Source organism: Affinirhizobium helianthi (assembly GCF_042680945.1).
GTDB lineage: Bacteria > Pseudomonadota > Alphaproteobacteria > Rhizobiales > Rhizobiaceae > Neorhizobium > Neorhizobium helianthi.
The window spans coordinates 55,353-111,416 of sequence record NZ_JBHUEQ010000004.1; the positions used below are offsets into that span (position 1 = coordinate 55,353).

General features: G+C 58.7%; 55 protein-coding genes and 1 tRNA gene (2 of these 56 running past the window's edge). 29 read left to right on the plus strand and 27 right to left on the minus strand.

Features of this window, described 5'->3' with window-relative positions; genetic code table 11:
• A protein-coding gene (locus ACFSE1_RS03620) for a 2-hydroxyacid dehydrogenase (RefSeq protein WP_377396695.1) crosses the window boundary here: on the plus strand, positions 1-872 show its 3' portion. Its footprint begins 133 nt before the window's first position; 872 of the gene's 1,005 nt are visible here — the last part of the coding sequence; the start codon falls outside the window, past its left edge; it ends in the stop codon at positions 870-872.
• A 100-nt stretch (positions 873-972) separates the two neighbouring features.
• Positions 973-1,470, plus strand: coding sequence for a DUF3833 family protein (locus ACFSE1_RS03625; RefSeq protein ID WP_377397219.1), 498 nt, complete (start codon positions 973-975; stop codon positions 1,468-1,470).
• Here the strand turns inward: ACFSE1_RS03625 and ACFSE1_RS03630 are convergent.
• From ACFSE1_RS03630 to recF, 3 genes are all read right to left on the minus strand, one after another.
• Positions 1,460-1,885, minus strand: coding sequence for a GNAT family N-acetyltransferase (locus tag ACFSE1_RS03630; protein ID WP_377397222.1), 426 nt, complete (start codon positions 1,883-1,885; stop codon positions 1,460-1,462). The genes ACFSE1_RS03625 and ACFSE1_RS03630 overlap by 11 nt on opposite strands.
• Before the next feature lie 63 nt (positions 1,886-1,948).
• The gene (locus ACFSE1_RS03635) at positions 1,949-2,707 is read right to left on the minus strand and encodes a molybdopterin-synthase adenylyltransferase MoeB (protein WP_377396697.1); all 759 of its coding nucleotides are present in this window, start codon (positions 2,705-2,707) and stop codon (positions 1,949-1,951) included.
• 27 nt (positions 2,708-2,734) lie between these two features.
• Positions 2,735-3,856, minus strand: a complete 1,122-nt coding sequence (gene recF / locus ACFSE1_RS03640; protein ID WP_377396699.1) for a DNA replication/repair protein RecF — start codon at positions 3,854-3,856, stop codon at positions 2,735-2,737.
• Between the two features lie 184 nt (positions 3,857-4,040).
• Between recF and ACFSE1_RS03645 the strand changes: the two genes are divergently transcribed.
• The 3 genes from ACFSE1_RS03645 to ACFSE1_RS03655 are packed head-to-tail and all read left to right on the plus strand — an operon-like array spanning position 4,041 to position 5,150.
• Positions 4,041-4,325, plus strand: a complete 285-nt coding sequence (locus ACFSE1_RS03645; protein WP_377396701.1) for a hypothetical protein — start codon at positions 4,041-4,043, stop codon at positions 4,323-4,325.
• A 44-nt stretch (positions 4,326-4,369) separates the two neighbouring features.
• Positions 4,370-4,591, plus strand: coding sequence for a SlyX family protein (locus ACFSE1_RS03650; RefSeq protein ID WP_377396703.1), 222 nt, complete (start codon positions 4,370-4,372; stop codon positions 4,589-4,591).
• 7 nt (positions 4,592-4,598) lie between these two features.
• Positions 4,599-5,150 carry a DUF924 family protein gene (locus ACFSE1_RS03655; protein WP_377396705.1) on the plus strand — a complete coding sequence of 184 codons (552 nt, stop codon included), beginning with the start codon at positions 4,599-4,601 and terminating at the stop codon, positions 5,148-5,150.
• Positions 5,151-5,949: 799 nt separating this feature from the next.
• Here ACFSE1_RS03655 and ACFSE1_RS03660 read toward each other — a convergent pair.
• The 4 genes from ACFSE1_RS03660 to ACFSE1_RS03675 form a co-directional block, all read right to left on the minus strand.
• On the minus strand, positions 5,950-7,530 hold the full coding sequence (locus ACFSE1_RS03660; protein WP_377396707.1) for an ATP-dependent nuclease: 1,581 nt from the start codon (positions 7,528-7,530) through the stop codon (positions 5,950-5,952).
• 975 nt (positions 7,531-8,505) lie between these two features.
• Positions 8,506-9,645: a molecular chaperone DnaJ gene (gene dnaJ / locus ACFSE1_RS03665; RefSeq protein ID WP_377396709.1), complete on the minus strand. Its 1,140-nt coding sequence runs from the start codon at positions 9,643-9,645 to the stop codon at positions 8,506-8,508.
• Positions 9,646-9,729: 84 nt separating this feature from the next.
• Entirely contained in the window at positions 9,730-11,631 is a 1,902-nt protein-coding gene (gene dnaK / locus ACFSE1_RS03670) for a molecular chaperone DnaK (RefSeq protein ID WP_377396711.1), read from the minus strand.
• Between the two features lie 256 nt (positions 11,632-11,887).
• On the minus strand, positions 11,888-14,437 hold the full coding sequence (locus tag ACFSE1_RS03675) for a transglycosylase domain-containing protein (protein ID WP_377396713.1): 2,550 nt from the start codon (positions 14,435-14,437) through the stop codon (positions 11,888-11,890).
• Positions 14,438-14,926: 489 nt separating this feature from the next.
• Here ACFSE1_RS03675 and ACFSE1_RS03680 point away from each other — a divergent pair, with 489 nt between their 5' ends.
• Positions 14,927-15,139, plus strand: a complete 213-nt coding sequence (locus tag ACFSE1_RS03680; RefSeq protein WP_377396715.1) for a hypothetical protein — start codon at positions 14,927-14,929, stop codon at positions 15,137-15,139.
• A gap of 259 nt (positions 15,140-15,398) precedes the next feature.
• Positions 15,399-15,752, plus strand: coding sequence for a hypothetical protein (locus ACFSE1_RS03685; RefSeq protein WP_377396717.1), 354 nt, complete (start codon positions 15,399-15,401; stop codon positions 15,750-15,752).
• On the opposite strand, the gene ACFSE1_RS03690 is transcribed toward ACFSE1_RS03685, so the two are convergent.
• Positions 15,746-16,240 (minus strand): YbaK/EbsC family protein, encoded by a 495-nt coding sequence (locus ACFSE1_RS03690; RefSeq protein ID WP_377396719.1) that lies wholly within the window; start codon positions 16,238-16,240, stop codon positions 15,746-15,748. The two genes, ACFSE1_RS03685 and ACFSE1_RS03690, sit on opposite strands and share 7 nt — an antisense overlap.
• Positions 16,241-16,699: 459 nt before the next feature.
• On the opposite strand from ACFSE1_RS03690, the gene ACFSE1_RS03695 reads away from it, so the two are divergent.
• Positions 16,700-16,909: a cold-shock protein gene (locus ACFSE1_RS03695; protein WP_062555021.1), complete on the plus strand. Its 210-nt coding sequence runs from the start codon at positions 16,700-16,702 to the stop codon at positions 16,907-16,909.
• A 386-nt stretch (positions 16,910-17,295) separates the two neighbouring features.
• Here ACFSE1_RS03695 and ACFSE1_RS03700 read toward each other — a convergent pair whose 3' ends face one another.
• Together ACFSE1_RS03700 and ACFSE1_RS03705 are read right to left on the minus strand one after the other, a co-directional pair.
• Positions 17,296-18,678, minus strand: a complete 1,383-nt coding sequence (locus ACFSE1_RS03700) for a M20/M25/M40 family metallo-hydrolase (RefSeq protein ID WP_377396721.1) — start codon at positions 18,676-18,678, stop codon at positions 17,296-17,298.
• Between the two features lie 264 nt (positions 18,679-18,942).
• Positions 18,943-19,422, minus strand: a complete 480-nt coding sequence (locus ACFSE1_RS03705) for a MarR family winged helix-turn-helix transcriptional regulator (protein WP_377396723.1) — start codon at positions 19,420-19,422, stop codon at positions 18,943-18,945.
• A gap of 393 nt (positions 19,423-19,815) precedes the next feature.
• Here ACFSE1_RS03705 and polA point away from each other — a divergent pair, with 393 nt between their 5' ends.
• Positions 19,816-22,800: a DNA polymerase I gene (gene polA / locus ACFSE1_RS03710; RefSeq protein WP_377396725.1), complete on the plus strand. Its 2,985-nt coding sequence runs from the start codon at positions 19,816-19,818 to the stop codon at positions 22,798-22,800.
• Positions 22,801-22,969: 169 nt separating this feature from the next.
• Here the strand turns inward: polA and ACFSE1_RS03715 are convergent, their stop codons facing one another.
• The 10 genes from ACFSE1_RS03715 to mepA all read right to left on the minus strand — a co-directional run bounded on the left by ACFSE1_RS03715 (position 22,970) and on the right by mepA (position 32,488).
• On the minus strand, positions 22,970-23,272 hold the full coding sequence (locus tag ACFSE1_RS03715) for a hypothetical protein (protein WP_377396727.1): 303 nt from the start codon (positions 23,270-23,272) through the stop codon (positions 22,970-22,972).
• A 348-nt stretch (positions 23,273-23,620) separates the two neighbouring features.
• Positions 23,621-24,196, minus strand: coding sequence for a phosphonate metabolism protein/1,5-bisphosphokinase (PRPP-forming) PhnN (phnN, locus tag ACFSE1_RS03720; protein ID WP_377396729.1), 576 nt, complete (start codon positions 24,194-24,196; stop codon positions 23,621-23,623).
• A 12-nt stretch (positions 24,197-24,208) separates the two neighbouring features.
• Positions 24,209-25,348, minus strand: coding sequence for an alpha-D-ribose 1-methylphosphonate 5-triphosphate diphosphatase (locus ACFSE1_RS03725; RefSeq protein WP_377396731.1), 1,140 nt, complete (start codon positions 25,346-25,348; stop codon positions 24,209-24,211).
• Positions 25,345-26,049: a DUF1045 domain-containing protein gene (locus ACFSE1_RS03730; protein ID WP_377396733.1), complete on the minus strand. Its 705-nt coding sequence runs from the start codon at positions 26,047-26,049 to the stop codon at positions 25,345-25,347. Before ACFSE1_RS03730 ends, ACFSE1_RS03725 begins: the two co-directional genes overlap by 4 nt.
• 431 nt (positions 26,050-26,480) lie before the next feature.
• Positions 26,481-27,116, minus strand: coding sequence for a 2,3-bisphosphoglycerate-dependent phosphoglycerate mutase (locus tag ACFSE1_RS03735; protein ID WP_377396735.1), 636 nt, complete (start codon positions 27,114-27,116; stop codon positions 26,481-26,483).
• A 26-nt stretch (positions 27,117-27,142) separates the two neighbouring features.
• Complete coding sequence (gene dapB, locus ACFSE1_RS03740; RefSeq protein ID WP_377396737.1) at positions 27,143-27,964, minus strand: 4-hydroxy-tetrahydrodipicolinate reductase; 822 nt, start codon at positions 27,962-27,964, stop codon at positions 27,143-27,145.
• Between the two features lie 27 nt (positions 27,965-27,991).
• Positions 27,992-29,809, minus strand: a complete 1,818-nt coding sequence (locus tag ACFSE1_RS03745; protein ID WP_377396739.1) for an ABC transporter ATP-binding protein — start codon at positions 29,807-29,809, stop codon at positions 27,992-27,994.
• Between the two features lie 114 nt (positions 29,810-29,923).
• Complete coding sequence (locus tag ACFSE1_RS03750) at positions 29,924-30,946, minus strand: glucokinase (protein WP_377396741.1); 1,023 nt, start codon at positions 30,944-30,946, stop codon at positions 29,924-29,926.
• A gap of 24 nt (positions 30,947-30,970) precedes the next feature.
• Positions 30,971-31,345, minus strand: a complete 375-nt coding sequence (locus tag ACFSE1_RS03755) for a methylglyoxal synthase (protein ID WP_377396743.1) — start codon at positions 31,343-31,345, stop codon at positions 30,971-30,973.
• Between the two features lie 126 nt (positions 31,346-31,471).
• Entirely contained in the window at positions 31,472-32,488 is a 1,017-nt protein-coding gene (gene mepA, locus ACFSE1_RS03760) for a penicillin-insensitive murein endopeptidase (protein ID WP_377397225.1), read from the minus strand.
• A 236-nt stretch (positions 32,489-32,724) separates the two neighbouring features.
• Here mepA and ACFSE1_RS03765 point away from each other — a divergent pair, with 236 nt between their 5' ends.
• The 6 genes from ACFSE1_RS03765 (at position 32,725) to pncB (ending at position 40,428) form a co-directional block, all read left to right on the plus strand.
• Positions 32,725-34,554: an extracellular solute-binding protein gene (locus ACFSE1_RS03765; protein WP_377396745.1), complete on the plus strand. Its 1,830-nt coding sequence runs from the start codon at positions 32,725-32,727 to the stop codon at positions 34,552-34,554.
• Positions 34,555-34,715: 161 nt separating this feature from the next.
• Positions 34,716-35,798, plus strand: coding sequence for a microcin C ABC transporter permease YejB (locus ACFSE1_RS03770; protein ID WP_377396747.1), 1,083 nt, complete (start codon positions 34,716-34,718; stop codon positions 35,796-35,798).
• A 2-nt stretch (positions 35,799-35,800) separates the two neighbouring features.
• Entirely contained in the window at positions 35,801-36,943 is a 1,143-nt protein-coding gene (locus ACFSE1_RS03775) for an ABC transporter permease (RefSeq protein ID WP_377396749.1), read from the plus strand.
• A complete protein-coding gene (locus ACFSE1_RS03780; RefSeq protein WP_377396751.1) occupies positions 36,940-38,577 on the plus strand; it encodes an ABC transporter ATP-binding protein in 1,638 nt (545 codons plus the stop codon). Before ACFSE1_RS03775 ends, ACFSE1_RS03780 begins: the two co-directional genes overlap by 4 nt.
• Positions 38,578-38,675: 98 nt before the next feature.
• Complete coding sequence (locus tag ACFSE1_RS03785) at positions 38,676-38,975, plus strand: hypothetical protein (RefSeq protein WP_377396753.1); 300 nt, start codon at positions 38,676-38,678, stop codon at positions 38,973-38,975.
• Between the two features lie 145 nt (positions 38,976-39,120).
• The gene (pncB, locus tag ACFSE1_RS03790) at positions 39,121-40,428 is read left to right on the plus strand and encodes a nicotinate phosphoribosyltransferase (protein ID WP_377396755.1); all 1,308 of its coding nucleotides are present in this window, start codon (positions 39,121-39,123) and stop codon (positions 40,426-40,428) included.
• A gap of 50 nt (positions 40,429-40,478) precedes the next feature.
• Here pncB and ACFSE1_RS03795 read toward each other — a convergent pair whose 3' ends face one another.
• Complete coding sequence (locus ACFSE1_RS03795) at positions 40,479-40,874, minus strand: DUF1236 domain-containing protein (RefSeq protein ID WP_377396757.1); 396 nt, start codon at positions 40,872-40,874, stop codon at positions 40,479-40,481.
• 178 nt (positions 40,875-41,052) lie between these two features.
• On the opposite strand from ACFSE1_RS03795, the gene ACFSE1_RS03800 reads away from it, so the two are divergent.
• Complete coding sequence (locus ACFSE1_RS03800; RefSeq protein ID WP_377396759.1) at positions 41,053-42,174, plus strand: carbohydrate kinase; 1,122 nt, start codon at positions 41,053-41,055, stop codon at positions 42,172-42,174.
• Positions 42,175-42,177: 3 nt separating this feature from the next.
• Positions 42,178-43,101 carry a pseudouridine-5'-phosphate glycosidase gene (locus ACFSE1_RS03805; RefSeq protein ID WP_377396761.1) on the plus strand — a complete coding sequence of 308 codons (924 nt, stop codon included), beginning with the start codon at positions 42,178-42,180 and terminating at the stop codon, positions 43,099-43,101.
• A 46-nt stretch (positions 43,102-43,147) separates the two neighbouring features.
• On the opposite strand, the gene ACFSE1_RS03810 is transcribed toward ACFSE1_RS03805, so the two are convergent.
• Positions 43,148-44,089 (minus strand): nucleoside hydrolase, encoded by a 942-nt coding sequence (locus ACFSE1_RS03810; protein ID WP_377396763.1) that lies wholly within the window; start codon positions 44,087-44,089, stop codon positions 43,148-43,150.
• Between the two features lie 134 nt (positions 44,090-44,223).
• On the opposite strand from ACFSE1_RS03810, the gene ACFSE1_RS03815 reads away from it, so the two are divergent.
• Positions 44,224-45,009 carry an SDR family NAD(P)-dependent oxidoreductase gene (locus ACFSE1_RS03815; RefSeq protein ID WP_377396765.1) on the plus strand — a complete coding sequence of 262 codons (786 nt, stop codon included), beginning with the start codon at positions 44,224-44,226 and terminating at the stop codon, positions 45,007-45,009.
• 102 nt (positions 45,010-45,111) lie between these two features.
• On the opposite strand, the gene ACFSE1_RS03820 is transcribed toward ACFSE1_RS03815, so the two are convergent.
• Positions 45,112-45,564, minus strand: a complete 453-nt coding sequence (locus ACFSE1_RS03820) for an ester cyclase (RefSeq protein ID WP_377396767.1) — start codon at positions 45,562-45,564, stop codon at positions 45,112-45,114.
• 119 nt (positions 45,565-45,683) lie between these two features.
• Between ACFSE1_RS03820 and ACFSE1_RS03825 the strand changes: the two genes are divergently transcribed.
• On the plus strand, positions 45,684-46,037 hold the full coding sequence (locus ACFSE1_RS03825; RefSeq protein ID WP_377396769.1) for a winged helix-turn-helix transcriptional regulator: 354 nt from the start codon (positions 45,684-45,686) through the stop codon (positions 46,035-46,037).
• A 51-nt stretch (positions 46,038-46,088) separates the two neighbouring features.
• Here ACFSE1_RS03825 and ACFSE1_RS03830 read toward each other — a convergent pair whose 3' ends face one another.
• Genes ACFSE1_RS03830 through ACFSE1_RS03840 form a run of 3 tightly spaced genes read right to left on the minus strand, consistent with a single transcriptional unit; the run spans position 46,089 to position 49,441 of the window.
• Positions 46,089-47,306, minus strand: a complete 1,218-nt coding sequence (locus ACFSE1_RS03830; RefSeq protein ID WP_377396771.1) for a class I SAM-dependent methyltransferase — start codon at positions 47,304-47,306, stop codon at positions 46,089-46,091.
• A 15-nt stretch (positions 47,307-47,321) separates the two neighbouring features.
• Entirely contained in the window at positions 47,322-48,101 is a 780-nt protein-coding gene (locus ACFSE1_RS03835; protein WP_377396773.1) for a DUF1365 domain-containing protein, read from the minus strand.
• Complete coding sequence (locus tag ACFSE1_RS03840; RefSeq protein ID WP_377396775.1) at positions 48,098-49,441, minus strand: NAD(P)/FAD-dependent oxidoreductase; 1,344 nt, start codon at positions 49,439-49,441, stop codon at positions 48,098-48,100. The genes ACFSE1_RS03835 and ACFSE1_RS03840 overlap by 4 nt, the downstream gene beginning before the upstream one ends.
• A 212-nt stretch (positions 49,442-49,653) precedes the next feature.
• Between ACFSE1_RS03840 and ACFSE1_RS03845 the strand changes: the two genes are divergently transcribed.
• The 8 genes from ACFSE1_RS03845 to ACFSE1_RS03880 all read left to right on the plus strand — a co-directional run bounded on the left by ACFSE1_RS03845 (position 49,654) and on the right by ACFSE1_RS03880 (position 55,167).
• Positions 49,654-50,235: a sigma-70 family RNA polymerase sigma factor gene (locus ACFSE1_RS03845; protein WP_377396777.1), complete on the plus strand. Its 582-nt coding sequence runs from the start codon at positions 49,654-49,656 to the stop codon at positions 50,233-50,235.
• Entirely contained in the window at positions 50,232-50,933 is a 702-nt protein-coding gene (locus ACFSE1_RS03850) for a ChrR family anti-sigma-E factor (RefSeq protein WP_377396779.1), read from the plus strand. The genes ACFSE1_RS03845 and ACFSE1_RS03850 overlap by 4 nt, the downstream gene beginning before the upstream one ends.
• Before the next feature lie 55 nt (positions 50,934-50,988).
• A complete protein-coding gene (locus tag ACFSE1_RS03855; protein WP_377396781.1) occupies positions 50,989-51,393 on the plus strand; it encodes a DUF2177 family protein in 405 nt (134 codons plus the stop codon).
• A gap of 72 nt (positions 51,394-51,465) precedes the next feature.
• Positions 51,466-52,128, plus strand: coding sequence for a nutrient deprivation-induced protein (locus ACFSE1_RS03860; protein WP_377396783.1), 663 nt, complete (start codon positions 51,466-51,468; stop codon positions 52,126-52,128).
• Positions 52,121-52,537, plus strand: a complete 417-nt coding sequence (locus ACFSE1_RS03865; RefSeq protein ID WP_377396785.1) for a phage holin family protein — start codon at positions 52,121-52,123, stop codon at positions 52,535-52,537. Before ACFSE1_RS03860 ends, ACFSE1_RS03865 begins: the two co-directional genes overlap by 8 nt.
• The gene (locus ACFSE1_RS03870; RefSeq protein ID WP_377396787.1) at positions 52,537-53,538 is read left to right on the plus strand and encodes a DUF3618 domain-containing protein; all 1,002 of its coding nucleotides are present in this window, start codon (positions 52,537-52,539) and stop codon (positions 53,536-53,538) included. The genes ACFSE1_RS03865 and ACFSE1_RS03870 overlap by 1 nt, the downstream gene beginning before the upstream one ends.
• 72 nt (positions 53,539-53,610) lie before the next feature.
• Positions 53,611-54,426, plus strand: coding sequence for a DUF1206 domain-containing protein (locus tag ACFSE1_RS03875; protein ID WP_377396789.1), 816 nt, complete (start codon positions 53,611-53,613; stop codon positions 54,424-54,426).
• 27 nt (positions 54,427-54,453) lie between these two features.
• Entirely contained in the window at positions 54,454-55,167 is a 714-nt protein-coding gene (locus ACFSE1_RS03880; protein ID WP_377396791.1) for a phosphatase PAP2 family protein, read from the plus strand.
• Between the two features lie 178 nt (positions 55,168-55,345).
• On the opposite strand, the gene ACFSE1_RS03885 is transcribed toward ACFSE1_RS03880, so the two are convergent.
• A tRNA-Ser gene (locus ACFSE1_RS03885) sits at positions 55,346-55,435 on the minus strand.
• Positions 55,436-55,648: 213 nt separating this feature from the next.
• On the opposite strand from ACFSE1_RS03885, the gene ACFSE1_RS03890 reads away from it, so the two are divergent.
• Both ACFSE1_RS03890 and msrA read left to right on the plus strand, forming a co-directional pair.
• Entirely contained in the window at positions 55,649-55,963 is a 315-nt protein-coding gene (locus ACFSE1_RS03890) for a hypothetical protein (protein WP_377396793.1), read from the plus strand.
• A 46-nt stretch (positions 55,964-56,009) separates the two neighbouring features.
• A protein-coding gene (gene msrA / locus ACFSE1_RS03895) for a peptide-methionine (S)-S-oxide reductase MsrA (protein WP_377396795.1) crosses the window boundary here: on the plus strand, positions 56,010-56,064 show its beginning. Its footprint extends 599 nt past the window's final position; only the first 55 of its 654 coding nucleotides appear in the window; the start codon lies at positions 56,010-56,012; its stop codon lies off the right edge, out of view.

Here is a 56,064-nt window from a genome sequence, read left to right on the forward strand (position 1 = left end):
ACGCAGTGAAAACGGCAGAGGTTCTCGTTCCGACCGTGACGGACCGGATCGATTCGGTGCTCATTGAAGCCGCTGGTCCGCAATTGAAGCTGATCGCGTCCTTTTCCAACGGTGTTGATCACATTGATGTGGATGCGGCGGCCAAGCGCGGGATCACCGTCACCAATACGCCGAATGTGCTGACGGAAGACACGGCCGACATGACCATGGTGCTGATCTTCGCCGTACTGCGGCGTCTGATCGAGGGCTCCAGAGTTCTGACGGAAGATCCAGCCAGCTGGGCCGGCTGGTCTCCCACATGGATGCTGGGACGGCGAATCGGCGGCAAGCGCATCGGCATTGTCGGCATGGGCCGCATTGGCACGGCCGTTGCTCGCCGCGCCAAGGCATTCGGCCTCTCCATTCACTATCACAATCGCAAAAGGGTCAATCCGGCAACCGAAGAAGAGCTGGAGGCAACCTATTGGGACAGTCTCGACCAGATGCTGGCGCGGGTGGACATTGTTTCCGTCAACTGCCCCTCTACGCCCGCAACATTCCATTTGCTCTCTGCGCGTCGTCTTGCCCTGATGCAGCCGAGCAGCATTATCGTGAACACCGCGCGTGGCGATATCATCGATGAGGCCGCACTGATCCAGCTTTTAAAACAGAGCAAGATTGCCGGTGCTGGATTGGACGTGTTCTCGAACGAACCCCTGGTCAACCCCAAGCTGCTGAAGCTTGCCCATGAGGGCAAGGCGGTCCTGTTGCCGCATATGGGATCTGCCACCATTGAGGGCCGGATCGACATGGGCGACAAGGTCATCATCAATATCCGCACCTATTTCGACGGTCATCGACCGCCCAACAGAGTGCTGCCGAGCCGGCTCTGAGGGATTGCGCCCCGATTTCCGCTCTCTGACGCTCAGCCATAAATCCAGTTACCGCATGCGGCCGTATACCCAATCGAAACACGAAGGGAGGCACCCGATGATGAAGGGTTTGGCTTCGGTGACGATGGGGCTTGTCATGCTGACGATGACGCAGACTGCGCATGCGGCGGATCTTTCTCTTGAAACCTATTTCGCCGGAAAGACGAAGGCGACCGGTTCGTTCAGCGCCATCAACGGGGTGCGACGCCAGTTCGATGTCGACCTGACCGGCAAATGGGATGGAAAGACGCTGACTTTGCGCGAGGATTTTCGCTATTCCGATGGCGAGCGCGATACCAAGACCTGGCGTTTCACCAAGATCGGTCCCGGCAAATATACCGGCACGCGGGAAGACGTGATCGGCACCACGACGGTGGAGATTGAAGGTAAGGTCGCGAAATTTAACTACCTTGTGAACCTTGGCACGGACGCCAAGCCCAACAAGGTGCATTTCTACGACCGGATGGAACTTCAGCCGGATGGAACGCTGGTCAACACGGCCTGGGTCACGAAGTTCCTTTTCCCGGTCGCAAAAACCAGGGTGATCTTCAGCCGTTGACCGGCTGAAGATCCTTGATCATCTCGATGAAGGTGACCCGATCATAGCCGGGGTGCGATCGGTCAGCCGATTTTCGGAAGCCATAGGACGCAAATCTCTTATGGTTTTCGATAAGTTCGATCCGGGTTTCGAGCCGGAGAGATGGAAGCTGACGCTGAGTGGCCTCCTCTTCTGCCTTCGCCAAAAGAGCGCGTCCGGCGCCCTTGCCTTGAGCCGATGAGGAAACCGCAAGCTTTCCGACATAGAGGAAGGATGGCGGTTCCGGCCTGCAGAAGATGCAGCCGATCAGCGCGTCTTCATCGGTGGCAAGAAAGCAGATTTCGTCTTTTGCCTTTTGCGCAAGGCTTTCCAGCGTCAGCCGATGCGCCGAGGACGGCGGATCGATCCGCCCGTCCATATAGGCGAAGGCTGACATGATAAGGCCATGCAAGCCCTCCCAATCGGAGAATGCCGGGGAAATCCGTTCGATCTTCACTTGTTACGATCTCCTGCGTCGATAGCGGATGGTGTTGAAGCTCGCGGCCAGACTGTCATAGCTCAACAGCCTGCCGACCAAAGGTTCGCCAATGCCGGTGATGAGCTTGATTGCTTCCATCGCCATCAAGGTTCCGATGACGCCGGTAAGCGCGCCGATGACGCCGGTTTCCGCGCAGTTCGGTAGCAGGCCCTGCGGCGGCTTGATGGGGAAAAGGTCGCGGTAGCTGGGGTTCAGCACGCCTTCCTCGTCCAGCTCATAGGGTTTCAGCACGGTGACTGTGCCATCGAACCGGCCGACAGCACCGGTGACGAGGGGAACCTTCGCGGCTTCCGCAGCATCGGCGGCTGCATAGCGCGTATCGAAGTTGTCGGAACCATCGATCAGAAGGTTGAAGCCCTTGAGGTGCATTGCGGCAAAGCCTTCGCTGAAACGTTCCTCGAAGCGAACCACCCGCACATGCGGGTTGAGACGCGCTATGGCCTGCGCCGCGCTCTCCGTTTTCAGATCGTTCAGCGTGCCGCTGTCGTGAATGACCTGCCGCTGCAGATTGGACAGCGAGACATGATCATCGTCGGCAATGCCAAGCGTACCGACACCCGCCGCCGCCAGATATTGCAGGATGGGCGCCCCAAGCCCGCCAGCGCCAATCACAAGAACGCGGGCAGCCTTAAGCTTCTGCTGTCCTTCGCCGCCCACTTCGGGAAGCAGGATATGGCGTTTGTAGCGTTCGATTTCATCAGGTGTCAGAGCATTTGTCATGGGTCAGTCTACGAATGAAGAAAAGGGTCAGCCAAGGATCTTGCCCTGGCTTACGGTGAAAAATTGTGCGCGTTCTCCCAGCGCCGAGAACATGGCGCGGTCGGTGCCGGTCATGAAGGATTGGCCGCCCAGATCGTGCACCAGATCGAACAGGGCGGCGCGGCGGCCCTCGTCCAGATGAGCCGCAATCTCATCGAGCAAGAGAACCGGCGCGCATCCGGTCATATCGCCGGTCAGTCGCGCATGGGCAAGAATGAGCCCGACCAGCAAAGCCTTCTGTTCGCCTGTCGAGCAACGCTCCGCCTCCATGTTCTTCTCCCGGTGCCGCACCAGAAGATCCGCACGATGGGGACCGACCAGCGTGCGGCCCGCGGCAGCATCACGGTGACGGCTTTCCTGAAGGATTGAGCGATAATCCTCCTCCAGTTCGGCAAAAGGCTTGCCCCCCGCCTCATCCAGAAAGCCGGAGAGCGAAAGATCGGGCGAGGGGAAGGGTGTCTCGCTGCTTCGGGCAATGAGAGCCGTCAAAAGGTCGAGCATTTCCCGGCGTGCGGCGGCCATGGCAATGCCAAGTTCCGCCATCTGCACCTCGATGCCCGTCAGCCATGCCGGATCGAACCGTCCTTCCGAGAGAAGCCGGTTGCGGCTGCGCATGGCCCGCTCATAATCCGCCGCCCGTCGTCCATGAGCTGGATCGAGCGACAGGACCAATCGGTCGAGAAAGCGCCGCCGATCCGAGGAGCCGCCGGTGAAAAGGCCATCCATGGCGGGCGTCAGCCAAAGGACATTCAGATGATCCGTCAGCTCCTCGACCGATTTCGCGGGCGTGCCGTTCAGGCGCAGCCTGCGGCCAGTTGCCTCTTCCTGAGCTTCGACGCCGGTGCCGATGGCGACTTCACCTTCCCGGCCTTCGAGATTGGCGAAGACCGAAAAGCCGCCTGCCGCACCCACACGGGTGACATCCGCCAGGACAGCGCGGCGAAGACCGCGGCCGGGCGACAGAAAGGAGACGGCCTCCAGAAGATTGGTCTTGCCCGAACCGTTATCGCCGGTGAGCACGACATGGCGATCATCCAGCGAAAGGCCGACATCCGCATAATTGCGGAAATCCGTCAGCTTCAATCGGGTGAGATAGGTTTTCTGCGCCATCGTGCTTCGCATAGAGTTGAAATCTGGAGCTAAACCTTTGTGACACCCAAGGCAAGCAGCACCTTTCAGCCTCATGCAGAGCGGACGCGCCACGGTTGAAGGCAGACTGCAAATTTGCATGCGGCAGATGGAAAATTGCGTGTTATCCTGCCACTTCCGGTTTATCTGTTCGCGGGAGGTGGAGATGAGCAATTTTGGTGAATTGACACCTGAAGAAGCCAAGGCCGACCATTGGCACATGCTGCGGTTTCTCGCCGTCAATGCGGCTCTTGGATTTCTGTTCGGACTTTCCGTTGCCGTTGCCCTGGTCTGGCTGGACGTGGCCGGACTTGGAACGCGCATTTTCCGCTCCAACAATCCCTGGATGGTCTTCTTCATTCTTTCCGTGCCGATGGCATTTACATTTTCCGGTGCCGTCACCGGTTCAGCTGTCATGCTGATGCCCTACAAGCGAAAGAAGGATCTCTGACCCCGCAGGCTTTGCAGCCCTGTCTGACTGAGGTATGGGACGCCATGAGCGAAAATCCAATCTCCGAAAACGAACGCATCACCCGGCTGGAAGAAACGATTGCCTATCAGGCAAAGACGATTGACGAGCTTTCGGAACAGCTTGCCGAGCAATGGAAAGTGGTCGAACAGACCCGCGCCAAGCTTGACCGGCTGACAGAGCGTTTCCTCTCGCTGGAAGAGGCTTCGCTGGAAGCGCCCGCCATTACCAAGCCACCGCATTATTGAGAGCATCATGCAGCCGATAGGACAGGACGACGCCTTGGCCGTGACCCGCTTCTGGCGCGAAGCAGGGCGGGAAAAATGGTTCGACAAGGATGCCGCCTTCGATGACCGGTTTCATGACGCGTTCCGCGATCTTCATTTCGCGGCTGCCCGGCGCGAATTGAGCCACTGGTCAGAGACGCCGGAAAGCGCGCTGGCCCTGCTTCTTCTTCTGGACCAGTTTCCGCGTAACTGCTTTCGCCATACGGCCCATATGTATGCGACAGACAGTCTGGCGCTTCATTATGCGCGCATCATGCTGGAGGCCGGGCGTGACCGGCAGATTGACGAAGAGCTGAGGGTGTTCTTCTACCTGCCTTTCATGCATTCGGAAGATCTGAGTGATCAGGACCTGTGCTGCAAGCTCTGCGAACCGCTGGATGAGAACACCCGCAAACATGCGCAGGAGCATCGCGATATCATTGCGCGGTTTGGACGTTTCCCACACCGGAATCATATCCTTCTGCGTGAAACCACGCCGGAGGAACAGGCGTTTATGGATGCGGGCGGTTTTGCCGGGTAGGAAGCGCCCTCGCTTTCGCTTTTCAAAGAACAGGCATGCGCCACTCATCACGCGGTTCGGTGAACCCGTGGCATAGAGACTGTCAGGCCGGGGCGCTGAAAGCTGCCTCGTATGGTAGTTGGTAAGTGACACCTCTCAGCGCCCCGTTCAGCGGTTTTTGCACGCGACTCCGGTCTCTCTGCCTGGAATGATGGGGAAGCCCTTTGACCGCCGCCTGACCGGAAACCGGCCGGACTACAGACGGCGAAGCCTGACCCTCACCACTCCCCATGTGTGCCGCACAGGCACGCCCGGCGCGCTCCTTCGGAGATGAAGGGACAGGCTGACGTCCGACGCCTGACCGCTTCCCCCGTTGTCGCCAGAGGGAGACCATTTTCCGCGTACCCGGACATGAGGGTTTTGCGTCTTGCCCCTCCCGCCCGCGCCGGCCCCGCATCGCCAGCACGCCTGCTGGTGTAACCGTTGCGGAACGGGCAAATTGAAACACAGGTTTGGGCGTGGCGTATGGAAAAACGCTAAGTGGTTGATTGGGTTGGCATGGGGACGGCGTGCGTGCGCGGTGGGAGGGATGGTCGTGGGTGCATGAGGGGAGAACTTAGGGCAGCTTTGGCGTGTGGTTGCTAGGTGTGCTTCCCGCATTTGTTCGCTACGATTGACAGCTTTGCGTCAGATGCGGACATTGCACGAGCCAAAGCGCCACTTGTTCTTTGCGTGGTACGGAGATGTTCGAGGACCAAGCCATTGAACATAACAGTCCGCGCGGCGAGTTATGCGTCCTGTGTGCGAAGTCCGAAGGTTGCTAATCGCGGAAAAAAATCTCTAAGTCCGCGAAAATGTCTCGTACACTTGGTGGAATGTCAGACGAGATCATTTCATCGACCACCCTGGTTTCTGTTATCGTGACTCGAAATTCGGATTGTATCTCGCTTGCAATCTTCGAGAAGGCATCTTTGCCTGGCACTTTAGCCCTTCGAAAATCTGGCTGCTTCCAATCCCGCCCGAATTGCTCCAATGCCGAAGAAAAGACGCTGGGCAAATTTGCTTTCGGTTTGTTTGCCAGTTCGTGTTCAACGATCTTGGCCGCAATCTTCTGCGACGTTTGTTCTTTGAAGGCCTCCAGCACCGAGTCATAAATGAACGCCACTCTTGCCTCCCATCCGGCAGATAGTGGACCACTTGCATGCTTGCCGACGGCCTTTCTGATGGCCTCTGGAACGAGTAATAGGTTCTCGATCTCCTTGAATGGGAGTACGTGGCAACGAACGTCGCTTCCCATAAGTTCGTCGATGAATTCCTGAACTTCCGCGTCGCTCCGATAATCCCGATCGAACAGGGACGCAACCTTAACGTCAAACCCAAAGAACTCTTTGAACACCCACGCCGACGTGGAAACCCTCGTCCAATTGGCGAAACCATCAGTCTTCATAGGGGTAACAGACGAGTCTGACAAAAATTCGGAAGCGCCTGCGACTTTGCCCAACTTCGCGAGCAATCGCATGTCTTTGCCTTCGACATAAAGAACTTTTTTGGTACGGGCAAGGCGCGCGAACTGGGCGTTCTCAGAGCTTCCAATCGCGTTGTAAACCGAAGAAAAATCATCCTCATTTCTGATGCGCTTCGCCGATCTAGCGCCAGGTCGAAGGATCAGAACATCGCCTGGATCAGCAGCATTAATTATTTCGGTAGAATGAGTTGCAATGAAATACTGTCCTACCCTCTCGGAAACGATCTTTAGAAGCCGATGCTGCAAATCAGGGTGCAAGTAAACGTCTGGCTCATCAAGAACAAGGACGGAGTTTTGCCCCGCATTTCGAAGATGCATCATTGTCTGCATCCAGACTTGAAAGCCGAATCCCGCCCATTGTACCTCCCGGACTTTTGAACCATCACGGAAATACATCCTTACAATGACCTTTCCGTCAGCCCTTTCAAGCTCAGGCTTTTTGATTCTCAGACCGGGCCATCCGAGTGCAACGAGCTCTGCGAACGCCTCGAACTCGCTATCGTCCTGTCGATACCAAAACGTGCGGAAGCTCCGGCTTGCAAGGCGACCGAAACGATTCCGCTCGACAGTATCTTCCGTGACGAACTCTTCATTTTGCTCCAACGGGCTGAGCGTTGGCACTACAACGATATCCAGCGGAAATGCTTTCTTGAGAACACCAGCCGATCGTTGAACTCGAATATCTGAGACTACAAAGCATTCGACGTCCCCATCGGGGGGAATATTCATCTTCAATACCGAGCCGTTTGCAATTTTTATATGAATTCGCGCAGGGCCGTCTTCAAAGTTGTGAACGCAATATCTAAGGTCACTTTGAATGACTGTGGGTGGCACCAGATAGGTCGGACAGACCCCGTCTATTCCCTGCGATTTCAACTCGGGTTTCCTGCGGTTGGCAAATCGCAAGACATCGAAAGCAATTCGAAGCGCATCTAAGGATGTCGACTTACCAATATTGTTCGGGCCGACGAGGACGTTTCTGTGCCTCGCGGATATACTGAAATGCGGGTACGTCTTATAGTCGAAGAATTCCAAGGATTTGATGAGCATGGGCAGCGGAGAGTGATTTGACGACTTCACCCGTTATAGGCGTGATTCTGGTTGTCTAGCTACAAAAATGTCCCCCTCTATCTAGCGGCAGCGAACGCACGAGCGGTCGAACCGATAATCCCTAGGGCGATTTTTTTACTGGCACATCGATCAAGCAGCTCCAGATGTCCAAGGAACGACCGCTTCGGGCCGATGGCGGTCCTCGCTTGAGAGCTTGCATGTTTGCCCTCAACCTGAACCGACTGCGATAGAGTGCCTGAGGGAGCTAATTCTTTGCAGGTTCGGTGGTGGAACGGTGCCCTGGCCATGTTCATCGGAAAACTGCAACCGATGAAACGCGGTCAGGATTTAGTTCCGATGCATTCGACCCATGCTCAAAGGAGAAGCCTCAAGGCGCGTTTACCGCGCCTGAGGCTCTGGTTTGAGGCAGTGTATTCTGGCCCTTTGCTTTGGGCTTGAGGAGTGTTCGCAGCTCAAAACGTGCAACGGCTAAGTTTGTCGGCTACGCCGTCGCAGTTGGCTGCGCCCCGGCCCTTCGCTTTGGGCTTGAGGAGCGTTCGTCACTGCAATCGATTCACTGGATCGATTGCTCGGTCTTCGACCGCCCGTTCCTGGCTTCGCCCCGGCGCCTCGCTTTAGGCTTGAGGAGTGTTCGTCACTCAAAACGTGCCACGGCTAAGTTTGCCGGCTACGCCGTCGCAGCTGGCTTCGCCCCGGCGCCTCGCTTTAGGCTCGGCGCGTTCGCTGCTAAAATCGATTCACTGGATCGATTTTACCGGGCGCTTTGCGCCCGGTCGCAGCTCACCCCTCAAAAAATTCCTTCATCCGGGCGAAGAAGCCGGTGGATTCGGGATTGTTCTCCTTGGACGAGATTTCTTCGAATTCCTGAAGGAGTTCACGCTGACGCTTGGTGAGCTTCTGCGGTGTTTCGATCTGGATCTGGATATAGAGATCGCCTGTCTGCGACGACCGCAGCACCGGCATTCCCTTGCCCTTCAGGCGGAACTGCTTGCCCGGCTGCGTGCCTTCCGGCACGGTCACACGGGACTTGGTTCCATCCAGTGTTGCCACATCGAAGGTGCCGCCAAGCGCTGCCGTCGTCATGGAGATCGGAACCGTGCAGTACAAATCAGCGCCATCCCGCTGGAAGAACTGATGCGGCTTGACCGACAGGAAGATGTAAAGATCGCCCGACGGACCGCCACGCGCACCGGCCTCGCCTTCGCCCTGCAGGCGAATGCGCGTACCATCCTCGATACCCGACGGGATGTTGACCGAGAGCGAACGCTCTTCCGTCACGCGGCCCTGTCCATGGCACTTGGTGCAGGGATCGGGAATGATCTGGCCACGGCCATGACAGGTTGGACAGGTGCGCTCGACCGAGAAAAAGCCCTGGCTTGCGCGCACGCGCCCGGAACCTTGGCAGGTGCCGCAGGTTTTCGGCTGTGTTCCGGGCTTGGCACCCGAACCGGAGCAGACATCGCAGGTGACCGCGGTTGGAACGCGGATCTGCGCCGTCTTGCCCGTAAAGGCCTCTTCCAGCGAAATCTCCATGTTGTAACGGAGATCGGCACCACGCTCGCGGCCACCGGAGGACCGGCGCGCACGCCCGCCACCCATCATTTCGCCGAAGATGTCTTCGAAAATGTCGGAGAAGCCGCCGGCACCAAAGCCGCCTGCGCCGCCACCGAAGCCGCCGCCACCCATGCCGCCCTGCTCGAAGGCTGCATGGCCGAAGCGGTCATAGGCCGCGCGCTTCTGGGGATCCTTCAAGGTCTCGTAGGCCTCGTTGATCTCCTTGAATTTCTTCTCGGCTTCCTGATCGCCCGGATTTTTATCCGGGTGATACTTCATCGCCAGCTTGCGAAAGGCGCTTTTCAGCTCCTTTTCGTCAGCTGTCCGGCCGACACCCAGTGTTTCGTAAAAGTCAGCTTTTGCCATGAAGATTCCGGCTCCCGAAAGGGCTCCGGCTGCGCAAGGGCAGCCGGACACTCAACGCGTTACATTCAGAGACTGACGTGACGGTCAAGCCGACTTCTTGTCGTCCTTGATTTCTTCGTAGTCCGCATCGACGACGCCGTCATCGGCCTTGCCGCCTTCGCTGCCAGCTTCTGCCTGCTGTGCCTCGTAGATGGCCTGACCAAGCTTCATGGATGCTTCCATGAGCGCCTGCGTCTTGGCCTGGATGTCCTCGGCATTCGGCTCGGAAGCTTCGATTGCCGTCTTGAGGTTGGCAATGCCGTCTTCGATCGCCTTGCGGTCGCTTTCAGAAACCTTGTCGCCATATTCCTGCAGCGACTTTTCCGTCGAGTGAATCAGGCTTTCCGCCTGGTTCTTGGCTTCTACGCCCGCACGACGCTTCTTGTCTTCCTCGGCATGCGCCTCGGCATCCTTCACCATCTTTTCGATGTCTGCATCAGACAGACCACCGGAGGCCTGGATGCGGATCTGCTGCTCCTTGCCCGTGCCCTTGTCCTTCGCAGACACCTGCACGATGCCGTTCGCATCGATATCGAAGGTGACTTCGATCTGCGGAACGCCACGCGGTGAAGGCGGAAGACCAACGAGATCGAACTGACCGAGCAGCTTGTTATCGGCCGCCATTTCACGCTCGCCCTGCGAAACACGGATCGTCACGGCCTGCTGATTGTCTTCGGCAGTCGAGAAGACCTGGCTCTTCTTCGTTGGGATTGTCGTGTTACGGTCGATCAGACGCGTGAAGACGCCACCGAGCGTTTCGATGCCGAGCGACAGCGGCGTGACGTCTAGAAGCAGAACATCCTTCACATCGCCCTGCAGAACGCCCGCCTGGATGGCAGCGCCCATGGCGACCACTTCATCCGGGTTAACACCCTTGTGCGGCTCCTTGCCGAACAGCTGCTTGACGACTTCCTGCACCTTCGGCATGCGGCTCATGCCGCCAACCAGAACCACTTCATCGATTTCGGAAGCGGAAACGCCAGCATCCTTCAGGGCTGCCTTGCACGGTGCAACCGTGCGCTGGACGAGATCATCCACCAGGCTTTCGAACTTGGCGCGGGTCAGCTTCAGTGTCAGGTGCTTCGGACCGGAAGCATCTGCCGTGATGAAGGGCAGGTTGATTTCCGTCTGCTGCGAGGACGACAGCTCGATCTTTGCCTTTTCGGCAGCTTCCTTCAGGCGCTGCAGAGCCAGCTTGTCTGTCTTCAGGTCGATGCCGTTGTCCTTCTTGAACTCGGCTGCGAGGTACTCGACCAGACGCATGTCGAAGTCTTCACCACCGAGGAAGGTATCGCCATTGGTGGACTTTACTTCGAAGACGCCGTCGCCGATTTCCAGAACCGAGATATCGAAGGTGCCGCCGCCAAGGTCGTAGACAGCGATGGTCTTGCCATCCTTCTTGTCCAGACCGTAGGCCAGCGCTGCTGCCGTCGGCTCGTTGATGATGCGCAGAACTTCAAGACCAGCGATGCGGCCGGCATCCTTCGTGGCCTGGCGCTGCGCGTCGTTGAAGTAGGCGGGAACGGTGATGACGGCCTTCTCGACCTTTTCGCCCAGATAGGCTTCCGCAGTTTCCTTCATCTTCTGAAGAACCATGGCGGAAATCTGCGACGGGGAGTAGCCCTTGCCATTCGCCGTGACCCAGGCATCGCCATTGTCGCCGCGCGAAATTTCGAAAGGAACCAGAGCCTTGTCCTTTTCCACGGTCGGATCGTCATAACGGCGGCCGATCAGGCGCTTGACGGCAAACAGCGTGTTGGTCGGGTTCGTGACGGCCTGACGCTTGGCCGGCTGGCCAACGAGGCGCTCGCCGTCATCGCTGAAGGCGACCATGGAGGGTGTGGTGCGCGCACCTTCGGCGTTTTCGATAACCTTCGCGTCCTTGCCGTCCATGACGGCGACGCAGGAATTGGTTGTGCCAAGGTCGATGCCAATTACTTTTGCCATTTCTTCTCTCTCCTTTAAGCGAACTGTCGGAACCCCTTCAAAGGCATTCCACTGACAGTTCCTCGACTGGGATGGATTCGCAGCATCGGCTGCTGTCATGCGGCGTATATAAGGACCGGTTTTTCCGACTGCAAGGCGGGAACGCCCGCCGCCAGCACCAAAAAGTAACTGCCATTCGGGGTTTTCTCCCACAGCCGCAAGGGCCTGCCGCGCCAGTTGATGCGCCGCCTGCCGAAATGCCTCCGGGAGAGCCCTTTCACTGGCCCATGATGATGTCGAAAAGCGTGGTATCGCGGGGAGCGCGCCGCGGCGAGCCGCCGCCGATATCTCCCGGTGGTACCGGACCTTCCAGCACGGCATCCGGCGGTGCGCGCCCTTCCAGAACCGCATCCGGCGGCACAGGGCCATCCTGCGGCCCGCGATATTCCCGGTAATCGCGATAGTCCCGCTGCGGAACATCGCCCGGCGGCACCGTATAAGGATCGTTGCGCGGCTGCACCGCACGCTGCTGAACGGGCGGATAGGCAGGCTGGTTCCGCTGCTGGTAAACCGGAGGTTCCTGTTGCGGATAGGCTTGCGGATCATCGGCAGGCGGATAGGCCGCCTGGTTCTGCGGCATGGCACCTTCCGGCGGCGCATCGGGCGCAGGCGGGAAATCCTCATTGGTGGACGGACCGCCGCCTGGCAGAACGCCGGAGAGGAAGTCACCGAGCGTGGTCTGTGCCTCCGGTGCAGCCGGGCGAATGCCGACGCCGAAGAGAGGTGTTGGCTTGTAGCCCTCCAGCGCCGCCGTCATGTAATTTTTCCAGGTGCGGGCCGGAAGCCCGCCGCCCGTCACCTTCTTCATTGGCGTGCCGTCATCGTTTCCGAACCAGATGCCGGTCGTCATGGTGCTGGTAAAGCCGACGAAAATGGCATCGCGGAAGGATTGCGTGGTGCCGGATTTGCCCGCCGCCTGCCATTTGGCCAGCTGTGCCGCGCGGCCTGTGCCTTCCGTCATGACGCGGTTCAACATGCCATTCAGGTTGGCCACGACCTGTTCGCTGAGGACGCGTGGCGGACCGGAATAATCCGCCTCATAGAGAACCTTGCCGCTATTGTCGGTGATTCGGCTGACGAGATGCGGCGTGGCCTTCATGCCGCCATTCATGAAGGCGGCATAGGACGCGGTGAGTTCGACAAGCGTGACTTCCGACGTGCCAAGCGCGATGGAGGCATTGTCCTGCAGGTCGGATTCGACCCCCAGCCGATGGGCGAGCGAGATGACATTCTTCGGCCCCACCTGCATCACCAGCTGCGCCGCAATCGTGTTCAGCGAATGGGCAAGCGCCGTGGAAAGCGTGACCTGCCCACGATATTTCTGATCGTAGTTTTCCGGTGTCCAGGTGCCGATCTTGACGGGGCCATCCGTCATGATCGTATCGGGCCGGTAACCTGCTTCCAGCGCTGCGGCATAGACAAAGGGCTTGAAGGCCGAACCCGGCTGGCGCTTGGCCTTGGCTGCACGGTTGAACTGGCTATCGGCATAATCGCGCCCGCCGACCACGGCGCGGATCGCACCCGTTGCATCGACGGAGACGAGGGCGGCCTGCGAAGCGTTGACCTTCGCCCCTTCCTTTTCCAGCGCCTCCGTCAGAGCCTTTTCGGCGTCCTTTTCAAGACGCAGATCCAGCGTGGTCTGGACATTGATATCGGTCTTGACCTCACCCAGGATCGATTTGACCTCATCCATCACCATATCGGCGGCATAATGCTCAGCGCCGCTCCAATAGCGCTTGGCTTTGGCCGGAGGCTGCGACATGGCGGTCTTGATTTCATCTGCCGTGATGTAGCCTTCCTCGCGCATGGCACCCATGACCACTTGCGCACGCTCTTCCGCGGCCTTCGGATCCCGCGCCGGAGAAAGCCGGGTGGGTGCCTTGAGAAGGCCTGCGAGTGTCGCCGCTTCGGCCAGGTTCACATCGCGGGCGGATTTGCCGAAATAGCGCTGTGAGGCGGCTTCCACACCATAGGCGTTCGAACCGAAGAACATCCGGTTCAGATATAGGGCGAGGATCTGATCCTTGGTGAACTTGTGCTCCAGCCAGAAGGACAGGAGGACTTCCTGGATCTTGCGCTCGAAGGTGCGCTCCGGCGAAAGAAACAGGTTCTTCGCCAGCTGCTGCGTGATCGTCGAGCCGCCCTGAATGCTCTGGCCGGTGAGATTGTTGACGAAAGCACGCGCAAGACCCAGAGGATCGACGCCGAAGTGATAGTAGAAGCGCCTGTCTTCAATGGAAATCACCGCCTGGGGAATGAAGGGCGACATTTCCTCCAGCGCTATGGCTTCGCCGCCCGTGGTGCCGCGATTGGCAACCAGAGTGCCATCCAGCGCGGTGATCTTGACGTTTGGCGGCCGGTCGGGAATGGCCCAGGTGCTGGCCGAGGGCATTTGCGCCGCATAATAGGCAACGAGACCGCCAATGCCGATGGCCACCCAGATGCCAAGCACGATGCACCAGTAGATGAGCCTGCGGATCGAGGCGAAAAGGCCTCTGCGGGCCGGCTTGGCGCGCTTTGGCGCACGACGGCGCTTGCGGGCGGGACGCTCGTCCTCCTCCTCTTCATCGTCGTCTTCGAAATCATCGAAATCCCGTTCGATTGCGCGTTTGCGCCGGGGCGGATCCTCACGCTCTTGACGTGTTCTGCGCGGCTGCGCGCGACCGGAAATGCGGTCATCGGCGTCAATCCGAACTTCATCTTCTGCCCGTTCGTCCGATCCGAAGGACGGCTCAACGCGTTCGCCCGATTTCTTTCCCGATGCCATGTACCCCGGTCGTGCTCCCCAGCTCGAACATCATGATCCGCGACATCCAGAAGGACATCACCGTTTTGTCTTCTCCATGCGTGGAGTTGGCGCTTTTCGCAATGATTTAGAAGCGTTATCTCGCCTTGCAGCGTAAATGCGGCGATTTAAGGGGGCGTTAAGCACCTGGAACGCGTGAAAATTGCGTTCATGGCCCGGCATACGATCAATGCAGGGCGAGCCTTCTACTTATTAGATCAATCTAAATCATCTATGAATAATGAGAGTTGCCACGTCTTTGCCATGAATTAGATTTAGCCGCTCTTGTGCGGGTAGACGGTCCCCAGGGAGCGGATGTGGCGCGACGGAACCGCCATGGAGCCCTTTCGAGCCCTATGGAACCCACGCCAGCTTTTTCAGGTTCAGGATCGTGCCCCGTGAGAGTCGGGGGGTCTTTCAAGGATAGTGCGGCAGGGGGTCTCGAAGGCTGCCGGATGGATGGAGGTGTTCGTGCGTTCACAACCGGTACGACGTCCCGTGGGACCAGACCAGCTGTCCTTGTTGCAGCAGGTCTTCGATACGGCATGCAATCAATACCAGATCGGCAAGGACACGCCGGACGGAGAAGCGCTTGCCGTCATTCTGGTCAATTCCCTGCAAAAAGGCATGGACGAGAAGGAGGCACTGGCCTCGCTTGCCGAAACCATGGCACACAGCCGTTAAGGCATAATGCGCAGAACCGTGTAACGGTTTTGCGTCAATGGTCTCAGTTAGAACGGCCCGCGCAAAAATGAGAGACGCGTTACCTTAAAGACCTGAAGCGTGAGCCGCGACGCCTTATAGCTCGCGACGCGCTTTGCGCATCCCACCTCGTCACTCCCTTCGATCCCCGCGCCCTTGATGCCGGCTTGTCAAACGCGCGGAACCTATTTCCGCCTCGTTAGTTGACCGGCATCTTGACCATCAACAAGGAGTTCACGGGATGATCGAAGCTGGAAGAAATTCCTCGCTGGAAGCGCGCGGCGAGCGCATTGCGGGCGAAGCGGACGACGCCATGCGGGCCGAAATTTCCGCGCTGCGCAAGGAAATCGAGCATATTCGTGCCTCGCTCTCCGATTTTGGTGCCGATACCTATGAGACGGTCAAGGGCAAGGCTTCGGAAGCTGCCCATTATGTTCAGGAAGAGGCAACATCGGTTGCGGGCGTGATTCGCGAACATCCTGCCACGGCCGGAACCCTGCTGACGCTGGTTGGCGGCATCGGCTTTGCCATCGGCTATCTTGTGGCAACCACGTCCCTTGAACAGAAGCAGGCCTGGTATCGCCGCTACTATTGAGCGGCCTCGGACGCCTCTGCCTCGCGCGGGGGCTGGCACACATCCACCCAGGTGGCGGAGGTCAGCTCCGCCATTCTTTCCGGTGTGATGCGAACGGCGGCATTGATGGCCCCCGCAGCCGGAACGACGATCTCGAAGCGCTTCAGCGATTCATCGCAGTAGATGGCAAGCGGTTCCAGAACGCCAAAGGGGCAAACGCCTCCGACGGGATGGCTTGTTCTGGCAACCACTTCATCCGCATCCAGCATTCGGGGCTTGGCGCCGAACCGATCGCGAAATTTCCGGTTATCCAGCCGGCTCATGCCCGATGTCACCAGAAGCAGCACCTCATCCCCCGCCCGCAGGCAGATTGTCTTGGCGATCTGGTCCGGTTCCACCCCGTGAGCATCTGCTGCCAGCGCGACGGTTGCGGAACTCGCTTCCGTTTCAATGACATGAATATCCGGGGCGTGACGGGCGAAAAATTCTTTAACGGATGCAAGGCTCATACCCGCCAAGCTAACCAAGCTTTCCGAATGTGACAAGCATTTGAACACGGGTTGAAGAAGCTATGAGGAAAATGCATTGCTGCACTGCGAAAAACTGACTTTTTTTTAAGCGATAATTTGATAATGTTCAAACATCGACAGACGCACTCCTCCTCCCAGTGTCTGTCGAAGGGACCAGCAACACCTCCTCCTCCCAGTTGCTGGCCAGTATCAGAAGCCCGGCGTATCCTCCTCCCACGCCGGGCTTCTTCTATTTTCAGGAGGAGTTTGAACCCCTTGAGCCAGCTTGACATTTGCGCCAAGGCAGGGCTAACTTCCTCGGCATCGATATTTGTTTGACTGTGGCACTACAGCGCTCATTCGCGCTGACGACGACCCTTCCCTCAAATACGACCTTCCACGCTTTCATCGTTTGCGCGGTGAGAGCAAAGTCAACGTTGCGAGTGAAAGGACATCGTAATGGCTACTGGTACTGTAAAGTGGTTCAATGCAACCAAGGGCTTCGGCTTCATCCAGCCTGACGACGGCGCTGCCGACGTTTTCGTGCACATCTCTGCTGTTGAGCGCGCTGGAATGGCTGGCCTCAAGGACGGCCAGAAGATCGCTTACGAACTGGTCACCGACCGTCGTTCGGGCCGCGTTTCGGCTGACAGCCTGCAGGCTGCTTGATTCGTTTTTAAAACGAATTGTTGGAATTTTGAATGGCGCCCTTGCAATCGCGGGGCGCCATTCCCATTTCAGGATCAAGCGGCAACCGATCCGTTCTCCTGAAGGATGTAAAATGCCTTCAATGCCTTTCGAAGAGAGACAATTTCGTTAACGATTTGTTAACCTTCTTGAGAGACCATGAGAACATGAAAATGCGCTGATGCAAATCGGTGCTGTCGGAAAGCCGGACCTGTTTCGGAAACTGACCACGGATGTACTGGCAGAATCGAAATAGGCAGGAAAAGGTCGGGTTCATCCCCGGCCTTTTTGCTTTTCTGGATCCTTGTGGGAAAGGCCTGGTCCCTCCTTGATGTGGCAGGGACCAGACAGCCAGGCTCTTGAGCGAATTAAAGCGCCGCCAGGATGCGAATCCAGGAACGGATGCCCTTATGGAATGAATTGAGATCGTATTTCTCGTTGGGCGAATGGATGCGATCATCGATCAGGCCATAGCCGACGAGGAGCGAATCCATGCCGAGATAGGTCTGGAAATCGCCGACGATCGGGATTGAGCCCCCCATGCCGACGACCACAGCCGGCTTTGGCCATTCATCGGAAAGGGCTGCCTTGGCTTTGGTGAGCACCGGCGAATCGTAAGAAAGCTGGATGGCCGGTGATGCCCCGTGCTCCTGGAATTCGACGCGGCAATCGGAGGGAATTTTGGAGCGGATATAGGCGCGGAAGCTCTCGCGGATCTTGTCCGGGTCTTGCTCGCCCACAAGGCGGAAGGAGACCTTGGCGGAAGCCTGTGCGGCAATGACCGTCTTGAAGCCTTCGCCGGTATAGCCACCCCAGATGCCGTTTACTTCGCAGGTGGGGCGCGCCCAGGTGAGTTCGAGAACGGAACGTCCCTTTTCGCCGGATGGCTCGGACAGGCCCACTTCGCCCAGGAAGGTCTTTGCGTCGCGGCCAAGCGTTTCCCAGCTTGCCTTGATGTTTTCCGGCGTTTCTTCCACACCATCATAAAAGCCCGGCAGGGTGACGCGGCCCGTTTCGTCACGCAGGCCGGCAAGCGCCGTTGTCAGTATATGGATAGGGTTGGCAGCAGCACCGCCGAAGAGGCCGGAGTGAAGGTCGCGATCGGCTGCGAAGACGGTGATTTCCTCGCCAACGAGGCCGCGAAGCGTGGCGGCAATAGCGGGAGTTTGCGTATCCCACATGCTGGTATCGCAGACCAGGGCGAATTCCGCCTTCAACTCATCCGCATTGGCCTCCAGGAAGGGCTTGAGAGAGGGGGAACCCGATTCTTCCTCACCCTCGAACAGGATGGTGATGCGGACGGGAAGCGAACCCGCAACCTCCTTATAGGCACGGCAGGCTTCAACGAAGGTCATGAGCTGGCCCTTGTCGTCCGAGGTGCCGCGTCCGGTCAGCACTTTGCGACCATTGCCGATATCCTTCACCTTCGGATCGAAGGGATCGTTTTCCCAAAGCTCGATGGGATCGACCGGCTGAACATCGTAATGGCCGTAGAAGAGAACATGCGGCGCATCCGGGCGACCGGCCTCATGATGGGCAACGACCATGGGGTGGCCGGGGGTATCCCGCAGGGAGGCGGTGAAGCCAAGCCCATTCAGTTCTGCAACCAGCCATTCCCCCGCCTTGCGGCATTCGGCCTTATAGGCGGGATCGGTGGAGATGGAGGGAATGCGAACCAGCTCGAACAGGCGCTCAAGGCTTGCGGTGAGGTTTTTATCGGCCTGTTCGAGAATGGGGGAGAGATCGGTCATGCGGATCAGCCTTGCAATTTTGCGTGCGAAATAGAGTGCCAGCTTTCGCGCGACCCTTGGCCTTGCGTCAGCGGTGCGCCGTTTTAGCAAACGACGAAGAGGTACCCTAAGCATGTCGCGCAAAAGTGTGAAGCGGTTTTGCGGTCACGACATGCTTGGAAGGAAGCATGTCGCGCAAAAGTGTGAAGCGGTTTTGCGGTCACGACATGCTTGGAAGGAAGCATGTCGCGCAAAAGTGTGAAGCGGTTTTGCGGCGCTGATGCTTCACGCCGGAGGGGCGGGAGGGGACGCTGCTTGTTCGGTAGACGTGGCTTCAAGACGGCGCGCATTGGCCAGCGCCATGCGCATGTACTCTTTCAGAAGCTCCTTTTCGAAGCGCCGGAAACCTCCGAAAAGATCGCCATCTGCCTGGTTGGCGGCATCGGTTGCCAAGGGTTCGAGGGAGCGGCCGTGGTCTGTCAACTCGATAATCTGCGCCCGCCGATCCTTCGGGTGCGGGCGGCGGGCAATGAGCCCGTCGCGCTCCATGCGGGCCAGCGTGTTGGCAAGGGTGGCCTGCTCGATATCGAGCCTGTGCAGCAATTGCCGCTGGGTGACCCCATCTTCCTGCCAGAGGGATTGAAGAACCGGAAATTGACCGGGCGAGAAGCCGAGCGACGCTGCCCGCTTTTGCAAGGCGCGTGAAAGGCTCTTGGCAAGTTGGCTGGCCAGGTAAAGGGTGGAATCTGCGTTCTCGAAGGTCATTGGCAGGGCAAACCTGATTCGACAGCATGAGATGTATCGCAGCGTATGCTCTTGCAGGGACTTTGGGAATGGTAAATGCAAAACCGCCACGACCGGGGAGGGGATCGGTCGTGGCGGTGATTGAAGGACAAAGGCCCGGAGAGGGGGTGAGGCCTTTGTCCGGCCTGACGCGGCGGGGGACAAGCCGACAATCAGGCTGCGGCGTGATCAATCGCCGATGCCTGAGAGATGGCCACACAAAAGCGCCCCTTCAAGGGAAGGCAGATTACAATTGAGTAACGTTCCGGTGAACGCGCTAGGAGTGGGCAAATTGCTGGAAGCAGAGGCACTTTTTCGAAGCGGCAATGTGCGCGAGGATAGACCTTTTCCGTGAGGCAGGGTATCCATCCTCTCATGAAAAAAGGCGATCATCTCTTCCTCGTGGACGGCTCCGGTTTCATCTTCCGCGCCTTCCATGCCCTGCCACCGCTGACGCGCAAGACGGATGGTCTGCCCGTGGGAGCCGTCTCCGGTTTCTGCAACATGCTGTGGAAGCTGTTGACCAATGCCCGCGACACCAATGTGGGTGTAACGCCGACGCATTTCGCCGTCATCTTCGATTATTCGTCGAAAACCTTCCGCAAGGAGCTTTATGACGGATACAAGGCCAATCGATCTGCGCCGCCGGAAGAGCTGGTGCCGCAATTCGGCCTGATCCGCCAGGCGACGCGCGCCTTCAACCTTCCCTGCATAGAGACGGACGGGTTCGAAGCCGACGATATCATTGCCACCTACGCCCGCGCTGCGGAGGCCATTGGTGCGGATGTTACCATCATCTCCTCCGACAAGGATCTGATGCAGCTGGTGACGCCGAATGTCCACATGTACGACAGCATGAAGGACAAGCAGATCGGCATTCCGGATGTCATCGAAAAATGGGGCGTGCCGCCGGAAAAGATGATCGACCTGCAGGCGCTTGTCGGCGATTCTGTCGACAATGTGCCGGGCATTCCCGGCATCGGCCCCAAGACGGCTGCCCAGCTTCTGGAGGAGTTCGGCGATCTGGACACGCTGCTGGCCCGTGCGGGGGAGATCAAGCAGGTCAAGCGCCGCGAAAACATCATTGCCAATGCCGATCTGGCCCGCCTTTCGCGCCAGCTGGTGGAGCTTCGCACCGATGTGCCGCTGGATATGCCGCTCGATGCGCTGGTTCTGGAAAAGCAGGATGGGCCAAAGCTCGTTGCCTTCCTCAAGGCGATGGAATTTGGAACGCTGACGCGCCGTGTGGCGGAAGCCTGCGACTGCGATGCCAGCGTCATCGAACCGGCAGAGGTTCTGGTGGAATGGGGTGCCACGGCGCATGGCCCGGATCTCGACCCCGGTGTTGAGCATAATCAGGATCTTTCGAAGACCGATGCTACGGCTGTGGCTGGTGCTTCTGACATTGCAGGCGGTGCACGTGCGGTGGATGTTGCGGCTGCACGGCACGAAGCCTTCTCCACCCACAAGATCGATCACAGCGGCTATGCGACCATCCGAGACGTGGAGACGCTGAAGCTTTGGATCGCGGCGGCGAAGGAAACGGGTCTTGTTGGCTTCGATACGGAAACGACATCGCTCGATCCCATGCAGGCGGAACTGGTGGGCGTTTCGCTTGCCATTCAGGACAATACGCAAAGCCCGAATTCCGGCAATGTGCGCGCCGCCTATCTGCCGCTTGCCCACAAATCCGGCGGCAATGAAGATCTGTTCAGCGAAGGGCCGAAGCTCGTTGAAAACCAGGTTCCGATGGCTGAGGGACTGGCGCTTTTGAAGGAGCTTCTGGAAGATCCTTCCGTGCTGAAGGTCGCGCAGAACCTGAAATATGATTACCTCGTCATGAAGCGGCACGGCATTACCATGCAAAGCTTCGACGATACCATGCTGATCTCCTATGTGCTGGAGGCCGGTGCCGGAAATCATGGCATGGATGCGCTTTCCGAGCGCTGGCTGGGCCACACGCCGATTGCCTATAAGGACGTGGCGGGTTCCGGCAAATCCGCCGTGACATTCGACCGGGTCGATATTGAAAAGGCAACCGCCTATGCGGCGGAAGATGCCGATGTGACGCTGCGGCTCTGGCTGGTTCTGAAGCCACGCCTTGCGGCAGAAGGACTGACCCGCGTTTACGAGCGGCTGGAGCGGCCTCTGGTGCCGGTTCTGGCGCATATGGAAGAGCGCGGCATCACCATCGACCGACAGATCCTCTCGCGGCTTTCGGGCGAACTGGCCCAGAAGGCGGCAAGCTTCGAAGACGAGATTTACGAGCTGGCGGGTGAGAAGTTCAATATCGGCTCACCGAAACAGCTGGGCGATATCCTGTTCGGCAAGATGGGCCTTCCCGGCGGATCGAAAACCAAGACCGGGCAGTGGTCGACCTCGGCGCAGGTGCTGGAAGACCTTGCAGCGCAGGGCGAGCCATTGCCGCGCAAGATCGTGGACTGGCGCCAGCTCACCAAGCTGAAATCCACCTATACGGATGCGTTGCCAACCTATGTGCATCCGCAAACGAAGCGGGTACACACCTGCTATTCTCTGGCATCCACCACGACGGGGCGGCTTTCCTCCTCCGAACCGAACCTGCAGAACATTCCGGTGCGCAATGCCGAAGGCCGCAAGATCCGCACCGCCTTCATCTCTACGCCCGGCCACAAGCTGATTTCGGCGGATTACAGCCAGATTGAATTGCGGGTGCTGGCCCATGTGGCGGACATACCGCAACTGCGGCAGGCCTTTGCCGATGGCATCGATATTCATGCCATGACAGCTTCCGAAATGTTCGGCGTGCCGGTGGCGGATATGCCAGCCGAAGTGCGCCGCCGGGCGAAGGCCATCAATTTCGGCATTATCTACGGCATTTCCGCTTTCGGTCTTGCCAATCAGCTGTCGATCGAGCGATCCGAAGCAGGCGACTACATCAAGAAGTATTTCGAGCGCTTCCCCGGCATCCGGGATTACATGGAAAGCACCAAGGCCTTTGCGCGCGAACACGGCTATGTGGAGACCATATTCGGCCGCCGCGCCCATTACCCGGAAATCAAATCATCCAACCCGTCCGTGCGGGCGTTCAACGAGCGCGCGGCGATCAATGCGCCCATTCAGGGATCGGCTGCCGACATCATTCGCCGCGCCATGATCCAGGTCGAACCGGCGCTCAACGCGGCCGGCCTTGGCGAGCGCGTGCGCATGCTGCTTCAGGTGCATGACGAACTGATCTTTGAGGTTGAAGACGAGGCAATCGAGGCAGCCATGCCGCTCATCGTGGAAACCATGGAACAGGCATCCATGCCCGCGCTGCACCTGCGTGTGCCGCTGAAGGTGGATGCGCGGGCTGCGGCCAATTGGGACGAAGCCCACTGAAGCCAGTTTCGCTCAGACGGCTTGAGCGAAACGAAGCACTCAGATCAGATGCGATCAGTCAGATATGATCAGTCATGCGTGACACGTGGGGGCGTGACACGTGGGGGCGCCACGCCGAGCGCGCTCAGTTCGGGCGCGCTCAGTTCGGGGGCGCTCAGTTCGAGGGCGCTCAGTTCGGGCGCGCGTAGAGACTTTCCATCGCAACACCCAGCAGATGCTGTGCGTAATCCCGGGCTGCATTTCGAGTGATGCTGGAAACCCCCAGTTCCGTGCAACGCTGGTCCACCGTCTCAACGATCAGGCCAGCCATGCCCTGGGCGGCCTGCGTATCTGCATTCTCCGAGGTGTCCAGTGCCATGGCCAGGGCAGACATGGATACAATCTCAAGGACAACAATCCGCGCCTCAAGGGCGGTGAGCCGTTCATCAAGCGGATCGCTCTTCGGATTGAAGCTAAGGCGAGCTTCATTCATTCTTTCTCTCCAAGCGCGAGTAGTTTTTTTACTCTGCTTCTCCCAGTTGTGCGTAAGGTTCAGAACTATAATGGTATTCTAACATTTTGTTATATATGGGAATGTAGAACTCATTCTGACCTATTTTTGAGAAAATGGAACCCGTATATCGGAACTCCTTGTTGCGCCTCAGCGCGAAAGTGCCACTACTCTAGAGCATAACAAGCATATTTGAGAAGGCTAAAGTTCCGCGGGAGGATCTGGAATTCGGAATTTCGCACATAATTGCTGCGGAGAGGCTAATTATGAATATTTATTACGTGAGCTATACTCAACTCGACATATGATTGCCTGGCGGGCGCTGCTCCTTTATGAAGCCGCTACATAGTCCCGGATGATGGAAATGAAAGCCAGCCCCGCCTTCTCCGGCGCTTCGCTGTTGTCGATTGTCCAGGTTTGGCATGAAATTGCCGTCTCGGTGGGGCGGTGGCTGAGTCGTGCGGCGATCTGCGCGTGGCTTTCGCGACCCCGCATGGCCAGTCGCGCCGCCAGAATCTCCGGACGGGCTGTGATTTCAACCACGGCCACACGCGGGAAGGCGATGAGGAACAGAGGCAGTGCCGAGCGGGAGCCATTGACGATCAGACAGGGCGCGGTGTTCAGCTCTTCCCGGCTTTCGTAGGGAATGCCGTAGCACAGGCCATGCGCCCGCCAGGAAACGGCGAAGCCGCCGGATGCTTCATGCGCAAGGAACGCATCGGGATCGACTGGCCTATGGTCTTCACCACCGGCATCCTGCGGGCGCGTGATCCAGCGTCGAACGAACCGCACGCGCGCATCGGCGGCAAAGTGCCTGGCAGCATGGGCGATCACGGTGTCCTTGCCGACGCCGCTTGGACCGACCACGACGATCAGTATGCCCGTTGATGGCTTGCCAATGCTCATGACCATTGCGCCTTACGCCACGCGTTGTCCGGCTCTCCAGACGGCGCGACAGACGGGAACGCCGTCCTGACGATGAACGCGCACGAGATCCGCGCGCAAACCAACCTCGATACGGCCCCTGTCGCTCATCCCGATCCCTCGTGCGGGATTATCTGTCACCATGGCGATAGCCTCAGGCAGGCTCAGTGCCTCGATGGAATCTGCCAGGATAAAGGGAGCATGGAGAAGGCTGAAAGGCACATAATCCGAAGACAAAACGTCCAGCAGACCTCTCTGCGCCAGATCCCGCGCGGCGATATTGCCGGAATGCGATTTGCCGCGCACCACATTCGGTGCTCCCATCAGCACAAGCATTCCCGCCTCATGCGAGGCCCGGGCAGCGTCGATGCTGGTGGGAAATTCCGCCACCTTCACATTGTGGCTCACAGCCTCCTCAACGTGCTCCAGCGTCGCGTCATCGTGGCTGGCAACGGTGATGCCACGCTCGTTGCACAGGGCGGCGAGCGCATTGCGGTGGCGGGTGGAATAGCGGGCAGAACCTTCAATGCGCCGCTGCGTGAAGGCTTGGAATTCCTCCTCGTTCAACCCGCGCTTGGTTTTGTAGAAGTAGATGTACTGGTCGAGGGTCTGGAACTGCCGCTGCCCCGGCGCATGGTCCATCAAGGAGACCAGCCTGACATTGGGATCGTTCTCGAAATCGGAAAACTGATCCAGAACATCCGGGCAGGGGACTTCGCAGCGCAGATGGAAGAAATGCTGGCTCCTGAGGCGTCCGGCTTTCTGTGCCTCATCGATGACGGAGGCGATAGAGCGCATTTCGCCACGCGGAAAGCCGCCAGCCTCATCCGAGCCGAGGCGCAGACAATCGAGAACCGTGGTAATGCCGGATGTGGCGATCTGCGCATCATGCGCCTGAAGTGCCGCCATCTGATCCCATCGGACACCGGGACGCGGCGCGTAATGGGTCTCCAGATGATCGGTGTGAAGTTCAACCAGTCCTGGAAGGATGAAATCGCCTTCGACATCCTCGCCGGTGTGACTTAAGCCTTCGCTGACATCGCAGATCATACCATCCCTGATCAGGATCGAACCGTGGACGATGTCATCTCTGAGAACGATACGCGCATTGGTGAAGACCTGTTCGCGACTCATGCCGTTTCTCCTCGTCCCTTCAGCGCGAGACAGCGCTGAACGTAAAATGGCTGGCCCGATTCGTGTTCCACGAAAAGGCCCAGATGCTCGACGGCGAGCGGCTTTCCCAGAAAATCGCTGAACTGCTCCTCCAGCAGGCTGCGCACCAGAGGCTTGCAATCCTCTGCCACCGCGCCTGTCAGTGTCATGTGGAAGCGGAACTCCTCAAACACGTAAGGGTAGCCCCATGTCTGCAGCAAATCCCTTTGCCGGGGTTTGAGGCTTTCCGGCCTGCGCTTTGCCAGTTCCGCCACAGAAAGCGGTGCCCGCCAAGGTTCGAAAGCCCGCACCACGCGATCGCACAGTGCATTGATGCCCTCGCTGCCGCCCGCACAGGTGAGCGCGAAGAAGGGCCCGATCTCGGCAAGCTCCAGACGCGGGATGGTGGCCGGTTGTTCCTGCGCACAATACTGTTCGAAAAAACTGCCAAGGGTGGCCGCAGTGCGGTCCTCACTCAAGCGAAACGGAGCTTTCAGCGTGGCATGAAAGCCGTAGCGTGCAGGCTCGCTGACCAGTTCCTGCCATTGCCCACCGGAAAGCCTTGTGCAGGGCGAATCCTGTTCATCTGTCCTGGCAGAGAAAGCGTTTCGGCCAAGCCAGTGACTGGCGGCCCTTGTCAGCGGATGGTCTTCCGGAGGCGTAAAATAAACCGCATAGCGCATGAGGGAGCAAAGCACCTGTGTTTCTGTTCATCAACTTGTAAGCGGTGAAAGGGTGCGCGGTCAAAAGCCAATCGCGACAGCAGGCCGGCCCGGATCGCAAGGACCGGACGGGCAAGATTATGCCTTTGGCTGCAACAAAAGAGGGGCCTCGTGCATTGACTGTTCGAAACGAAGGAGAAAAGCCATGGATGTTACGATCCTGATGACCACCTTCATCTCGGTCTTTGCGGCAAGCGGTATTCTGACCGCCTACTGGTACGCCAAGTAATCACGCGCCGAGCAAGCGGGCGCGATGAGCCTTGAGACGACTGGATATTCCAACGTCATGGATGTGGTGCTGATGCGTGTAAGCATGACCCCATACCCTGCCGGACTTCCCCTGGTCCGGACATAAAGCGACCCCGGTTTAACCGGGGCCGCTTTTTTCGATCTCAGTGCGCGCCGGACATATCGCCCAGCACCTGCTTGGACGCGACGGTGGAATCGGCGTTCAGCTTGTAGACCATGGGTACGCCCGTCGCGAGGTTGAGCTTGAGGATCTCTTCCTTGGAGAGACGATCCAGAACCATGACCAGCGAGCGCAGCGAGTTGCCATGCGCGGCAACCAGAACCGTCTGGCCCTTCAGGACGCGCGGCAGAATTTCCGTCAGGTAATAGGGCCAGACGCGTGCGCCGGTATCGCGCAGGCTTTCGCCACCCGGAGGCGGTACGTCGTAGGAACGACGCCAGATATGGACCTGCTCCTCGCCCCACTTCTCGCGGGCATCATCCTTGTTCAAACCGGACAGATCGCCATAGTCACGCTCGTTCAGCGCGATATCGCGGATCGTTTCCAGGTTTGGCTGGCCGACCTTTTCCAGAACGATGCGGCAGGTATCCTGAGCGCGCTTCAATTCCGAGGTGAAGGCGATATCGAACTTGATGCCGGTATCGGCCAGCGCCTGGCCGCCAGCCGTGGCTTCCTGAACGCCAAGCTCGGTCAATTCCGGGTTTTTCCAGCCGGTGAACAGGTTTTTGAGGTTCCAGTCGCTCTGGCCGTGCCGGACGAGGACGAGGGTACCGCTCATGAATGCCTCCACAAAATTTCAATTCGTCAGTGATTGAGCCCGAGAACATCGAGCATGGTGTAAAAGCCCGGCTTTTGCGGGTGTGCCCAAAGCGCTGCCGCAACGGCGCCGCGTGCGAAGATGGAACGATCCTGGGCGCTGTGAGAGAGCGTGACCAATTCGCCTTCGCCGGCCAGAATGACGGAATGTTCGCCAATCACCGAGCCGCCGCGCAAGGTTGCAAAGCCGATGGTGCCCGCTTCACGCGCGCCGGTATGGCCATCGCGCACGCGCACGGAATGCTCCTTCAGCGCGATACCGCGTCCCTTGGCCGCCGCTTCGCCCAGCAGCAGGGCGGTGCCGGATGGCGCATCCACCTTGTGCTTGTGATGCATTTCGAGAACCTCGATATCCCAGCCGGAGGCGGGGAGCGCTCTTGCCGCCTGCTCTGCCAGGACGCCGAGAAGATTGACGCCAAGGCTCATATTGCCGGACTTGACCACCCGCGCATGGCGGGCGGCGGCAAGGATCTTTTCCTCATCCGCTTCCGAGCAGCCGGTGGTGCCGATGACGTGCACGATGCGCGCCTGTGCCGCAAGACCGGCAAAATTCACAGTGCTGGCAGGGGAGCTGAAATCAATCACGCCATCGGCATGCAGAAAAGCCTCCAGCGGATCGGATGTGACGGGCACGCCGACAAAGCCCGCCCCTGCCAGTTCGCCCGCATCCTTGCCGATGAAGGCAGATGTTTCCCGCTCGACGGCGGCATGAAGTTTGACACCCGGTGTCTGCTGGATGACGCGGATGATTGTTTGGCCCATGCGCCCTGCAGCGCCCACGACCACCAGCTTCATGTCATGCTCGCTCATGCGAAAATCCGGCTCCGTTAAATAAGATCAGTTCGGTGATTGCAAATTGTTGAGGCGAGCGTAGAGCCCGTCCCGCCGGCGCGCAAGCTCTTCATGGCTGCCTTCTTCCGCAACACGGCCGTCCGCCATCACCACGATCTTGTCTGCCTTGACGATGGTGGAAAGCCGATGCGCCACCACAACCACTGTGCGACCGTTCATGGCGCTTTCCAGGGCCTTCTGAACGGCTGCTTCAGACTCGTTATCGAGAGCCGAGGTTGCCTCATCGAGCAGCAGGATGGGGGCATTGCGCACAAGCGCGCGCGCAATGGACAACCGCTGACGCTGGCCACCCGACAGGGTGACGCCGTTTTCGCCGACCGGGGTATCGTAACCCATGGGCTGCGCGAGGATGAAATCATGGGCATAGGCGAGCTTTGCCGCCTCTTCCACATCCTGGTCTGTGGCTTCCGGGCGACCGTAGCGAATATTGTCGCGGATCGTGCCTTCGAACAGATAGGGCTGTTGCGACACATAGGCCAAGTGGCGACGCAGCGACGATTTCGTGACCTTCGCAATATCCTGTCCGTCAATCAGGATCGTGCCATCCGCCGGATCGTAGAACCGCGGAATGAGGGAAATGATCGTAGATTTGCCAGCACCCGACGGGCCAACCAATGCGGTGGTTTTTCCACCTTCCGCCGTGATGTTGACGCCCTTGAGGATCGGCTCCTTTGCATTGTAGCCGAAGACCACATTGCGCAGCTCGATTTCGGCCTTCGTGACCACAAGATCCTTGGCGTCCGGGTGCTCCCGTTGCAGCGGCTGCAAATCCAGAAGCTCGTAGATCATCCGCGCATTGACGACCGCACGTTCCATCTGCACTTGCAGCTTGGCAAGGCGGCGTGCCGGATCATAGGCCATCAAAAGGGCGGTGACGAAGGAGAAAAAGGCACCCGGAGGCACATCATTGTAAATGGAGCGGAAGGCCGCATAGGCGAGAACACTGGCAATCGCAAAGCCCGCAAAGCTCTCGGTGAGCGGCGAGGTGCGCTCGGTGAGCCGTGCAATACGGTTGGCACGGTTTTCCGCTGCATCGATGATCGTGTTCACCTTGCGGCTGAGTTCCTGCTCCATGGTGAAGGATTTCACGATAGAGATGCCCTGGATCGTCTCCTGCATCGCACCGACGACATGGCTGTTGAACTCGACCGATTCCTTGGTGGCGCTGCGCAAGCGCTTTGACACATAACGCAAGGCCCACAGCAGCGGCGGCGCCACGAAAAAGACGATCAGTGACAGGATCCAGTCCTTGCTGATCATCACGCCGATAAGCGCAATCAGCGTGAGAAAGTCGCGTGCAAGCGATGTCACCGTCAAATTCAGGACGTCGCGAATGCCCATGACATTCTGGCTGATCTGGGCCGCCAGATGCGCGGAGCGGGATTCGTTATAGAAACCTACCGACAGCTTCATAAGATGGTCGTAAATTCGGCGCTGATAGACGGCGACGATATTGTTACCGATCTTGGAAAGCGTGGTGGCTTCGAAATAGGAGGCAAAACCACGGATGAGAAAGGCGACGAAAATCGAGCCGCAGATGATCAGGACGAGATCGGCCCGTTTGTTGGCGAAGGCCTCGTTGACGACCGATTCCATGATCCAGGCGGTAAAAGCGGTCGATGCCGCCACGAGGATGAGGCAGCTGATCGCAAAAGCATAGCCCTTAATGTGGTCGCGGCCATTCTCTGCGATGATGCGCTTCAAGACGCCGGTCACCGTGTCTGAATCCACGCGGGCCTGTCCGTTTCTGTCTTTTTCGACTGCTTTCAAAAGCACTGTCCCATTTGACGCCACGGCAGACATGCCGTTTTCCCCGGTCTTAACCAGTCGCAGCGTGCTTGGCTAGCAGGGCGGCCCTACTTCAGCATGCTGTTGCCGCCCGGTGTTCCCCGGCTGCAACAGGCATGTTGCTCTCAATCATGCCTGCCAGCGGCGGCCATCCATGGAAATACCGAAGTGTTCCGGTGTCCGCGCAAAGAAAGCAAGCCCCGCCAGCGCGGCTTGGGGATGCGTGACAATGAAGGTCGGGATCTGCCGCATCATGGCCTGATGCGGGGCCTTGTCCTCAAAGGCAGCACGGAATTCCGGGCGCTTGAAAGCAGGCAGGATCTTCTGGCTGATGCCGCCAGCGATATAGACGCCGCCTTTCGCCATCAGGATCAGGGCCATGTCGCCTGCAAGGCGGCCAAGATAGGTGACGAAAAGGGAAAGCGTTTCCGCTGCCTGGGGATTGCTGCCGGACAGCCCGTGCGAAGAGATATCCGCCGGATCGGTAAACTGCGGCTCGATGCCATCGGCCATGCAGATGGCACGATAGAGATGCACCATGCCGCGCCCGCAGAGGATCTGCTCGCCGGAAATGCGCCCGTCAATGGCTTCGATATGCGGGAAGATCTGATAATCGCGGTCGCTGCGCGGACCCATATCCACGTGGCCGCCTTCGCCGGGAACCGGAAACCACATGTCGCGGGCATGAATGAGGCCGGCAACGCCAAGGCCGGTGCCCGGACCAAGCACGGCACGCGATGCCACGGGTGCTTTCGTCAAGGGGCCGATGGCAGCACGATCATTTTCCGAAAGCGAGGCTGCGGCCAGCGCCTGCGCCTCGAAATCATTGATGACCAGCACATCGCGGAAGCCCAGTTCGCTGATCAGCTGGCGTGGACGCACCACCCAGTTGCAGTTCGTCAGCGGAATGTCATCGTCCTGGATAGGACCGGCAATGGCAAGAATGGCGGAATGGGGCTGGCGTGAGGTCTTGTCCAGCACCTGTGTCTGAATCGCCTCGTCAAGCGTGGCGAAATCCGCCGTGCGCACATTCGGAAATTGCTGCGGTTCCGCAAAAACATCCGTGAGGATCCAGAAGCGGGCATTGGTGCCGCCAATATCGCCGATCAGGATGGGAAAGGCTGGCTTGTCGTTATGGGACGCAGTGGCCATCAAGCGCTTCGTTCCTTCGCTCGGTCAGTTGAAATCGATCAGCTTCTCAGCCGTCGCGCGGTTGAGCGCCATGGGAATATCATAAACCGTGGCAAGGCGCGTCAGAGCCTTCACATCCACATCATGCGGAAGCGGCGTCAACGGGTCGGTGAAGAACAGCAACATGCTGACCTCTCCCGTCGCAATCATCGCGCCGATCTGCTGGTCGCCACCCAGAGGTCCGCTTTTGAGACGTGTCACATCAAGTCCGGGGCAGGCCTCCAGCACGCGCCCGCCGGTGGTGCCAGTGGCAACGATGCGGAATTGGGAAAGGGCCGCTTCGTGCTGCTTGGCAAATTCGGCCATTTCGCCTTTCTTCTGATCGTGGGCGATCAAGGCAATGCAAGGCTTGTCCGACATGGCAGGTCTCTTCACCCCAGGGTTGATCCGCTCGGCAAAAGAAAGGTTTTGATCGAGCGGCTTTTATACGGAAGATCTGTCCCAGAAAAGAGTTTAAAACGATTTACGTCGCGTTTTTCTGCCGTTTTACGGGCGGGCGCGAGGTGCCGGTGCGCTTTCGGGCAGATCCGGCGCGTCATCCTCCGACATGGGGGCAAGCGCGGATGCGGGTGCTGCGGCCGGGCGGGATCCGGCGACCGCATTCGGATTGGCCGGGGCGGCAAGCACCGCGGCGCAGGCCTTTGGCAGATCGGACACCATGACCGGACGCGGCGGCTTTGGCGGCGGCGCGTTCGGATCTTTCTTCGGCTTGGCCCAGGGTTCTTCGGTAAACCACCAGGCGAGCGACTTGTCACAGCCATCGCCAGCCGCAACAGGTGCCTGCGCCTTGCAGCTGGCAAGGCCGGGCGGGCAGGTGAGGCGGATGTGGAAATGCTCGTCGTGCCCGTACATGGGGCGCACCTTGCCGAGATTAGAGCGGTCGCCGGTCCAGCTTTCGCACAGCTTCTTCTTGATGGCCGGATTGACGAAGATGCGCTCCACCTGCGGATAGCTTGCAGCCGTCATGACAAGGCGTGCGGCGGTGGGCGTGAACTTGCGGCTATCGACCGTCAGGAACTTGCTCTTGTCGAGCATGGAGGTGAAGGGGATCGTCTCCCGCTGTTCCGGCGTCAGTCGCGTCTGCGGCATGGGTGTAAACCATATATCCACATCCAGCCCCAACTGGTGCGAGGCATGGCCGAAAGCCATCGGCCCGCCGCGCGGCTGGGACATGTCGCCCACCAGAATGCCATTGCCCCAGCCCAGGCGGACGGCATCTTCCGAAAGTCTCTTCAAGAGGGAGACCGTTTGAGGCATGCCCCAATGGCGATTGCGCGACAGGCGCATGGCCTGCCAGTGCGGCCCATCGTCGGGAAGGGCAACGGCACCGGAAATGCAGCCCTTGGCATAGGAGCCGATGGGGGTGGGTGCGCCAGCGCTCGGGCTGGTGACGGCGCCAAAGGCCTGCTTTGCCGGTTGATCGGCCGCCAGGGCTGCTGTGCCGAGTGACAGCGCAAGGCCGAAAACACCACCTGTCTTCAGGACGCGAAAAAGAAACTTCATGTGCATGGAATGAGCGGCACCTGGTTTTCAGAATAGACCCGGTCTTGCCGGACTGGATAATTCTAGACTGATTTGCTTCATCCGTGAATTGCTGCGCCGATTTCTAGGAAGAATGAAGGCGAAACCGGCAAAATTGGAGGGGTCGTTGATGTGCTTGTGATAAGGCCGGACTGTATTTTGCCCATAATTGCCTTATGCTGCGTGGCAAGAATATCCATAAAATGAGGAAGAACTGTATGGGTTTGGCACATCTGAGACATGGGATTCTGGCCCTTGCCGCCTGCGCGACGATGCTTCTGCCATTATCTGCCAGCGCCCAGGAGAAGACCTGGACCCATGCCATTTCCATTCTGGAACCTGCCAAGCTGCCCGCCGACTTCAAGCAATTTCCCTATGTGAACGCGCAAGCGCCCAAACAGGGGCAGCTGAAGCTCTCGGGTGAGGGCACCTACGACAGTTTCAACCCGCTGGTGGACAAGGGCAATCCGGCGCTTGGCCTTACGCTTGTCTATGACACTCTCCTGAAGCAGTCGGAGGATGAAATTGGGGTAAGCTACGGTCTGCTTGCCGAAGCCATGTTCGTTCCGGAAGATCGATCCTCCGTCACCTTTCGCCTGCGGGCCGAGGCAAAATGGGCGGATGGTCAACCCGTGACGCCGGACGATGTGGTGTTCAGTTTCAACAGCGCCAAAGCCAACAGCAACTTTCTTGCCAACTATTATCGCCACGTGACTGCCGCCGAAAAAACCGGCGAACGCGAGGTGACCTTCCGCTTCGATGAGAAGAACAACAAAGAATTGCCATCCATCGTTGGTGATTTCCCGATCCTTGCGAAACACTGGTATGAAGGCAAGGACGCCAAGGGCAACCCCCGGGACATTTCCAAAGGCAGTCTTGAGCCGCTGATGGGCTCCGGCCCCTACAGGATCGCCTCATTCCAGGCAGGCTCCACCATTCGCTACGAGCTGCGCGATGATTATTGGGGCAAGGATCTGCCGGTCAATGTTGGCCAGTACAATTTCAAGGTGATCTCTTACACCTATTTCGCCGATGACGATGTGCGTTTTGAAGCCTTTCGTGCAGGCGATATCGATTACCGGCAGGAGAACAGTTCCAGCCGCTGGGCAACCCGCTATGATTTCGATGCGGTGAAAGATGGCCGGATCAAGCGTGAGGCACTGCCGAACGAGTTTCGCGCCACCGGCGTAATGCAGGCCTATGTGCCGAACCTGCGCCGCGACCAGTTCAAGGATGCCCGCGTTCGCGAGGCGCTGAACTATGCCTATGACTTTGAAGACCTGAACAAGAATCTGGCCTATGGCGGCCTGAACCGGGTGGACAGTTTCTTCTGGGGAACGGAGCTTGCAGCAAAAGGTCTGCCGCAGGGCAAGGAGCTTGAGATCCTGAACGGCCTCAAAGGCCAGATTCCGGATCGCGTTTTCACCGAAGCCTACAAAAACCCTGTCAACGGCGATCCGAACAAGGTGCGCGATAACCTGCGCAAGGCGGTGCAACTGTTCAAGGAGGCGGGTTGGGAGCTGAAGGGCAACCGCATGGTCAACACCAAGACCGGCCAGCCGATGAGCTTTGAAATTCTGCTCAACAACCCTTCCAGTGAACGTACCGTTCTGCCCTATGTGGCGAGCCTGAAGAAAATCGGTGTGGAGGCGAAGATCCGCACCGTCGATTCCTCGCAATATGCGAACCGTGTCCGCAGCTTCGATTACGATATGATCTACGGTATCTGGGCGCAGACCATGAACCCCGGCAATGAGCAGGAAGGTATGTGGGGCTCATCCTCTGCCAACCAGTCCGGCTCCCGCAATTATGCCGGTATTGCCGATCCTGCCATCGACAAGTTGATCAAACTGGTGACGACCGCCAAGACTCGTGAAGATCAGGTTGCCGCCGTGCATGCGTTGGATCGCGTTCTGCTGGCCAACCACTTCGTGATCCCGATGTTCTATTCCGGTGAAACACGCATTGCCTATTGGGCAAAGCTCATGCACCCGGAGCGCCTGCCGGAATATGGTATCGGCTTTCCCACCATCTGGTGGTCCAAGTGATTTGAGTAGATTTGCGCAAGCCCGGTTCAAGCTGCTTGCGCCAATCTTGCCATGAAGTGCACATAGGCAGCATGCTGATTCTGTGATTCCCCAGGAGCACTCGACATCTTGACCAGACATGAAATGCGCTGCCCGCAGGGCAGCAGCTTCGGAGCACGCTGATGGGTGCCTATATCCTTCGCCGTTTGCTTTTGATGATCCCGACCATGATCGGCATCATGGGCATTTCGTTTCTGGTGGTGCAATTTGCCCCCGGCGGACCTGTGGAACAGGTCATTGCGCAGTTGCAGGGGTCCGATAGCGGAGATCGTCTTTCCGGCAGTTCCGATGTGCAGCCGCTGGGCGGCGGCGGCGACGAGGGGCGCTATCGCGGTGCGCAGGGGCTTGACCCCGAACTGATCGCGAAACTGGAAAAACAGTTCGGTTTCGACAAGCCGCCTCTCGAACGTTTTCTCGAAATGATGTGGAATTATCTTCGCTTCGATTTCGGCGAGAGCTTTTTCCGTAATGCCTCGGTCATGGATCTCATCATCGACAAGCTGCCGGTGTCGATGTCGCTCGGTGTCTGGATATTGATCGCATCCTATGTGGTTTCGATACCGCTTGGCATTCGCAAGGCAGTCAAGGACGGCTCCGCCTTTGACGTCTGGACATCCGGGATCATCATCATCGGCTATGCGGTGCCGAGCTTCCTGTTCGGTATTCTGCTGATCGTGCTTTTCGCGGGCGGATCGTTCTTCGACTGGTTCCCGCTGCGTGGCCTTGTGTCCGACAACTGGTCCGAATTGCCGTGGTGGCAGAAGATTGCCGATTACTTCTGGCATCTGACGCTGCCTCTGATTGCGCTTTCGCTTTCCGCCTTTGCCACGACAACGCTTCTGACGAAGAACTCCTTCATCGACGAGATCAAGAAGCAGTATGTGGTGACGGCACGCGCCAAGGGGCTTTCTGAGCGCAAAGTGCTCTATGGCCATGTCTTCCGCAACGCGATGCTGATCGTGATTGCCGGTTTCCCGGCCTCGTTCATCTCGGCCTTTTTCACCGGCTCGCTACTGATCGAAAACATCTTCTCGCTGGATGGTCTCGGCCGCCTCGGCTACCTCGCCATCATCAACCGCGATTACCCCATCGTGTTTGGAACGCTCTACATCTTCTCGCTGCTGGGTCTCGTTGTCGGGCTGATTTCCGACCTCATCTACACCTGGATCGATCCCCGCATTGACTTTGAAAAGAGGGAGGTGTGACCATGGCCTCCATCGACCAACGAGACATTATTGTCGCACCGCCACGTCGCGGCCTTCTCTCGCCCCCCAATCTCCGGCGCTGGCAGAACTTCAAGGCCAATCGGCGCGGCTTCTGGTCCTTCTGGATCTTCATGGTGCTGTTCGTGTTGTCGCTCGGTGCCGAACTGATCGCCAACGACCGGCCGCTTCTCGTCTCCTACAAGGGTGAGCTTCTGGTGCCGGTTGCGGTGAACTATCCGGAAGAGAAATTCGGCGGCTTTCTGGCAACGACGGATTATCGCTCGGACTTCATCCAGCAGGAAATCCTGGCCAATGGCTGGATGATCTGGCCGCCGGTCCGCTATTCCTACCAGACGGTGAATTCCAATATTCCGCATTCGGCACCCACGCCGCCCTTCTGGCTGATGGACAAGGGCGAGCGTTGCGCGAATTACCCGCAGAAAGAGGCAGATCCGAACTGCACGCTGGGCAACATGAACTGGCTCGGCACGGACGATCAGGCACGCGATGTGCTCTCCCGCTTGATCTATGGCTTTCGCATATCCGTTCTCTTCGGCCTTGCGCTCACCATTCTATCCGCCATCATCGGCGTGACGGCGGGCGCCATCCAGGGCTTTTTCGGCGGCTGGACCGATCTTCTGATGCAGCGCTTCATCGAGATCTGGTCCTCGATGCCGGTTCTCTACATCCTGCTGATTATTGCGGCCATTTTGCCGCCCGGCTTCTTCGTGCTGCTGGGAATCATGCTGCTGTTCCAGTGGGTGGGCTTTGTCGGCGTGGTGCGCGCCGAATTCCTGCGCGCGCGAAACTTCGAATATGTGCGGGCTGCCCGCGCGCTTGGCGTGGGCGACTGGACCATCATGTTCCGCCACCTTCTGCCCAATGCCATGGTGGCGACGCTGACTTTCCTGCCCTTCATTCTGTCCGGCTCGATTGCGACGCTCACCTCGCTCGATTTTCTTGGCTTCGGCATGCCGCCCGGCTCACCTTCGCTGGGCGAGATGATCGCGCAGGGCAAAAACAACCTTCAGGCACCCTGGCTCGGCCTTACCGCCTTCTTTGCCATGTCCATCATGCTGTCTCTGCTGATCTTCATCGGTGAAGCGGTGCGCGACGCCTTCGATCCACGCAAGACCTTCCGGTGAGCCCGATGACAGAGCCTCTTCTCTCGATCCGCGACCTCTCGGTGGCCTTTCACCAGGGCGGCAGCCAGACCATTGCCGTGGATCGCGTTTCCTTTGATATCCACCCCGGCGAAGTGGTGGCGCTGGTGGGCGAATCCGGTTCCGGCAAATCCGTGACCGCCAATTCGATCCTGCAACTTCTGCCCTATCCGGCGGCAAGCCATCCTTCCGGGCAGATCATGTTTGGTGGCCGCGATCTGCTGACGGCCTCCGATGCAGAATTGCGCCAGGTGCGCGGCAATGACATCACCATGATCTTTCAGGAGCCGATGACCTCGCTGAACCCGCTTCATTCCATCGAGCGGCAGGTGAGCGAAGTTCTGGAGCTTCACCAGGCGCTGGTGGGGGATGCGGCACGCGCCCGCGTTATCGAACTGCTGACGCAGGTTGGCATTCGGGAACCGGAAAAGCGGTTGAAGGCCTATCCGCACGAGCTTTCCGGCGGGCAGCGGCAGCGCGTGATGATTGCCATGGCGCTGGCCAACCGGCCAAAGCTGTTGATTGCCGACGAGCCGACCACTGCGCTCGATGTTACCGTTCAGGCGCAGATTCTTGAGCTTCTCAAGACGCTTCAGCGCGAACATGGCATGTCCATTCTGTTCATTACCCATGATCTTGGCATTGTGCGCCGATTTGCGGATCGGGTCTGCGTGATGACCAAGGGGAAGATCGTCGAGCATGGCACGGTGGAGGAGGTCTTCGAGCGGCCGGCCCATGACTATACGCGCCATCTTCTGGCCTCCGAGCCGCGTGGTGAACCACCGCCGGCAGACCCCACCCGCCCCGTGGTGATGGAGGGCAAGGACATCCGTGTCTGGTTCCCGATCAAAGCAGGTTTCCTGCGGCGTGTGGTGGACCATGTCAAAGCGGTGGACGGCATCGATGTGACGCTGCGGGCTGGCGAAACCCTTGGCATTGTGGGGGAATCCGGTTCGGGCAAGACCACGCTTGGCCTGGCGCTGGCACGACTGATTTCCAGCCAGGGCCGAATTGGTTTCATCGGCAAGGACATCAACGCCTACAGCTTCAAGGAAATGCGGCCTCTGCGCGACCGCTTGCAGGTGGTTTTTCAAGACCCATTCGGTTCCTTGAGCCCCCGAATGTCCGTGAGCGACATCATTGCTGAAGGCTTGCGCGTGCACCAGCCGAAGCTCTCCTCGGCGGAACGGGACCGGCAGGTTGCAGCCTCCCTGGAAGAGGTGGGGCTGGACCCGGCCACCCGCTGGCGCTTTCCGCATGAATTTTCCGGCGGGCAGCGGCAGCGCATTGCCATTGCCCGCGCCATGGTGCTGAAGCCGCGCTTCGTGATGCTGGACGAGCCGACCTCGGCGCTGGACATGACCGTGCAGGCGCAGGTGGTCGATCTGCTGCGGGATCTGCAACGCAAGCATGATCTGGCCTATCTGTTCATCAGCCACGATCTGAAAGTGGTGAAGGCGCTGGCCAACCACATGATCGTCATGCGGGCAGGCAAGGTGATGGAAGAGGGGCCTTCAGCCGATATCTTCGCAGAGCCGAAAAACGACTATACCCGCGCATTGATGGCGGCTGCCTTCAACATGCAGGCGGTTCGCAGCGACATCATCGCGCAATAGCGAGAGCGGAGCCTAGCTAAATCAGAGTATTCGGAACAATCGAAGCATTGTTCCGTTGCTTCCTCTCACGCGCACAAGGCGCAACGGAGGAATGGAAGATGAATAGGCTGGATCGCGACCGCACCGACCCGCCTGCCCATGTGCAGGATCCCAATTTTACCCGAAGCGCAACGCCCCCGGTGGAAGAGCCGCTGAGCCCGACGGAGGCTCGCCAGGGCAGCAGGGGCATTCCTGTGTTCATGGTGCTGGTTGCGGGCCTCATTCTGGCGATGGTGGCCTGGGGTGCCGCCGAATGGTATGGTCAATCCACCGAGCCACCCGCTGAGCAGACTGCAACGCCGCCTGCGGGCGATACGACCCCCGCCAATCCCAACGCACCGCCGCCTTCAAATCCTTGATCGAGAGCGTATCAATCGATTTGATACGGCCATGACTGGACAAGACCGGCGGTTTTTTCGATAAATGCCGCCGAGGCCGCCGCCGGATGCCTCGTTTCACAATGCAGGCCGCGCCGGTTTATCCGTGCGCCAGGCGAAGGCAGCCATGACGACCAAGACAGATATTGCCAAGCGCGTCTACAACCACACCTGGAAGCTCGATCCCATCGTTCGCAGTCTGATCGATACGGATTTTTACAAGCTTCTGATGCTCCAGATGATCTGGAAGCTTTACCCGAAAGTGGACGTTACCTTTTCACTCATCAATCGCACGAAGCGCGTTCGTCTGGCGGATGAAATCGATGAGCACGAGCTACGCGAGCAACTGGACCATGCCCGCTCGCTGCGCCTTTCGAAAAAGGAAATGATCTGGCTTGCGGGTAACAGTTTTTACGGCAAATCCCAGATCTTCGAGCCGGAATTCCTGGCCTTTCTCGCCAATTACCAGCTGCCGGAATATGAGCTTTCCAAGCGCGATGGCCAGTATGAACTGACCTTCCATGGCCGCTGGATCGACACCACCATGTGGGAAATTCCAGCACTCGCCATCATCAACGAGTTGCGCTCCCGCGCTGCCATCCGCTCGCTCGGTCTGTTCACGCTGGATGTGCTTTACGCCCGCGCCAAGGCGCGCATGTGGGAGAAGGTGGAGCGTCTGCGCGATCTTCCGGGCCTGCGCATCTCCGATTTCGGCACGCGGCGCCGTCACAGTTTTCTCTGGCAGCGCTGGTGCGTGGAAGCATTGAAGGAGGGCATTGGCCCCGCCTTCACCGGAACGAGCAATGTATTGCTGGCTATGGATTCCGATCTTGAAGCCGTTGGCACCAATGCGCATGAACTGCCGATGGTTCTTGCGGCGCTGGCCAACAATGATGCGGAGCTGAGTGCTGCCCCCTATCAGGTTCTGAAAGACTGGAACCGCCTCTATGGCGGAAATCTGCTGATCGTTCTGCCGGATGCCTTCGGCACCACATCCTTCCTGCGCAACGCGCCGGAATGGGTGGCCGACTGGACAGGCTTCCGCCCCGATAGCGCGCCCCCCATCGAGGGCGGCGAAAAAATCATTGACTGGTGGAAGAGAATGGGTCGCGACCCGCGCCAGAAGCTTCTGATCTTCTCCGACGGGCTGGATGTCGATGCGATCATTGACACCTACAGGCATTTCGAAGGCCGTGTTCGCATGTCCTTCGGCTGGGGCACCAACCTCACCAATGATTTCGCCGGATGCGCGCCGAAGGATATTGACGGGTTGAAGCCGATTTCCATCGTCTGCAAGGTTTCGGAAGCCAATGGACGCCCGGCCGTGAAGCTTTCCGATAATCCCCTGAAGGCCACCGGCGATCCGGATGAAGTTCAGCGCTATCTGCGGTTCTTCGGTCAGGAAGATCTGGTCGAGCAGGCAGTTTTCGTCTGATCCATAAAAAAACGGGCCCATGAGGCCCGTTTTGCTGTCCGTTGCTTCGATTACTCGATGATCTGGACGACCTTGTAGGAGCGCGGATCGACAATCACGCGCTGTTCGTTGACGACCGCATAGGCATAATCGCGGTGCTCTGGAACAGGCGTCAGAACAACCGTTTCCGGCAATGCCTCGCCGACGACGACCTTCCGTTCGACAACGACCGGAGCGGGCGCCGGTTGCTCGCGAACATAGGTCACAACTTCGCTCGGCGGCGGATCGATGGCTGTTCCCAAAGCTGCACCGGCAATGCCGCCGACAGCAGCGCCAACCGGGCCACCCACGATTGCACCCGTGACAGCGCCGCCAGCAGCACCGCTGACAGTGCTATCCTGCGCGGACGCGCTTCCTGCAAGACCGATGGTGATGGCCGCAGTGGCGGCAAGAAGAATGTTACGCATTGGCTGTTTCCTCATTTTGTTATCGATGGCGAATAAACCCCCATGTCTGTCATCTCGTTCCGTTCGGTAGGACACGAAGCGTGACGATTTTTAATAATGTGCGAATGGGTAGATTATAAAACTTCTGTTTACAAGATAAACAACTGTTGTATGAAGGCCGTTCAATGAGGACTGCCTGATGAGCGAACTCGCGCCGCAAGAAGCGGCTGTCTTAAAAATGGTGCAGGAAAATCCGTTTATCGGGCAGCAGGACATTGCCGATGCCTTGGGGCTTGCGCGTTCGACAGTCGCCGCGCACATCATGTCCCTCGTCCAGAAGGGTTTCATTCTGGGTCGCGGTTACGTTTTGCCGGAGGCTTCACGGGCGGTTTGTATGGGCGGGGCTGTGTTCGACCGGAAATATCGCGCCCGCCAGGCGCTCGTGCCGGAGACATCCAACCCCGTGGATGGCATGCGCAGCTTTGGCGGCGTGGCCCGTAACGTGGCGGAAAACCTTGCCCTGCTTGGCGTATCCACCAGCTTTATCTCCATGGTCGGCAGTGATGAGACGGCGGCTGCGCTTTTGGCGCATCTTCGCCAATGCGGCATTGATGTGAGCCAGGTGGTGACCTCTGCCGAGAAACCCACGGCGGAATATGCGGCTATTCTGGATGAGAAGGGCGATCTCGTGATGGGGCTTGCGGATATGGGGATCTTCGATCTCTTCCGCCCCGAGCAGCTGGATCGCGTCTGGCCGCATCTTGCCTCTGCAAGCCTCGTCTTTTGCGATTGTAACTTGCCGCAGGAAACGCTGCGGCTCTTGATAGAGCGCCGCCGCGATGCGCGGTTCCGTCTCGCTTTCGATGCGGTTTCCACCCACAAGGTCATGCGCCTGCCGGATGATCTGCGGGGTGTCGATTACCTGTTCATGAACCTCGATGAAGCCAATGCGCTGCTAAAACGGCAGGGCAAAGGCCCGTTCGATCACGCCGAGGCGGCAGCCTCTGCCCTCATTGAGGCGGGCGCTGCCCATGCGATTGTCACACGCGGACCGCAGGGCGTGGTGGTGGCGAATGCGCAAGGCGTAGCGCATGTTGAGGCTGTCACAGCCCATCCGGTGGAAATGACCGGTGCGGGCGATGCGATGATTGCTGGAACCTTGAGCCGTCTGCTGGCTGGTGAAGCGGCAGCGGATGCCGCCCGGATTGGAGCCCTTCTTGGTGCGCTGACCACGGAAAGCGCTGCCAGCGTTCACCCGGAACTTTCTCCCCGCTTCGTGGAAGCGAACATGCACCGGCTGAAGCCGGTGGAAAGGATGTGAAACATGAGCCTGTTGAAACCAAAGCTGAGCCGCGAAGTGGCCGATGCAATTGCCGCTGGCGGCCCTGTCGTGGCACTGGAATCCACCATCATTACCCACGGCATGCCTTACCCGGCCAATCTGGAAACGGCGCTGGCGGTTGAGGATGTTGTGCGCCAGAATGGTGCCGTGCCAGCAACCATTGCCGTGATTGATGGCGAATTGCGGGCTGGCCTTGAGCGCTCGGAGCTGGAAGCACTGGCGCAGTCCAAGGGCGTGGTGAAGGCTTCCGGTCGCGATCTGGCGGTTGCCATGGTGCGCAAGGCATCTGCTGGCACCACCGTTTCCGCCACCATGCTGATGGCGGATCTTGCAGGCATCGATATTTTCGCAACGGGTGGCGTGGGTGGCGTTCATCGCGGCGCGGAACAGAGCTTTGATATTTCAGCCGACCTGACAGAGCTTGGCCGCACGAAGACGGCTGTCGTCTGCGCGGGCGTGAAATCCATTCTCGATATCGCCAAGACGCTGGAATATCTGGAAACGCAGCGCGTTCCGGTGATTGCTTACGGCACGGATGAGTTTCCGGCCTTCTTCACCCGCACGAGCGGCTTCAAGGCAGATCACCGCCTGGATTCAGCGGAAGATATTGCCAGCGCCATGCACATGCACCACCAGTTGGGCACTGGCACAGGCTTGCTGATCGCAAACCCGATCCCACAGGATGCAGCGCTTTCGAATGACTTCATCGATGGCACGATTGCGGATGCGGTGCGTGAAGCGGAAGAACGCGGCATTGGCCGCAAGGAGCTGACGCCCTTCCTGCTGGCGCGGATCAACGAGCTTTCCAAGGGCGAGAGCCTGAAGGCCAATATCGCGCTGGTGAAGAACAATGCGGCACTCGCCGCCCGCATGGCTGTTGCCTATTCGGCGCTGAAAAAGAAGTAAGTCAAAAAACGGCAGGCGGCATTGAGGATGCCGCCTGCCTGTTATCTCAAGCCGGAAGACGGGCCAGACGCTCCGTCAGCAGCGCATAGAAACCATCCGCATCCACGCCGCGCATGAAGGTGGCGTTCTTCGGGCGGTCGGTTACGCCCCACCAATCAGCCACTGTCATGCCCTTGGTCAAAGCGGAGTCTGCTTCAATTTCGACATTGCAGAGGCGACCCGAATAAAGCTCGGGCTTCAACAGGTAAGCAATCACATTCGGATCGTGCAGCGGGCCGCCATCGGTACCGTATTTCTGCTCATCGAAGCGCTCGAAGAAATCCAGCCAGCCCACGACAGCCTCAGACAGCGGCGTGCCAAGCGCCTTGATGGCCTCAACCCGTTTGGCGGTTGTCAGGGTCTGGTGTGTCACGTCGAGCGGCATCATCACAATCGGTGCGCCACAGGCAAAGACGATCTTGGCTGCTGCCGGATCAACGAAAATGTTGAATTCCGCCGCTGGCGTGACATTGCCGCCCTCGAACAGGCCGCCGCCCATGAGCACGATTTGCTGAACGCGCTCGGCAATTTTAGGCTCGCGCTTCAGCGCCGTGCCAAGATTGGTCAAAGGCCCAAGCGTGCAGAGGGTGACAGTGCCCGGTTCATTGTTCATCAGGGTTTCGATGATGAAATCGACACCATGCTGCGCCTGAACCGGCATTGTGGGCTCCGGCAGATCTGCGCCATCCATGCCCGTTGCGCCATGCACATATTCCGCCGTGAACAGCGTTCCTTCCATCGGCCCTTCGCAACCGGCAAACACCTTTACGTCAGGGCGCCCGGCCAGTTCGCAAACCTTGCGAATGTTCTTCGATGTCAGCGTGACCGGCACATTGCCAGCGGCGGCCGTAATGCCGAGAACATCCAGCTCCGGGCTGCCAAGCGCCAAAAGAATGGCCAGAGCATCATCCTGGCCCGGGTCTGTGTCGATAATGATCTTCTGCGGCATGGCTCGTCTCTCGGTCTCGCATTCGTCTTGATAAGAATGAAGCGATGGATGTGCCACGCCAAACGCCTTGCGACAAGCATCCATAGAGAACCAATCCTCTCTTCATGCGTAATGAGTGACAAATGGAGGCATTCATGAGCGAGAGCATGTCGGTTTCAGAACGAGTGAGCGAGGGCAAGATTGCCTGGATTACCGGCGCAAGCTCCGGCATAGGCCGCGCGGTGGCGTTACGGCTGGCACGCGATGGCTTCCGTGTGGCGGTGAGCGCACGAAGCACTGACAAGCTGGATGAACTGGTGGCGGAAATGCCAGACCGCCTGTTTGCCTTCCCCCTCGACGTGACAGATCTTGCCGCCTCAAAAGCGGTGGTCGAGGCCATTCGTTCGACACTTGGCCCCATCGATCTCGCTATCTTTTCCGCCGGAAGCTACAAGCGCGACAGCGTTCGCCGCTTCGATAGCACGGCGCTGAGCGACACCATGAACCTCAACGTGGTGGGAACCGCCCATACGCTGGAAGCGGTGATGCCGGATATGATTGCCCGCAGAAGCGGTGAAATCTGTGTGGTGGCATCAGTCGCCGGTTATGTGGGCCTGCCCGGCGGCGGCTTTTACGGCGCTACCAAGGCGGCGCTCAACAATCTTTGCGAAGCGCTTTACCCGGAACTGGAGCGCGAAGGCGTGCGCCTTCGCGTGATCAACCCAGGCTTTGTCGATACCCCGCTCACCAAGAAGAACGATTTCCCCATGCCCTTCCTCATCTCAGTGGAAGAGGCTGCAGAAGCCATCGTCAACGGCCTCAAAACCTCCCGCTACGAGATCATCTTTCCGTGGAAGATGGCCCTGGCGATCAAGCTGTTGCACGCGCTTCCGAGGAGGATGCAGTTTGCGTTGACGCGGAAGATGTTGCGGAAGCGGTAAAGGCGCTAGGGGAGGCCTTATCGCACCTTCTGATCAACTACACCTCACTGCCACCCCAAATGGGCTTTTCATTCCTCCTGCACTTTGGATTGTGCAAGTTTATCAAGTTGCCGACTGTCCTTGTGGTTTCGAAGCACCCAGAATGCCCAGTTGCTGCATCATGACGGACGCGGTGTTATAGCAGTGGAATGAGATGACCTTCCCATTTTTGATGTGGAAGACGTCGCAGCAGGGAACATCGATTGTTTTCCCGGTTGCGGGGATTGTTCCACCGGGCGTCACCAAAGCCCCTTGGTGCGTACCTTGGATGGCGAGCTCAACAACGATAACATCGTTCATTTCATAAATATCGAAGATTTCCCGGTGAACATCCGGAAACGCATCGGCCATACCGCTTGCGACCATAGCGATCTCTTCGCCGCGAAATTCCTGCCCTGTCGGAACGTTGCGAACGTAGCTGTCATCCGAAAAGCAGGACACGAATTTCTTGAGATCCAGGGTCAGGCCTTCTGCGGCTGCATAAAGCTCTCTGATCAATCGGGTAGGGCTGCTCATGGGCAAATTCCTCTTGCTGTTTCCGTTGCCTGCGAGAGTGAAGCATCAGACTAGGGATTTACATAAGCAGGCAATTACTTCAGAGGTAGAACCTACCAAAAGGTAAGTGTGAGATTTTTATGGATATGAGTGATACGCCTTGCGGATTGGACGTTTCGCTGGCGGTCGTCGGCGGTAAATGGAAGCCACTGATCTTGTACCATGTACAGGGTGGCCCGACACGTTTTTCAGAGTTGAAGCGACGCGTTGAAGGTATCAGCGAGAAGGTTTTAATTCAGCAATTACGCGACCTGGTCTCACTGAACGTTGTTGTTCGACGAGACCATAAGCGCGTACCACCAGTTGTGGACTATGAACTAACACCTTTCGGTAAGACGCTTGTGGAAGCCCTCGTTCCGCTGTGCGACTGGGGCAATGAGAACCGCTCGAAAGTCATGGAGATGCTAGCGTCAGCGCCGAAAGTTGACTGTTGACGCCTTATTGCATCGAAGCGCATGTCGCAGATTGCTCTACAAGATCCCAACTCACCCCTTCGCTAACCTGAACTGCGCCACATCAATGCGCCCCGTGCGGAAGCCCACGGCGCAGTAGTGCAGGTAATAGTGCCACATGCGGTAGAAGCGCTCATCGAAGCCTTGGGGCAGGATGCGGGGCCAGGCGCTCTGGAAGGCGCGGTCCCAGAGGAGGAGGGTCTTTTCGTAATCGCGTCCGAAGCGGAAGCAATCCTGCACCTTGAGCTTTGCCTTTTCGGCAATCTCTCCGAAATTTGTGATGGTGGGCAGCATGCCGCCGGGGAAGATATAGGTCTGGATGAAATCCGCATGGCGGCGGTAATGCTCAAAGCGGCTTTCATCGATGGTGATGACCTGGATCATCGCTTCGCCGCCCGGCACCAGAAGTTCACGCACCTGCTCGAAATAGATGGGCCAATGTTCCTCGCCCACGGCTTCGAACATTTCGATGGAAACGATCTTGGTGAACTGGCCGCGCACATCGCGGTAGTCTTCCAGCCGGATCTCGCCTTTTTCAGTAATGCCAGCATCGGCCAGACGCTTTCGGGCGAAGGCTGCCTGCTCTTTTGAGAGGGTGAGGCCTGTCACGCGGCAGCCCGTTTCGCGGATCGCCTGTTCCATGAAGCCGCCCCAGCCGCAGCCGATTTCCAGCACATGATCATCCGGGCCGATGTTCAGATCGCGAATGATGCGGGCATATTTCTCGTGCTGTGCTTCCTCCAGCGTCGCATCCTCGCGGCGGAAGATGGCGGAGGAATAGGTCATCGAGGGATCGAGCCAGAGCCGATAGAAATCATTGCCAAGATCGTAATGGAAGGCGATGTTGCGGCGGCTTCCGGCCTTGGAATTGCGGCGCAGGCGGTGGCGTAGATGGGCAAGGCGGGCCATCAGCGCCATGGGCTTGGCAAGTTTTGCCCAATCCTTCTCATTGGCAATGGCGAGATCCAGAACCGAATTCAGGTCGGGCGTCGTCCAGTCGCCATCCATATAGGCACGGGCAAAGCCGAGACCGCCGCCAGACAAAATGCGACGAAGCGCACGCGGGCTGTTGAAACAGATGGTGGCCGTATGAGACGAGGCCGCACTGCCGAAGCGATATTCGCGCCCGCTGGGGAAAACCACCGTCAGGCGCCCCTGTCTGGTGCGCTCCAGCATGCGGCAGAGCATCCGCTCCCAGAACGGACGGCGTTCGGTGATGAAAGCGGGATCTCCGTGCCCTGCATGCGTCATGATGCAATCCTCCACTCAGACAGACGGTTCTACGGAACTTGTTACGCGATTGGCGGCAGGCTTGTGCCGGAACACCGGCACGCCCTTCAGCCAGAGGCGCAACGCCTCCCAATGGATGCCCGCCATGACCTTCATGGTCATCAACGGGTAGGTGATGAATGCGCGGGCAAGAACTCTGTCCGTCAGATCGCTACGGTTGCCCACAAAGCTTGCAAAGAGCAGATCCCCCTCCGGATCCCGCTCGTTGATCGCCACCTTCACTTTGCTCTGAGGTGGCAGAATATCGAATTCGTAGGTGCAGTCCATGGGCACGAAGGGCGAGACATACATGGCCTTGGCGCAGGCGTGGCGAATGGCGCCGCCAGCCGAGGTTTCTGCCGGAATGATATAGGTGTGGCGCTCGTTGAAGGTGTTGCAAACCTCATAGAGCAGGGCGATCAGCCTGCCGTCTTCCTTCTCGCAGAAATAGACCGTGAGCGGATTGAAGACATAGCCGAAAATGCGCGGATAGCAGAGCACGCGAATGCGGTCCGGGTGGGCGGCGATGCCCCCCTCGCCCAGGCGCTCTTCCACCCATGACCGCAGGCTCTTGGCTTCGCCGGTTCCGTGGTCCTTGTCGTAAAAGCTGAACAGAGCGCGCCGGTTGTGGCCAAACAGCTTCAGCCGCGCCGAAAGGCCAGCCAGTTCATCGAGATCCAGCAACAGGGAAAACACGCTGTAGCGCAACCGATGCTGCTTTGGTCGATGGCGGGCATGGACGACCGTGCCGAAGTAGATGGCAGACTGGATCATCATTCCGCCGCCGCCAGCAGGGGGCTTGTGAAGATGCGGCCCGATTCGTTTTCCACCTGCCAGGGGCGACGCGTGCCGGTGGCGGCTTCGGCCGCGGCAAGGCCCGCCTGAAGACCGTCTTCATGGAAGCCGCTGCCAAAATGCGCGCCGCAGAAGAAGGTGTTGCGACGGCCTTGCAGCTCCCAGATATCGCGCTGGGCATTCATGGCCGCCATATCGAACAGCGGATGGCTGTAGTTATAGGAAGCGATAATCTTGTCCTCGCGGATTTCGCGGCAGGCATTCAGCGTGACGAACATATCGTGGCGCGGCTCAAGATCCTGCAGACGGTTCATCCAGTAGGTCACGCAGAGCGGTGCGCCTTCGCGATCCTTCTTGCCGCCGATATAGTTCCAGCTGGACCAGACATTGCGGCGCTTCGGCATGAGGCGCTCGTCCGTGTGCAGCACGGCGACATTATCGGTATAGCGGAAGGAGCCGAGAATGCGGCGCTCAATGGGGTCCGCATCCGCCAGCATGGCGAGCGCATCATTGGCATGGGTGGCGATGATGACATCATCGAAGCGATCCGCATGGCCGGAGCAATCGGTGACGATGACGCCGTTCGCCAGACGCTCAATGCGGGCAACCGGCGAAGACAGGCGAATTTCGCCTGCAAAATCTGCTGCGATGCGCGCGACATATTCGCGGCTGCCACCCGTGACGGTGCGCCAGCGGGGACGGCCCTTGAGGAGGATCAGACCGTGATGCACGAAGAAGCGGATGAAGGCGTGCAGCGGATAGGCGCGCATATCGATGGTCGTCATGGACCAGATGGCGGCACCCATGGGCAGCAGGTGATCCTCAATGAAGGCCTGCGAGTAGTTCTCGCGTTCCAGATATTCGCCGAGCGTCAACTGTTCGAGATCGCGGCGGCTCATCAGCCCTTCCGCTTCCTTGTAGAAGCGCAGGACATCCGACAGCATCCGCCAGAAACGGGGACGCAGCACATTCACCTTCTGGCCGAGAATGCCCTTCAACCCGGTGCCGGAATATTCGAAGCGACCGTCATCGATGGAGGCTGCAAAGCTCATATCCGAGGCTTGCGTCTCGACGCCCAAATGCTCGAACAGCGCCACGAGATTGGGATAGTTGCGGTTGTTGAAGACAATGAAGCCGGTATCGACCGGAACATCGCCATAGGGCGTAGGCGCAATCGCGGTATTGGAATGCCCGCCGAGCCTCTCTTCGGCTTCATACAGAACGACCCGGTTGGAACGTGACGCAAGCCATGCGGCTGAAAGACCGCTAATTCCTGAGCCTATGACGGCGATGCGACGATTTCCTGCCGAGTGTGAAACCATTTTCAACTTCCGTTGTTTGAACATGCTTGATCTATACGCCGGGGAGCGAAAAACGGATCGTTCCTCGAAATTTCTTTTCTCCGGTGATCCGCCGCTACAGCCAAGGCGTAACACCCGGCATGAGCTTGACTGTTTCCATCTTGGCAAGGACGTGCCACAACGAACAACCAGCGGCGGTGGCGCCGCGTGCACGCGTTCAGCATGGCCAGCGGATGAAACGGACTGATTTACATTCGAAGGAACAAGACCTTACCACGTCTGAGCTTTCCCGCCTCCTGCTTCTGGTAGGGCGGGACAGGGATGTCGCTGCTTTTGAGGTTCTGTTCCGCTATTACGGGCCACGCGTTCGCTCCTTCATGTCCATGAAGACCCGCGACATGCAGCTGGCGGAAGAGCTGATGCAGGAAACCATGACAGCCGTCTGGAACAAGGCGGTGCAATTCGATCCCGCCCGAGGCAATGTTTCGGCCTGGATCTTCACCATTGCCCGCAACCAGCGGATCGACGCATTCCGCCGCAAGCGGCCCGTTTTCGATGAAAACGATCCGGCTTTCGTAAGGGACGACGTGGCCCCCGCCGATGTGGAAATGGAAGGCCGCCAGGACGCCGAGCTGCTACGCAAGGCAATGGATACGCTTCCGCCGGAACAGCTGGATGTTCTTAAACGGGCATTCTTCGAGGAAGCTTCGCATTCGCAGATCGCTGAAGACATGGGCATACCACTTGGAACCGTAAAATCGCGCATTCGCCTCGCGTTCGAAAAACTGCGCACATCGCTGGAGGCTTTGCGATGAAGGTGAATCATCAGGTGAGCGACGAGCTTCTGCTCGATTATGCATCCGGCAACCTTTCCGAAGGCTGGAGCCTTGCCGTCGCAACGCATCTGGCCCTTTGCCCGGAAGCAAGACGCCGGCTGGATGCCATTGAGGGGGCAGCCGGTGCGCTGTTCGACAAGATCGGTGCCGCCGGTTCCGTGACCGATTCCGACTGGGAGCGCATGAAGGCTCGGCTCCACGGACAAACGAGTCAGGTGCAAACGACACAGGGACGCACGCCCCAGGGACGCACGCCACACGTGGCGCAAGGCTCGCCTGTGCGTGCCAGCGAAGGGGTTATTCCCGAGCCGCTGCGTTCCTATGTGGGTGGCGATGTTTCAAGCCTGAAATGGAAGGCGCTGGGCCGTGGCGCCTATCAGATACGCATTGATACCGGTGATACCGAAACGCAGGTGCGCCTGCTGCGGATTCCCGCTGGCAAGCCGGTGCCGGAACACACCCATGATGGCCGCGAGCTGACGCTCGTTCTGGCTGGCAGCTTCCACGATGGTGAGGCGCTGTTTGCCCGCGGCGATCTGGAAGAGGCCGATGGCAGCCTTCTGCACACGCCGACGGCGACAGAAGGCGAGGACTGTATCTGTCTTGCCGTGACGGAAGCGCCGCTTAAATTCTCAAGCTGGATCGTACGGATGATCCAGCCGATCCTGAAGATCTGATGAAATAGAAAGGGCGACGCAATGTCGCCCTTATCGGTTAGTGAGGAAAGCCCCCATGTTCGTCTACGTCGTCGCTTATCTCGCAACCGCAGCCGTGTTCTTCGGTCTCGATTTCATATGGCTCGGCAAGGTCGCAACCGGCTTCTATCGCAGCCAGCTGGGCGATTTGATGCGCGAAAAGCCGGATTTCGTCGCTGCCGGTATCTTCTACCTGATCTATGTGGCGGGCATCGTCTACTTCGCGGTGCAGCCCTATCTTTCCGGCGGCAGCGTGGGGCAGGCTTTTGTGGCGGGCGCCATTCTCGGCCTGATTGCCTATGGCACCTATGACATCACTAATCTCTCGACGCTGAAGAACTGGCCGCTTCTGATGAGCCTTGTCGATATGGCCTGGGGCACGGTTCTCAGCGGCACGGCGGCCGCGCTCGGTCTGCTCATCACCCGCAAATTCATAGGGTAAGCCGCTTCTGGAACATTCCATGATCACTTCTGTTCGGTCGGTCATCACCCGTACCAACAACAGGAGAGTTTCATGGCAGACAGGGACCCGACAAGCGCCGGGGGTGACCGCCTCAGCCCAACCTATGGCAGCATGAGGCCGGAAGCGCCGCGTGCGTCCGCCACATCGTCACCGCCGCAAAACCAGCCACAGCCAAAAACTCAAACCGATCTTCGCCAGCAGGTGCAGGAAGATGCCCACGTCCTTGGCGACATGGCCAGGGAGCAGATGCACCAGGCCAGCGCCAAGGCGCAGGATATGGCCGAGGAGCAGAAGGGGTATGCCGCCCAGCGTGTTGCCGGAATAGCGGATGCCATAGAACGGGTCGGCTCCGAGCTGGAGCAGGGCGAAAACCGCGACATTGGGCGGATGACCCGCCAGATGGGGCAGAGCGTTCAACGCTTCGCACAGGACATCAAGGGCAAGAGCATGAGCGAAGTGGCCGGTATGGCGGAAGATTTCGGTCGTCGCCAGCCGCTGGCCTTTCTGGGGCTTGCTGCCATGGCGGGCCTGGCGGCAAGCCGTTTCGTCAGCGCTTCCGCCAGCCGACAGGCCGGTTCCAGCCACTCCGGCGCACCCTCGACGCGGGTGCCCTCATCCCATGCGAGCGCCTCTGCGTCCGCCTCCACACCTTCAGAGAGCCGCAGCGCCGCACCCGCCGCAACACTGAACACTACGGGAGCATCCAATGTCTAACACGGCCGATAATCGTCCCCTCTCGGAGCTCGTGACGGGCCTCGTTGCCGATGTCTCCGGGCTTTTTCGCAAAGAGATCAATCTCGCCAAGGCTGAGGCTTCCGAAAAAGTGACCCGCGCCATGACTGGCGTGGAAATGCTGGCAGCGGGCCTCGTCTTCGCCATCGGCGCAATCGGCGTATTGCTGGCAGCCGTGGTGAACGGCCTTTCAGCCCTGCTGCTTTCCATGGGGTTTGCCGAACGCAATGCCGATGCGATTGCCGCCGTTGTCGTGGGCGTCATCGTTGCCCTGATCGGCTGGGGCATGATCTCGCGCGGCCTGTCCGTACTCAAGGGAAACACCATGAACATGGATCGCACCGCGACTTCGCTGCGTCGTGATGCCCAGGTGCTGAAGGAGAGAACCTGATGTCTTACACGAGCGACGCAAGACCGGAAGAAATTGAACGCGAAATCGAGAAGGATCGTGAAAGGATTGGCGCGAAGCTGGATGAAATCCAGAGCCGCATGTCACCCGGCCAGCTGATCGACGAAGCGCTTTCCTATGCGAAATCGAGTGGCGGCGGCGAGTTCCTCTCGAACTTCACGACTTCCATGAAGACGAACCCTATTCCTGTAGCGCTGATGGGTGTCAGCCTTGCCTGGCTCATGTCCGGGCAGAAAGCGGCCCCTGGTGCCGACACGCATGAGACGGAGCATCCGCTGGCTCCCGTGACAGGCCCGGTTCGCAGAACGGGTCCGGTTCAGCAGGATGGCATGCATCGTTACAGCCATTTTACCGATGAAACCGGCAGCCGCTTCAAGGCGCTGACGGATGAAACGGGACGGCGCGCGGGCCATTTCACCGATGAGGCGGGCCGGAGCTATCGGGGCTTTGCCGATAAGGCCGGTCGCCAGATGCATGATATTCGCGACGAAACCGGCAAGCTTTTTGACGAGGCATCCGGCTGGATTGCCGCCTCCTGGCGGGATCTCAAGCATTCCGCCGCAAGAGCTGGCCGGCATGTGACGGAGGCTGGCCGCTCCGCCGGTAAAACCTCGATGGACATGGGGGCCTCCATGCGCGATTCGGCCCATGTGCTGAACGAGACCATCATGCGCCAGTTCCGTGACCAGCCGCTTGTCGGCGGCGCCCTTGCCTTCGCCGTGGGGGCTGCCATTGGCGCGGTATTGCCTCGCACAGATCGCGAGGACGAGATGATGGGTGAAACGGCGGATCAGGTGAAGGGTAAGATGGCTACCCAAGCGTCCAGCGCCATGGACCGTGCCGAAACGGTTGCCACGGATGTTTCACGCTCCGCCGCGGCAGTTGCTTCCGATGTTCATGCCGCCGCCAAGGACCGCATCACGGAAGAGGCGCGGCAGTTCAAGCCAAAGGAAAGTTCAACCCAACCCTCCCGTCCGCACTGAAGATGATGGACGACTGCAACGATCGGGGCCCGTCAAGCGTTGACGGGCCTTATTCCTTTGATGGGCAGGATAATGGACACGACCCGAAAGCTTGAGCTGCTTGCCCGTGCCGGATATGCGGCGCGGGGCCTCGTTTACCTACTGGTTGGCCTCATGGCCATTCTCGGCAGCCTGGGTGGGGGCAGTCCGGACTCCAAATCGGCGCTTCAACTGGTGCTGGGCCAGCCGCTGGGCCGGGTCTGGCTCGGCATCGCGGCCATTGCCATGGTGGGCTTCATTCTCTGGCGCCTTCTCCAGGCGCTCGGCAACGCCGACCACCACCCGGACGATCTGAAAGGCTATGTGGTGCGGGCGGGCCTTCTGGTGAGCGCCGCGACCTATGGCGGTCTGGCGATTTTCGCCGCGCGCCATGCACTGAACCTCGGGGGGCAAGCCTCCGGCGACGGTTCGAGAAGCTGGACTGCCTGGCTCATGCAGCAACCGTTTGGCCGCTATCTCGTGGCCTTCGTCGCCCTCTGCATTCTGGGCGCAGGCGTGGCGCATATCGTGAAAGCACTCACCAGAGGCTATCATCGTTATCTTTCCTTCGATGCCCGCACGCATTCCGGGCTCGACCTGTTTTGCGTTTATGGCCTTGTTGCAAAAGGCTGCGTCTTTCTCATCATCAGCGTGTTCTTCTTCTATGCGGCATTCACCGTGGATCCGGATCAGGCGGGCAGCATGGCTGACGCGCTGAGCTTTGTGCGTCAGTTGCCTTTTGGCGCAATCCTCTATGTTTTGATGGGGCTTGGCCTGTGCAGCTTTGGTTTCTATAGCTTTATAGAGGCGCGCTACCGAAGGGTTGTGCCACCGAGTCTGGCTGAGGCGCGAAGCGCAATGCCGATCTGACCGTTTCAAAAAGGACAGGGAAACTGAATGCTGCAAAGTAAGGTGACGCGGTCTTTTCTGGAACGTTTGCGCGGGCTGGAACCCGTTACCCTCATTTCCTTCGCGATTCTTGCCGGCGGACTTTTCCTCTTTGCCAATCTGGCCGGGGAGGTGATGGAAGGCGATACGCATGCCTTCGACGAAACCCTGCTGCTTCTGTTGCGACAGGCGGGAAATCCGGGTGAAACCATCGGTCCGCCGTGGGTTTCCCACGCCGTGAAGGATATCACGGCGCTGGGCGGCGTGACTGTGCTGTCCTTGATGACCGCAATCACCACCGCTTATCTTCTTCTCTCACGCCGCTTCAGCATCGCCGTGTTCACGCTCTGCTCGATCCTCGGTGGCTGGATGGTCAGCTCCATTCTCAAGATCGCCATTGCGAGGCCCCGACCGGACATCGTGCCGCATCTGGTGGATGTCAGCGATCTCAGTTTCCCAAGCGGCCATGCCATGCTGTCCGCCGTGACCTATCTCACGCTCGGAGCCTTGCTTTCGCGAACGCAGAAAACACCCGCAGCCCGCTTCTTCATGATTGGAACGGCGCTCTTCCTCACCCTCATCATTGGAATGAGCCGCATTTTCCTCGGCGTTCATTACCCGACGGATGTGCTGGGCGGCTGGTGCGCGGGCGCTGCCTGGGCGGTTGGCTGCTGGCTGGTTGCACGGCGCTATATCTCCGCCAAGCCGGAGCCTGAGGCGTAATTCGGCCAAGGAAAAGTGAAGAAGCCAAGGTGCCGATCTGTTTCAATCAAATTTTGGGCGCTTTGCTCATCCGCCAGATACGCCGGACGTTGATAAAAATGATTCCGTCACAAGATGTAGGACACCTTATCACATCGGTTTACCGGTAGACTTCGCCAATAGAAATTTTGGACGGGTATGGCGGACAGAGAGGGATTCGAACCCTCGATACGCTTTCACGTATACACGCGTTCCAGGCGTGCGCCTTCAACCACTCGGCCACCTGTCCTTGATCCAAGGGCTGCAACGGTTGTTTCGCGAAGCAGCGGTCGGGGCGGATATATACCGATGATTTTCAAAGGATCAACCCGCTTTTGAAAGATTTATGACTCCACCCACAGCCGAACCTCTTGCAGCCCCCCTGCAGGCCCGATTGCCAAGCCTCTGAGACACGTATAAGTTTGTGAAATCACGGCCAGTTTTTGTGCTGAAGGGACCGTTTATGGCCTTTTTCTTTCGTTTCCTCAGCCTTCTTTGCCTGCTGGCGGCTATTGCCGCAGGCACGGTGGATTCCATTGCCTCCGTTGCGTCCTCCCGAGTCACGCTGACCAGTTTCGAGACGGATTGGATTTCGCTGAGCGCTTCCAGCCTCGCACTGGTAAAGCAATGGGTGGAATACTACATTCATCCCGAAGTCTGGCGCAGCGGTGCAGCTCTCGTGATTGCGCAACCGGCATTTGCCGTCTTGCTTGGTCTTTCGCTTCTTTTCTGGATGATCGGCTACAGGCGTCGTCGCCCCGAGCCGCTGCTCATGTAAGCAGTTTTACCCCAAGCCCGCATGCGCCATATTGAAGGAGGTTCACGTGTTTCTCATCGATATGTTCAACAAGAAGACGGTCATGCCAACCAGCGATACGG

Bases quoted from the DNA above. Each gene is read 5' to 3' on its own strand.
- ACFSE1_RS03625 (WP_377397219.1), top strand. From the start codon at position 973: ATGAAGGGTTTGGCTTCGGTGACGATGGGGCTTGTCATGCTGACGATG.
- ACFSE1_RS03630 (WP_377397222.1), bottom strand. From the start codon at position 1,885: ATGTCAGCCTTCGCCTATATGGACGGGCGGATCGATCCGCCGTCCTCG.
- ACFSE1_RS03635 (WP_377396697.1), bottom strand. From the start codon at position 2,707: ATGACAAATGCTCTGACACCTGATGAAATCGAACGCTACAAACGCCAT.
- recF (WP_377396699.1), bottom strand. From the start codon at position 3,856: ATGGCGCAGAAAACCTATCTCACCCGATTGAAGCTGACGGATTTCCGC.
- ACFSE1_RS03645 (WP_377396701.1), top strand. From the start codon at position 4,041: ATGAGCAATTTTGGTGAATTGACACCTGAAGAAGCCAAGGCCGACCAT.
- ACFSE1_RS03650 (WP_377396703.1), top strand. From the start codon at position 4,370: ATGAGCGAAAATCCAATCTCCGAAAACGAACGCATCACCCGGCTGGAA.
- ACFSE1_RS03655 (WP_377396705.1), top strand. From the start codon at position 4,599: ATGCAGCCGATAGGACAGGACGACGCCTTGGCCGTGACCCGCTTCTGG.
- dnaJ (WP_377396709.1), bottom strand. From the start codon at position 9,645: ATGGCAAAAGCTGACTTTTACGAAACACTGGGTGTCGGCCGGACAGCT.
- dnaK (WP_377396711.1), bottom strand. From the start codon at position 11,631: ATGGCAAAAGTAATTGGCATCGACCTTGGCACAACCAATTCCTGCGTC.
- ACFSE1_RS03675 (WP_377396713.1), bottom strand. From the start codon at position 14,437: ATGGCATCGGGAAAGAAATCGGGCGAACGCGTTGAGCCGTCCTTCGGA.
- ACFSE1_RS03685 (WP_377396717.1), top strand. From the start codon at position 15,399: ATGATCGAAGCTGGAAGAAATTCCTCGCTGGAAGCGCGCGGCGAGCGC.
- ACFSE1_RS03690 (WP_377396719.1), bottom strand. From the start codon at position 16,240: ATGAGCCTTGCATCCGTTAAAGAATTTTTCGCCCGTCACGCCCCGGAT.
- ACFSE1_RS03695 (WP_062555021.1), top strand. From the start codon at position 16,700: ATGGCTACTGGTACTGTAAAGTGGTTCAATGCAACCAAGGGCTTCGGC.
- ACFSE1_RS03700 (WP_377396721.1), bottom strand. From the start codon at position 18,678: ATGACCGATCTCTCCCCCATTCTCGAACAGGCCGATAAAAACCTCACC.
- ACFSE1_RS03705 (WP_377396723.1), bottom strand. From the start codon at position 19,422: ATGACCTTCGAGAACGCAGATTCCACCCTTTACCTGGCCAGCCAACTT.
- polA (WP_377396725.1), top strand. From the start codon at position 19,816: ATGAAAAAAGGCGATCATCTCTTCCTCGTGGACGGCTCCGGTTTCATC.
- ACFSE1_RS03715 (WP_377396727.1), bottom strand. From the start codon at position 23,272: ATGAATGAAGCTCGCCTTAGCTTCAATCCGAAGAGCGATCCGCTTGAT.
- phnN (WP_377396729.1), bottom strand. From the start codon at position 24,196: ATGAGCATTGGCAAGCCATCAACGGGCATACTGATCGTCGTGGTCGGT.
- ACFSE1_RS03725 (WP_377396731.1), bottom strand. From the start codon at position 25,348: ATGAGTCGCGAACAGGTCTTCACCAATGCGCGTATCGTTCTCAGAGAT.
- ACFSE1_RS03730 (WP_377396733.1), bottom strand. From the start codon at position 26,049: ATGCGCTATGCGGTTTATTTTACGCCTCCGGAAGACCATCCGCTGACA.
- ACFSE1_RS03735 (WP_377396735.1), bottom strand. From the start codon at position 27,116: ATGAGCGGTACCCTCGTCCTCGTCCGGCACGGCCAGAGCGACTGGAAC.
- dapB (WP_377396737.1), bottom strand. From the start codon at position 27,964: ATGAGCGAGCATGACATGAAGCTGGTGGTCGTGGGCGCTGCAGGGCGC.
- ACFSE1_RS03745 (WP_377396739.1), bottom strand. From the start codon at position 29,809: ATGTCTGCCGTGGCGTCAAATGGGACAGTGCTTTTGAAAGCAGTCGAA.
- ACFSE1_RS03750 (WP_377396741.1), bottom strand. From the start codon at position 30,946: ATGGCCACTGCGTCCCATAACGACAAGCCAGCCTTTCCCATCCTGATC.
- ACFSE1_RS03755 (WP_377396743.1), bottom strand. From the start codon at position 31,345: ATGTCGGACAAGCCTTGCATTGCCTTGATCGCCCACGATCAGAAGAAA.
- mepA (WP_377397225.1), bottom strand. From the start codon at position 32,488: ATGAAGTTTCTTTTTCGCGTCCTGAAGACAGGTGGTGTTTTCGGCCTT.
- ACFSE1_RS03765 (WP_377396745.1), top strand. From the start codon at position 32,725: ATGGGTTTGGCACATCTGAGACATGGGATTCTGGCCCTTGCCGCCTGC.
- ACFSE1_RS03770 (WP_377396747.1), top strand. From the start codon at position 34,716: ATGGGTGCCTATATCCTTCGCCGTTTGCTTTTGATGATCCCGACCATG.
- ACFSE1_RS03775 (WP_377396749.1), top strand. From the start codon at position 35,801: ATGGCCTCCATCGACCAACGAGACATTATTGTCGCACCGCCACGTCGC.
- ACFSE1_RS03785 (WP_377396753.1), top strand. From the start codon at position 38,676: ATGAATAGGCTGGATCGCGACCGCACCGACCCGCCTGCCCATGTGCAG.
- pncB (WP_377396755.1), top strand. From the start codon at position 39,121: ATGACGACCAAGACAGATATTGCCAAGCGCGTCTACAACCACACCTGG.
- ACFSE1_RS03795 (WP_377396757.1), bottom strand. From the start codon at position 40,874: ATGCGTAACATTCTTCTTGCCGCCACTGCGGCCATCACCATCGGTCTT.
- ACFSE1_RS03800 (WP_377396759.1), top strand. From the start codon at position 41,053: ATGAGCGAACTCGCGCCGCAAGAAGCGGCTGTCTTAAAAATGGTGCAG.
- ACFSE1_RS03805 (WP_377396761.1), top strand. From the start codon at position 42,178: ATGAGCCTGTTGAAACCAAAGCTGAGCCGCGAAGTGGCCGATGCAATT.
- ACFSE1_RS03810 (WP_377396763.1), bottom strand. From the start codon at position 44,089: ATGCCGCAGAAGATCATTATCGACACAGACCCGGGCCAGGATGATGCT.
- ACFSE1_RS03815 (WP_377396765.1), top strand. From the start codon at position 44,224: ATGAGCGAGAGCATGTCGGTTTCAGAACGAGTGAGCGAGGGCAAGATT.
- ACFSE1_RS03820 (WP_377396767.1), bottom strand. From the start codon at position 45,564: ATGAGCAGCCCTACCCGATTGATCAGAGAGCTTTATGCAGCCGCAGAA.
- ACFSE1_RS03825 (WP_377396769.1), top strand. From the start codon at position 45,684: ATGGATATGAGTGATACGCCTTGCGGATTGGACGTTTCGCTGGCGGTC.
- ACFSE1_RS03830 (WP_377396771.1), bottom strand. From the start codon at position 47,306: ATGACGCATGCAGGGCACGGAGATCCCGCTTTCATCACCGAACGCCGT.
- ACFSE1_RS03835 (WP_377396773.1), bottom strand. From the start codon at position 48,101: ATGATGATCCAGTCTGCCATCTACTTCGGCACGGTCGTCCATGCCCGC.
- ACFSE1_RS03840 (WP_377396775.1), bottom strand. From the start codon at position 49,441: ATGGTTTCACACTCGGCAGGAAATCGTCGCATCGCCGTCATAGGCTCA.
- ACFSE1_RS03845 (WP_377396777.1), top strand. From the start codon at position 49,654: ATGAAACGGACTGATTTACATTCGAAGGAACAAGACCTTACCACGTCT.
- ACFSE1_RS03850 (WP_377396779.1), top strand. From the start codon at position 50,232: ATGAAGGTGAATCATCAGGTGAGCGACGAGCTTCTGCTCGATTATGCA.
- ACFSE1_RS03855 (WP_377396781.1), top strand. From the start codon at position 50,989: ATGTTCGTCTACGTCGTCGCTTATCTCGCAACCGCAGCCGTGTTCTTC.
- ACFSE1_RS03860 (WP_377396783.1), top strand. From the start codon at position 51,466: ATGGCAGACAGGGACCCGACAAGCGCCGGGGGTGACCGCCTCAGCCCA.
- ACFSE1_RS03865 (WP_377396785.1), top strand. From the start codon at position 52,121: ATGTCTAACACGGCCGATAATCGTCCCCTCTCGGAGCTCGTGACGGGC.
- ACFSE1_RS03870 (WP_377396787.1), top strand. From the start codon at position 52,537: ATGTCTTACACGAGCGACGCAAGACCGGAAGAAATTGAACGCGAAATC.
- ACFSE1_RS03875 (WP_377396789.1), top strand. From the start codon at position 53,611: ATGGACACGACCCGAAAGCTTGAGCTGCTTGCCCGTGCCGGATATGCG.
- ACFSE1_RS03880 (WP_377396791.1), top strand. From the start codon at position 54,454: ATGCTGCAAAGTAAGGTGACGCGGTCTTTTCTGGAACGTTTGCGCGGG.
- ACFSE1_RS03890 (WP_377396793.1), top strand. From the start codon at position 55,649: ATGGCCTTTTTCTTTCGTTTCCTCAGCCTTCTTTGCCTGCTGGCGGCT.